Here is a 57671-nt window from a genome sequence, read left to right as displayed (position 1 = left end):
TCGCCACGGCCACCGCCATCGCCGGAGTCGTGGCCCTGTCCTCCCTCGTCCAGCCGGATCCGGCGAGGGCGGCCCAGCCCGGCGCCGACCCCAAACCGGCGGCGGCGGCCCCCGCGACCGCCCCCGACCCCACCGGAGTGGACTTCCCGATCGTCTGCGGCCCCGTCAAGGCCCTCGTCGAGAAGAAGGCCTCGGGAGACCTGGACGGCGACGGCCGCCCGGAGACCGTCGCGGTCGTCCGCTGCGACGCCGGCTCCGGCACCCCGCCCAGCGGCGTGTACGTCCTCACCCAGGCCGAGGGAGCCAAGGAACCCAGGGTCGTCGCGACCCTGATCGATCCCAAGGACCGCCTCAGCGTCACGGACTTCGCGGTGCGCGACGGAGCCGTCACCGCCACGCTCCTCGGCTATTCCTCGGCCGACGTACCGAGTTGCTGCCCGGACCTGAGAGAGAACGCCAAGTGGCAGTGGAAGAACGGCGCGTTCATCCGTTCCACACCGTCCGAAGCACGCGGCGCCTGAGCGCGCCCCCGGCGCGAGACCCGAACAAAAGAGGACACCCTCCGCGGCGCGGAGGGTGTGAGGAACCGGTCACATGACGACACGGGGTGCCCGCGAGGTCACTCCGCGTCAGGTCCGAAGACTTCGACCTTGTCCGAAACGCGACGGACATGGATGCAGTCGCCCGGACACTCCTTCGCCGAGTCCACCACATCGCGCAGAAGCGGCAGGGGCACGGGCGTTGTGGCCCCCACGGCCTGCAGGAGCTCGTCCTCGTCGCCCTTCACATAGGCCAGACCGTCAATGTCCAGCTCAAAGACCTCGGGCGCGTACTGGACACAGATCCCGTCGCCGGTACAGAGATCCTGGTCGATCCAGACCTCAAGCGCCTCGCCGTCGACTCCGGCCTCCTGCTGCACGGTCATTTCTCCTGCCGTTTTCTGCGTCGAGCGAACCGAAGACTGGGGAATCGGGCCAGCTCTGACGGGTGTTGAACACTTCGACCCTACCTCCGCCCGCTTCCCAATCATGTTCGGTGGGTATTCCCCTGGCGTGAGGGAGAGCGCAAGGGTGAAGATCGGACACACCCCGACAGTCTTTGTGATCTAGGGGTTTCAATCGACACCCACCCAGGTAGGGTCTGGAAGCGTCCAGCTCCCCTTGGAGGAGGTGAGGACCGTGGCAGCCCACGACGACGACATGAACCGCGGCATCCGCCCGGGACGAGGGTCCGATGACCCCGCCGGGCAGATTGCCTACCTTGAGCAGGAGATCGCCGTCCTGCGACGCAAGCTCGCCGACTCTCCGCGACACACGAGGATTCTCGAAGAGCGGATCGTCGAGTTGCAGACCAACCTGGCAGGTGTGTCCGCACAGAACGAACGACTGGCGAACACACTCCGTGAGGCCCGCGACCAGATCGTGGCCCTCAAGGAGGAGGTCGACCGGCTCGCACAGCCGCCGGCCGGCTTCGGCGTCTTCCTCACGGCGAACGAGGACGGCACCGCCGACATCTTCACCGGGGGCCGCAAGCTCCGGGTGAACGTCAGCCCCAGCGTCGAGCTCGACGAGCTCAGGCGCGGCCAGGAAGTGATGCTCAACGAAGCCCTCAACGTGGTCGAGGCCATGGAATACGAGAGCGTCGGCGACATCGTCACCCTCAAGGAGATCCTGGAGGACGGCGAGCGCGCCCTCGTCCAGGGACACACGGACGAGGAACGGGTGGTACGGCTCGCCGAACCACTCCTGGACGTCAACATCCGTCCCGGAGACGCCCTGCTCCTCGAACCCCGTTCCGGCTACGTCTACGAAATCGTTCCCAAGAGCGAGGTCGAGGAACTCGTCCTCGAAGAGGTCCCGGACATCGGCTACGAGCAGATCGGCGGTCTGGGCGGCCAGATCGAGATGATCCGCGACGCGGTCGAGCTCCCCTACCTCTACCCCGACCTCTTCAAGGAACACGAACTGCGGCCCCCCAAGGGAGTCCTGCTCTACGGACCCCCCGGATGCGGAAAGACGCTCATCGCCAAGGCCGTGGCCAACTCGCTGGCCAAGAAGGTCGCCGAAGTGACCGGCCAGGCCACCGGCAAGAGCTTCTTCCTCAACATCAAGGGCCCCGAGCTCCTGAACAAGTACGTCGGCGAGACCGAGCGGCAGATCCGCCTCGTCTTCCAGCGTGCCAGGGAGAAGGCCAGCGAGGGCACCCCCGTCATCGTCTTCTTCGACGAGATGGAATCCCTCTTCCGCACCCGCGGATCCGGCGTCAGCTCGGACGTGGAGAACACCATCGTCCCGCAGCTCCTCGCCGAGATCGACGGTGTCGAAGGCCTGCAGAACGTGGTCGTCATCGGCGCCTCCAACCGCGAGGACATGATCGACCCCGCCATCCTGCGGCCCGGCCGGCTCGACGTGAAGATCAAGATCGAACGCCCGGACGCCGAAGCGGCCAAGGACATCTTCCAGAAGTACCTCACCGAACGACTCCCCCTGCACTCCGAAGACGTCGGAGAGCACGGAGGCGACAGGGCGGCAACCGTCCACGGCATGATCCAGACAGCCGTGGAGCAGATGTACGCCGAGTCCGAGGAGAACCGCTTCCTGGAGGTCACCTACGCCAACGGCGACAAGGAAGTCCTTTACTTCAAGGACTTCAATTCCGGCGCCATGATCGAGAACATCGTGGGCCGCGCCAAGAAGATGGCCATCAAGGACTTCCTGGAACACAGCCAGAAGGGCCTCCGGGTCTCCCACCTCCTCCAGGCCTGCGTGGACGAGTTCAAGGAGAACGAGGACCTCCCGAACACCACCAACCCCGACGACTGGGCCCGCATCTCCGGAAAGAAGGGCGAACGGATCGTCTATATCCGTACGCTCATCACCGGAAAGCAGGGCGCGGACACCGGACGCTCCATCGACACGGTGGCCAACACCGGTCAGTACCTGTAAAAGACAGGGCGGCTGCGGGTGCCCTTCACGGGGCATCCGCAGCCGCCTGCTTTTCCGGTCACGGCCGGAACACAGCAATGACGCAAATGATCTCCCCACCAGCGCAGAGGCGTTCTAGGCTCTTTCGTACCGCCGAGTCGCGCAGTGCGGGGACGGGCACCGCACACGCACCGGAGCGCCAGCGGTACTTGAGCAGCGCCCCCGACCGAGGGCGCCGCCGGGCAAGGAGGGCCGCATGACCGTACGGCGAGTAATGGGCATCGAGACGGAGTACGGGATCTCCGTCCCCGGTCACCCCAACGCCAATGCCATGCTCACCTCGTCCCAGATCGTCAACGCCTACGCGGCGGCGATGCACCGGGCGCGCCGCGCCCGCTGGGACTTCGAGGAGGAGAACCCGCTGCGGGACGCGCGAGGCTTCGACCTCGCCCGGGAGGCCGCCGACTCCAGCCAGCTCACTGACGAGGACATCGGCCTGGCCAATGTCATCCTCACCAACGGTGCACGGCTGTACGTCGACCACGCACACCCGGAATACAGCTCCCCCGAAGTCACCAACCCGCGGGACGCCGTCCTGTGGGACAAGGCCGGCGAGCGCATCATGGCCGAGGCCGCGGAACGCGCCGCCCAGCTCCCCGGCGCCCAGCCGATCCACCTCTACAAGAACAACACCGACAACAAGGGCGCCTCCTACGGCACGCACGAGAACTACCTGATGAAGCGGGAGACCCCCTTCTCGGACATCGTGCGCCACCTCACGCCGTTCTTCGTCTCACGCCAGGTCGTCACCGGAGCGGGCCGCGTCGGCATCGGCCAGGACGGGCACGAGCACGGCTTCCAGCTCAGCCAGCGCGCCGACTACTTCGAGGTCGAGGTCGGCCTCGAGACCACCCTCAAGCGCCCCATCATCAACACCCGCGACGAACCGCACGCCGACGCCGAGAAGTACCGCCGGCTGCACGTGATCATCGGGGACGCCAACCTCTCCGAGATCTCGACCTACCTCAAGCTCGGCACGACAGCCCTCGTCCTCTCCATGATCGAGGACGGCTTCATCGCCGTCGACCTGGCCGTCGACCAGCCCGTACGCACCCTCCACCAGGTCTCCCACGACCCCACCCTCAAGCGCCTGGTCACGCTCCGCAGCGGCCGCACACTCACCGCGGTGCAACTGCAGATGGAGTACTTCGAGCTCTCCCGCAAGTACGTGGAGGAGCGCTTCGGGGCCGACGCCGACGAACAGACCAAGGACGTCCTCCTGCGCTGGGAGGACACCCTGAACCGCCTGGAGAACGACCCGATGAGCCTCTCCGGGGAGCTCGACTGGGTCGCCAAGCGGGAACTCATGGAGGGCTACCGGCGCCGCGACGGCCTCGACTGGGACGCCGCCCGGCTGCACCTGGTCGACCTCCAGTACGCCGACGTACGGGCCGACAAGGGCCTCTACAACCGTCTGGCGGCCCGGGGCAAGATGAAGCGCCTGCTGGACGAGAACGAGGTCGAGCGGGCCCGTACGACCCCGCCGGAGGACACCCGCGCCTACTTCCGCGGGCGCTGCCTGGAGCAGTACGCGGACGACGTGGCCGCGGCCTCCTGGGACTCGGTGATCTTCGACCTGCCCGGCCGGGACTCGCTCCAGCGCGTCCCAACCCTGGAGCCGCTTCGCGGAACGCGTAATCACGTCAAGGAGCTCCTGGACCGCTGCCGTACGGCGGAGGACCTGGTCAGGGTGCTTTCGGGCAACTGAGCTTCCGCCCGGACGGCACACGCCGGACAGGGTGGAATACCCGGCGTTACGGGAATCATCGAGGTGGTCCCCGTACGTTGTGGCAACTGCGGGGCCGATGTCGGACCCTGCTTGTAGGGTCTGATCAAGAACGTCGAACCGAGCGGGGTGAGGGTTATGGCGACCAAGGACACCGGCGGCGGACAGCAGAAGGCGACGCGTTCCACCGAGGAGGTCGAGGAACAGTCGCAGGACGCGCAGGCAACCGACGACCTCAAGGAACGCCAGGAAAAGCTGAGCGACGACGTCGACTCGGTTCTTGACGAAATTGACGATGTACTCGAAGAGAACGCCGAGGATTTCGTGAGGTCCTTCGTTCAGAAGGGTGGGCAGTAAGCCACCTTTTCCATCGAATCGTAGGCTCGAGTCGAGCGTGGCCGACGAAACAGGTGAGCGAAGCTGCTCGCGGTGCAAGCAGGACAAGCCGCGGGCGGCCTTCGCGAAGAACAGGTCCGTGTCTGACGGCCTCCAGGCGTACTGCCGGGAGTGCTCTGCGGAGTACTACCGGCAGCGTCAGGAAGCCAAGGGCAGGACGGTACGGGTCAAGGTGCCCGTACCGCGCGGTCACAAGCGCTGCCCGCAGTGCGAGGCCGTGAAACCGCACTCCGCATGGGAGCGCAACAAATCCTCCTCGGACGGCTGGGCGAGCTATTGCCGTGAGTGTCGTGCGGAGCGAAACCGGGTCAGCTATTTCCAGCGCAAGTACGGCCTCACTCCGGCCGAGTTGGACGCGATGGTCGCGGAGCAGCGGGGAATCTGCTGTATCTGCCTAACCGCCCCTGCCGAACATGTGGATCACTGCCATCAGACGGGTAGGGTCCGAGGCGTACTGTGCTTCAGCTGCAATGCCGCGCTGGGGCAGTTCAAGGATCGGCCCGACGTCATGAGACGGGCTGCGACATACCTGGAAGGAAACGCGTGGAAGCCAACACTCGTAGCACCGGGCGTCTACCGGCTGCCTTCCTGACGCCCGGGTCGTCGTCCTTCATGGACTTCCTGTCCGAGCACCAGCCGGAGATGCTCCCGGGCAAGCGGCAACTGCCGCCCGTCCAGGGCGTGATCGAGGCCCCGCACGGCACGACGATCGTCGCCGTGACGTTCCCGGGCGGAGTCGTCCTCGCCGGTGACCGGCGGGCCACGATGGGCAACGTCATCGCCCAGCGCGACATCGAGAAGGTGTTCCCGGCCGACGAGTACTCGGCGGTGGGCATCGCCGGTACGGCGGGCCTGGCCGTGGAGATGGTGAAGCTGTTCCAGCTCGAACTGGAGCACTTCGAGAAGGTGGAGGGCGCGCAGCTCTCCCTGGAGGGCAAGGCGAACCGCCTGTCCACGATGATCCGTTCCAACCTCGGCATGGCCATGCAGGGTCTGGCCGTGGTGCCGCTCTTCGCGGGGTACGACGTGGACCGCGGCCGGGGCCGCATCTTCTCGTACGACGTCACGGGCGGTCGTTCCGAGGAGCACGGTTACGCGGCCACGGGCTCGGGCTCGCTCTTCGCGCGGGGCGCGATGAAGAAGCTCTACTCCAAGGATCTGACGGAGGACCAGGCCACCACGCTGGTGATCCAGGCCCTCTACGACGCGGCCGACGACGACTCGGCGACCGGTGGTCCCGATGTCGCGCGCCGGATCTACCCGATCGTCACGGTGATCACCGAGAGCGGTTTCCGCCGGCTCACGGACGAGGAGTCGTCCGATATCGCGCGCGTGATCCTGGAGGCGCGGCTCCAGCAGCCCGACGGCCCCCGTGCCGCGCTGTACTGAACGTCCGTCTCTCTTCCAGGTGATCCAGTGACTTCGACAGAAAGGGACGGATAGCCGGTGTCGACGCCGTTCTATGTCTCACCCCAGCAGGCGATGGCCGACCGGGCGGAGTACGCCCGCAAGGGCATCGCCCGTGGCCGCAGCCTGGTCGTGCTGCAGTATGCCGACGGCATCGTGTTCGTCGGCGAGAACCCGTCCCGTGCGCTGCACAAGTTCAGCGAGATCTATGACCGGATCGGCTTCGCGGCCGCCGGTAAGTACAACGAGTACGAGAATCTGCGGATCGGCGGTGTGCGGTACGCCGATCTGCGGGGCTACACGTACGACCGTGACGATGTGACGGCTCGTGGTCTGGCGAACGTGTACGCCCAGACGCTGGGCACGATCTTCTCGTCGGCGGCGGAGAAGCCGTACGAGGTGGAGTTGGTGGTCGCGGAGGTCGGCGAGACTCCGGACGGTGACCAGATCTACCGGCTGCCGCACGACGGTTCGATCGTGGACGAGCACGGTTCGGTGGCCGTGGGTGGCAATGCCGAGCAGATCAGTACGTATCTGGATACTCAGCACCGGGACGGCATGTCGCTGGCCGAGGCGCTGAAGCTGGCCGTCCAGTCGTTGTCCCGGGAGCCGAACGGCGGTGAGCGGGAGATTCCGGCGGAGCGGCTGGAGGTCGCGGTGCTGGACCGGACGCGTCCGCAGAAGCGGAAGTTCAAGCGGATCGTGGGTCGTCAGTTGTCGCGGTTGCTGGAGGTCGGGGGCGCCGAGACGGCGACGGAGGCCGAGGACGCGGACGACGACGAGTGAGGTGACCGGGTGCCCCTGTGGGGTGCTCGTACGGAAGGGGCCGCCCCGGTGCAGACCGGCGCGGCCCCTTCCGTGTGTCCGGGTCCGGGGGGTGCGGGTCTGGCGTGGGGTGCGGGTGTCAGGCGCCTGGAGGGGCTGTGGAGCCGCGTACGACGAGTTCGACGGGGATGTCCTCCTGTGGGGGTGTGCGGCCGTCCAGGACGGCGAGGAGGGCTTTCATGCCTTGTTCGCCGAATCGTTCGGCGTCGAGGCGGACCGTGGTGAGTTCGGGGTCGAGGGCGCGGGCGAGGGCGAGGTCGTCGAGTCCGGTGATGGAGATGTCGTCGGGGATGCGCAGGCCGAGGCGGCGGGCGGCCTTGTAGGCGCCGGCGGCGAGTTTGTCGTCGTCGCAGATGACGGCGGTGGGGCGGGGGCCCGGTGCGGTGAGGGCGCTGTGGGTGGCGGCGAGGGCGTCTTCGAAGGAGATGGGCGCGGGGGCGACGCGGAGGCTGGTTCCGGGGACTTCGACGAGGCAGGAGGCGAGTTCGCGGGCGCGGACCTCGAAGGTCCAGGAGGGGATGTCGGCGGCGAGGTGGAGGAAGCGGCGGTGGCCGAGGGCGAGGAGGTGGTCGGTGACCTGGCGTACGCCGTCGGCGATGTCGAGGTTGACGGTGGCGGCGCCCTGGCTGCCGGCGGGGTCGCTGTCGAGCATGACGAGGGGGAGCTGGTCGCCGCGGATGGCGGTGAGGGCGTCGGCGGCCATGGAGGAGGCGATGACGCCGTCGAGGGCGGCTTGTGCGGAGCCGAAGGGGTCGCGGGCGGGGCCGATGCCTTCGGGGGAGGGGTAGAGGACGACTCCGAAGCCGTGTTCGGCGGCGACGCGGGCGGCTCCGGTGTAGACGCCGGCGAAGAATTCGGTGGTGAGGGCGGGGACGACGAGGAGGACGGTGCGGGTGCGGCCGAGGCGGAGGTTGCGGGCGGCGAGGTTGGGGCGGTAGCCGAGTTCCTGGGCGGCGTCGCGGACGCGTTCGGCGGTGGCGGGGGAGACGCGGCCGCGCCATTTGTCGCCGAGGACGAGGGAGACGGCTGCCTGGGAGACGCCGGCGGCCTCGGCGACGTCCCGGCTGGTGGGGCGCGTGCTACCTCTTGCCACCGTGGGCCTGCTCCTTCGTCTGGACTCGCGGTCAGCGCACATGGTACGTATGGAGGCAGACGTTATACGTAACACTTGAACGTCGCGCGCTATCGAGAAGGGCATGCCATGGCTACGGGATACCTGGAGATCCTGAGGGCGAGGCACGCCGCCCGGCTCCTCGCCGGGACGCTGGTGGGGCGGCTGCCGAACGCGACCGCGGCCATCGCCGTCGTCCTGTTCGTGCGCGCCGAGGGCGGTACGTACAGCCTGGCGGGCGCGCTCGCGGCGGTGTACGGGGTGGCCAACGCGGTGGGGCAGCCGCTGCTGGGCCGGCTGGTGGACGTGCACGGCCAGCCGCGGGTGCAGTTGCCGGCGGCGGTGGTCTCGGCGCTCGGGATGGGTGTCTTCGCCGTGGCCGGGACGGAGCCGGCGGCGCTCGCGTACGCCGCGATGGCCGTGGCCGGGCTCTTCACGCCGCCGCTGGAGGGCGGTCTGCGGGCGCTGTGGCCCTCGGTGCTGCGCGAGGAGGAGCAGGTGCACACCGCGTACGCGATGGACGCGGTGGCGCAGGAGGTGATGTTCACCGTCGGACCGTTGCTGGTGACGCTGTGCGTGGCGCTCTGGTCCGCGGAGGCCGCCCTGCTGATCCTGGCGGTCGTCGGTGTCCTGGGGGCTCTTTCCGTGGTCGTCTCGCCGCCTTCGCGCGCGTGGCGTTCGGCTCCGCGTGAGGCGCACTGGCTCGGGGCTCTGCGTTCGCCGGGGCTGCTGGCGCTGCTGGGGGCGTTCCTGTTCGTCGGGATGGCGCTGGGTTCGATCACGGTGGCGGCGGTGTCGTACGCGGACGCGCACGGCGGGGACGCGGTGTACGGGTGGCTGATGGCGGGCATCGGGCTCGGCGCGCTGCTGGGCGGTGTGGTGTACGGCTCGCGGCGGTGGAGCGGGGCGCCGGAGCGGCGACTGCGGGTGCTGGTTGCTCTTCTGGCGGTGTGTTACGTCCCGCTGGTGCTGGTGCCGGGTCCGGTCGCGATGACGGTGCTGACGACGCTCGCGGGTGTGTTCCTGGCGCCGAGCATCGCGTGTGCCTTCGTGCTGGTGGACCGGCACGCGCCGACGGGTACGGTCACCGAGGCTTTCTCGTGGCTTGTGACGACGTTCACCGTGGGTGCTTCGGTGGGTACGGGCCTGGCGGGGCCGGTCGTGGAGTGGGGCGGGGCGGCCCGGGGGTTCGCGGTTCCGGGGGTCGCGGGTGCCGCCGCGCTGGTGGTTCTGCTGGCCACGGGCAGGGTCCTCGCAGCTACCGGGAGGGGCGGTGTTGTTGCGGCTTCATCGGAAAATGATCCAAACCGAGCTGTCGAACCCCGTTTCAGCTCAGGGGATCGGGCGTAATGTTCAGTCATGGACCGCCGCATTTTCGGGCTGGAGAACGAGTACGGCGTCACGTGTACGTTCAGGGGACAGCGCCGGCTGTCTCCCGACGAGGTGGCGCGGTACCTCTTCCGCCGTGTCGTGTCATGGGGCCGCAGCAGCAATGTCTTTCTGCGGAACGGTGCCCGCCTTTATCTCGACGTGGGATCACATCCGGAATACGCGACACCCGAGTGTGACAACGTGACGGAGCTCGTCACCCACGACAAGGCCGGCGAGCGCATTCTCGAAGGTCTCCTGGTGGATGCCGAACGGCGCCTGCACGAGGAAGGGATCGCGGGCGACGTCTATCTTTTCAAGAACAACACCGACTCGGCGGGCAACTCCTACGGATGCCACGAGAACTATCTGGTGGCCCGGCACGGGGAGTTCTCCCGGCTCGCGGACATTCTCATCCCGTTCCTCGTCACGCGGCAGTTGCTGTGCGGCGCGGGCAAGGTGCTGCAGACTCCGCGTGGTGCGGTGTACTGCGTCAGCCAGCGGGCCGAGCACATCTGGGAGGGCGTCAGTTCCGCGACGACGCGGTCCCGGCCCATCATCAACACGCGTGACGAGCCGCACGCGGACGCCGAGCGTTACCGCCGGCTGCATGTGATCGTCGGCGACTCGAACATGTCCGAGACGACGATGCTCCTCAAGGTCGGTGCCACGGATCTCGTGCTGCGCATGATCGAGGCGGGCACCGTCATGCGTGACCTGACGCTGGAGAACCCCATTCGGGCGATCCGGGAGGTCAGTCACGACATCACGGGGCGCCGGAAGGTGCGTCTGGCCAGTGGCCGTGAGGCCTCAGCGCTGGAGGTGCAGCGCGAGTACTACGAGAAGGCCGTGGACTTCTGTGAGCGCCGCGGTATCCGCACCGGGACCGTCGAGCAGGTCCTCGAACTGTGGGGCCGCGTGCTCGACTCGATCGAGGCGGAGGACCTCGACCGGATCGGCACGGAGATCGACTGGGTCATGAAGTACCAGCTCATCGAGCGGTACAGGGCGAAGCACAACATGACGATGTCGCATCCGCGGGTCGCGCAGATAGACCTCGCCTACCACGACATCCACCGTCGTCGCGGCCTCTACTACCTGCTGGAGAGGAAGGGGCAAGCCGCGCGGATCTGCAACGACTTGAAGATCTTCGAGGGCAAGTCGGTGCCTCCGCAGACCACTAGGGCGCGGCTGCGTGGTGACTTCATCCGGCGGGCGCAGGAGCAGCGGCGGGACTTCACCGTCGACTGGGTGCATCTGAAGCTCAACGATCAGGCGCAGCGCACGGTGTTGTGCAAGGACCCGTTCCGTTCGGTGGACGATCGGGTGGAGAAGCTCATCGCCGGAATGTGAGCCGGGAGTTCCGTGGGGGATGCGGAACGCAACGCGGGGCGCCGTACGTTTTCCGTACGGCGCCCTTCTCACGTCGTAGAGTTGCGCGCACGCCATCCACCAAGATCGACCGATACGAGGCTCCTACCGTGCGCCGACGCTCACTCCTTCTCTCCGTACCCGCTGGACTGGTCACGCTCGCCGGATGCGGTGACGACGGCAAGTCAGACACGGCGAAGTCCAGCAAGACCCCGTCGCCCTCGGCTTCGGCCGCGGCGTCCGCGCCGCCTCCGCCGAAGATCGTCGACGGTCCGCTGCCGGCGATCACGGCCGGTACGAAGTTCGGTGAGAAGCCGACGGTGGCCAAGGGCACGGGGGAGCCGTCGAAGGATCTCGCGGTCCGGACGGTGATCGCGGGGAACGGCAAGACGGTCGCGGAGAACGACTACATCCAGGCCAACTACCTGGGTCAGATCTGGGCCACGGCGAAGGTCTTCGACAACTCCTACGACCGGGGGACGCCGCTGGTGATCCAGTTGGCGCAGGGCGGGATCATCGACGGCTGGCGTTACGGCCTGGTCGGCAAGAAGACCGGCAGCCGGGTCGAGATGGCGGTGCCGCCGACCTGGGGTTACGGCTCGGAGGGCAACGCGCAGGCGGGTATCAAGGGCACGGACACGCTGGTGTTCGTGGTGGACATCGAGGACACGTTCAACTCGAAGAGTTCCGCCAAGGGCAAGGACGTGCCGCAGAAGGACGCCTCGCTGCCGACGGTCGGCACGAACACGGACGGTTCGGCTCCCAAGATCACGGTGCCGAAGAAGGACGCTCCGACGAAGCTCGTGGCGAACTACGTGATCGAGGGCGACGGCGACGAGGTCAAGGCCGACAGCAGTGTCCTGGTGCAGTACGAGGGTGTGCTGTGGGACAGCGGCAAGGAGTTCGACTCGACGTACAAGCGTGGTCAGCTCACGTCGTTCTCGCTGCAGCAGGTCGTCAAGGGCTGGGCGCAGGGGCTGACGGGCAAGAAGGTGGGCAGCCGCGTCCTCATCGTGATTCCGCCGGCTCTGGGCTACGGCGACAACCCGCCGGCCGGCAGCGGTATCAAGAAGGACTCCACGCTGGTGTTCTCGGTCGACATCCTGGCGAAGATGTAAACCCTCCGGGGATGTAAGACTGTCCGTGTTGTCCTTACGTACACAAAGCAGGAGCAAAGACGTGAGCATCGAGAAGCCCGAGATCGATTTCCCCGAGGGCGCGCCGCCGGCGGACCTTGAGATCAAGGACATCTGGGAGGGCGACGGCCCCGAGGCCAAGTCGGGTCAGAACGTCACGGTGCACTACGTGGGTGTGTCGTTCAGCACCGGCGAGGAGTTCGACGCGAGCTGGAACCGGGGCGAGCCGTTCCGTTTCCCGCTCGGCGGCGGCCGTGTCATCAAGGGCTGGGACAAGGGCGTGCAGGGCATGAAGGTCGGCGGCCGTCGCCGGCTGACCATCCCCGCGCACCTCGCCTACGGCAACCAGAGCCCGACCCCGGCGATCAAGCCGGGTGAGACGCTGATCTTCGTGGTCGACCTGATCGCGGTCTGATCACGGCGGACCGGATCCGGTCCGGATGGGATCATCCGGGGCCCATGCCCGTCCGGGCATGGGCCCTCGGCTTTTGCCACGCCACTCCGGAGCGGTACGGTCATCGGTCGGAAGCACCATAGGAAGGGCGTCGATGGCCATTGCCAAGGCCGAGCGGCTGATGAACCTCGCACTGTGTCTGCTCGGGACGCGGCGGCCGCTCAGCAAGCGGGAACTCCGCGAGTCCATCGAGGCCTATCTGGAAGCCGGATCGGACGACAGCTTCAACCGGATGTTCGAGCGGGACAAGGACGATCTGCGCGAACTCGGCCTGGTCATCGAGACGGTGGAGAACCTCGACGGCGAGGTCGGCTATCTCGCCCGCCGCGACAGCAACCGCCTGCCGCCGATCACCCTCGACGCCGAGGAGGCCGCCGCCCTCGGTCTGGCCGCCAAGGTCTGGCAGCAGGCCCGCCTCGCCGGGGCCGCTAGCGGCGCGCTCCAGAAGCTGCGCGCCGCGGGTCTGCCCGAGGACGTGGACCCGTACGGATCCCATGGCGCCCTCGAACCGCACATCCCCGTGCACGAGGCGGCCTTCGAGCCGCTCATGCTCGCCTGCCGCGACCGCCGCCCGGTCGTCTTCGACTACCGCAAGGCCAACGCCGCGCAGCCCGGGACCCGGCACGTGGAGCCGTGGGCCCTGGAGTGCTGGCGCGGCCACTGGTATCTCGCGGGCTGGGACCGCGACCGCGGCGCCGAACGCGTCTTCAGGCTCTCCCGGATCACCGGCAAGGTCCGCGCCCGTGCGGGCAAGTACACCGCCGAGGTCCCGGACGTGGTGACCGTGCGCGAGACGGTGGCCGGCTGGGCGGGGGAGATCACCGACCGCTCCGCGCTGATCCGGCTGCGGTCCGGCGCCGGCTACCCGCTGCGCGCCAAGGCCGTCTCGGTGCGGGAACTGGGCGGGGGCTGGGACGAGTTGGAGATTCCGTACGGGCACGGTCTGGACGCCTTGCTGGTGGAGTTCGGGCCGGACGTGGTGGTCGTGGAGCCCGCCGAACTGCGGGCCGATGTGGTCGACCGGCTGCGCGCCGTGGCCAAGGGCTGAGGGGAAAGTAAGAAAGTGGCAGGAAAACCGGCCAGGCCCACGAACGCGATCGACCAGACCCGGCGGATGCTGTCCCTGGTGACGTATCTGCGCGAGCGCCCCGGCGCCCACGTCAGTGACGTGGCCCGTGCCTTCGGGATCACCGAGGACGAGCTGATCTCCGACCTCGACGTGCTGCCGTTGTGCGGGACGAGTTTCCGCGGCGGGGATCTGCTCGACATCGACACCGACGGCGACCGGATCTGGTGGCACAACCCGGACGACGTCGCCGAGCCGCTGCGGATCGCCGCCGACGAGGCGACCGCGCTGCTGGTGGCCGCCCGCGCGGTGTCCACCCTGCCCGGCCTGCGCGAGGGCGACCGGCAGGCGTTGCTGCGGGCCACCGCGAAGGTGGAGGCCGCGTCCGGCGAGGCGGCCGGTGCCAGCTCCCGGCTGTCGGTGACCTTCGAGTCCGAGGGCGGCGTCTTCGCCGACGTGGACCGGGCGATCTCGGAGCGGCGCCGGCTGTGGATCCGCTACTACTCGCCCTCGCGGGACGAGCTCAGCGAACGCGAGATCGACCCGATCCGCCTGGTCAGCGTCGGTCACACCTATGTGGAGGCCTGGTGCCGCCGCTCCGAGGCGCGCCGCACCTTCCGGCTCGACCGGGTCGCCGAGATCCGCATCCTGGACGAGCCGTCCGCGCCGCCCGAGATCGAGCTGCGGGACCTGTCCGAGGGGCTCGTCCAGCCCGCGGCCGAGGATCCGGAGGTCGTGGTCGAGGTGGGTCCCGGCGGACGCTGGGTCGCCGAGTACTACCCGCACGACAGCGCGGATGAGCTGCCGGACGGCGGGCTGCGTATCACCTTGCGGACCCCCGACCCCGCCTCGCTGCGGCGGCTGGCCCTGCGTCTCGGCGGTGACGGCCGGATCGTCTCGCCGCAGGCTCTCGCGGACAGCGCCCGCAGCGCGGCCCGCGAGGCGCTCGCCGCCTACGACGGTCCCGGCGGGCCCGGGGTCCAGGACAGTCCGTACGAGGGGCGGGAGCAGGGGCTTTGAGGACGCCGACGTCTGGTGCGCAGGGAAGGCCGGGTGGCCCGGATAAGCCGGGTTCCGTACGGCGGGCGGGTGGGACCGGACGTGCCGGGTCGGCCGCGGGCTCCGCGGCGCGCGCCGGGTCGATCCCGGGCGGGCCGGAGATGTCGGTGGGGACCGCCTTCGCCGGGATGCGCAGGGTCGTCGAGGTCATGTTCAAGGCCGCCTGCCCCGACTGCCGGGCCGGTTTCGAGCTCACGCCCGGTGCCCTGCGCCTGGCCATCGGCGCCAGCAGCCGTACGACGTTCTACTCGTTCACCTGCCCCGCGTGCGGGTCGGCGGTCCGCAAGCCGGCGGGGGAACGCATCGTCGAACTGCTCACCGGGGGCGGGGTCCGCACACTGCGGCTGCACTCCACCCTCTAGGGTCGAGGTCATGTTCTGGCCGATGTTTGCGATCGCCGCGGGTTTCCTGGGAATCACCGTGCTCGGGATCCTCGCCGTCCGTGTCTTCCTGGAAGCGGAGCGTCTGGGCCGCCAGGTGGCCGATTCCGCGCGCCGTATCAGCACCGCCTCCGAGGACCTGGAAAGGGCCACCGTCGCGGCGGCACGCTCCATGGATACGGTATGAGTCGTTCCATGGATGCGTAATGCGTCACGCCAGCCTGTCGACTTGGTGCGGGGGCCAGGTACGCTCATGGACGCGGCCCGGAGAATGAGGCGCGGGCCGCGAACTGGGAGTACGCACAGGGATTGCCCCGCGTTCACCCCTGAGCGTTACGATCGCTGACATCACGATGATCGGACACATGTCCGATCGATCGGCCAGCACCCCGACCATGCAGCCTCGGTGAGAAGGTAAAGACTTATGTTCGGAAGGCTCGGAGCTCCCGAGATCATTCTCATCCTCGTCGTCATCATCCTGCTGTTCGGCGCGAAGAAGCTTCCGGACATGGCGCGCTCCCTCGGCAAGTCCGCCCGGATCCTCAAGAGCGAGGCCAAGGCGATGAAGGAAGAGGGCAGCAGCCCGGCCCCGGCCGGTCCGCCCGCCGACGAGCAGCAGCCCCCCGCGCAGCGCACCATCCAGGCGGCCCCCGGCGACGTGACCAGCTCGCGCCCGGTCAACGAGCCGACGGACACCACCCAGCGCTGACGCAGGGCCGGTGACCTCCGGCCCGCCGCATGAGATGAGGATGTGGGTTGCTCACGTCTGCCCGCAACACGGAGAAGGACCCCGAGGGGCGCATGCCCCTCGCGGACCATCTTCGCGAGCTCCGCAACCGGCTCGCGAAGGCGGTGCTGGCCATCGTCCTCGTGACGGTCGTCGCGGCCTTCTACTACAACGACATCATCAACTTCTTCACCAAGCCGGTCCTCGACTCCGTCGGGTGCCCGGAGACGTTCGCCGAACTGGCGAAGCAGCCCAAGAACCACCAGTGCGCGCAGATCACCATCAACGGTCTGCTCGCCCCGTTCACCCTGGCGCTGAAGGTCTCCCTGATGGCGGGCGTCGTGCTCGCCTCGCCGGTCTGGCTCTACCAGCTCTGGGCGTTCGTCGCCCCGGGTCTGCACAGGAGTGAGAAGAAGTACGCGTACGCGTTCGTCGGCACCGGCGTCCCGCTGTTCCTCGGCGGCGCGTTCTTCGCCTACAAGGTGCTTCCCACCACGGCGAAGGTCCTGATGGAGTTCACGCCGGACGGCGTGAACAACCTCCTGCCGCTGGACGACCTGCTCGACCTGGTCACGCGCATGGTCGTCGTGTTCGGTCTCTCCTTCGAGCTGCCCCTGCTGCTGGTGATGCTGAACCTCACGGGCATCCTCACCGGCAAGCGCATGCTCGGCTGGTGGCGCGGCATGATCATCGGCATCACGGTCTTCGCCGCCGTCGCCACGCCCAGCACCGACCCGCTGACGATGCTCGCGCTCGCCGGGCCGATCTGGATCCTGTACTTCGGCGCGGTCCTCTTCTCCCTGCTCAACGACCGGCGCAAGCGCCGGCGCGACGAGTCCGGTCCCGCCGACGACGAGGCCTCCGAGCTCGACCTCACCCCTGAGGACATCGGCGGCGTCGAGAGCGTGTCGCCGCCCCGCCGGACCCTTCCGGAGCAGGCCACGACGGACCGGGTCAACGGTTATGACGACGTGACCTGACGGAGCCCGTGACCTCGTAGGGTCACCCTGTGACCAGCGAGATCACCCTCATAGTCAACCCCACCGCGGGCCGCGGCCGGGGCGCCCGCGCGGCGCTTCCGGCCGCTTCGGCTTTGCGTGCCGCGGGATTCTCCGTCGAGACGGTCCAGGGCGAGGACCCGGCGGACGCCCTGGCGCGGGCGCGCGAGGCGGTCGCCGGCGGCACCGGCGCGCTCGTCGCGGTCGGCGGGGACGGCATGGCGAACCTGGCCCTCCAGGCCGTCGCCGGAACCCGTACCCCCTTCGGACTGGTCGCCGCCGGCACCGGCAACGACTTCGCGCGGGCCCTCGGCCTGCCCGTGGGCGACCCGGCGGCCGCGGGCCGCATGATCGCCGAGGCGCTGAAGGGCGAGCGGCTGCGCGAGGTCGACCTGGGCCGGGTGAACGGCACCTGGTTCGGAACCGTCCTGGCCTCCGGGTTCGACTCCCGGGTCAACGACCGCGGGAACCGGATGCGTCTGCCCGTGGGCCGTTTCAAGTACGACGTCGCCATGGTCGCCGAACTGGCCGCCTTCCGGCCCGTCCCGTACCGCATCACGCTCGACGGCGGCGAGACGCTGGAGACCGAGGCGACGCTGGTGGCCGTCGGCAACGGATCGTCGTACGGCGGCGGCATGAGGATCTGTCCCGGCGCCAGCCTCGGCGACGGACTGTTCGACATCACGGTGGTCGGGGACTGCTCCCGCTCCACCCTGCTCAAGATCTTCCCCCGCGTCTACAAGGGCACCCACGTCGGCCATCCCGTGGTGAGCGTGCTGCGGGCGGCCAAGGTCGAACTCCTCGCCGAGGACGTCACCGGCTACGCGGACGGGGAGCCGCTGGGCCCGCTGCCGCTCACGGCGGAGTGCGTACGGGGCGCGGTGCGCGTCGCACTTCCCTGAGCTGCGGGGATCCGGGGTTTCACAGCCGCTTATCCGGATAATGATCGTCCTTGTGTCAGTGCCTCCCGGTAGTCTCGAAAGCACGATGACAGAGGACCTCTCACCGGCCGAGCGGTATGCGGCAGCACGCAGGCGCGCTGCCGAGCAGGCCACCGCGCTCGCCTCCTTCCGCGAGATGTACGACTTCGGCCTCGACCCCTTCCAGATCGAGGCCTGCCAGGCGCTCGAAGCGGGCAAGGGTGTGCTGGTGGCCGCGCCCACCGGCTCGGGCAAGACGATCGTCGGCGAGTTCGCCGTCCACCTCGCCCTCCAGCAGGGCAAGAAGTGCTTCTACACCACGCCGATCAAGGCGCTCTCCAACCAGAAGTACGCCGACCTGTGCCGCCGCTACGGCGCGGACAAGGTCGGCCTGCTCACCGGCGACAACAGCGTCAACTCCGAGGCACCGGTGGTCGTCATGACCACCGAGGTCCTGCGGAACATGCTGTACGCGGGCTCGCAGACCCTTCTCGGCCTCGGCTACGTGGTGATGGACGAGGTGCACTACCTCTCCGACCGCTTCCGTGGCGCCGTCTGGGAGGAAGTGATCATCCACCTCCCCGAGTCGGTGACCCTGGTGTCGCTCTCGGCGACGGTGTCGAACGCCGAGGAGTTCGGCGACTGGCTGGACACCGTGCGCGGCGACACCCAGGTGATCGTCTCCGAGCACCGGCCCGTCCCGCTGTTCCAGCACGTGCTGGCCGGGCGGCGGATGTACGACCTCTTCGAGGAGGGCGAGGGCCAGCGCAAGGCCGTCAACCCCGACCTCACGCGCATGGCGCGCATGGAGGCGAGCCGTCCCTCGTACCAGGACCGCAGACGCGGCCGCGCGATGCGCGAGGCCGACCGGGAGCGTGAGCGCAGACAGCGTTCGCGGATCTGGACGCCGGGCCGGCCCGAGGTCATCGAGCGGCTCGACGCCGAAGGGCTGCTGCCCGCCATCACGTTCATCTTCAGCCGCGCGGCCTGCGAGGCCGCCGTGCAGCAGTGCCTGTACGCGGGTCTGCGGCTGAACGACGACGCGGCGCGCGCCCGGGTGCGTGAACTCGTCGAGGAGCGCACCGCCTCCATCCCGGACGAGGACCTGCACGTCCTCGGCTACTTCGAGTGGCTGGAGGGTCTGGAGCGCGGCATCGCCGCCCACCACGCGGGCATGCTGCCCACGTTCAAGGAGGTCGTCGAGGAACTCTTCGTGCGCGGCCTCGTCAAGGCCGTCTTCGCGACGGAGACGCTCGCGCTGGGCATCAACATGCCGGCCCGCTCGGTGGTGCTGGAAAAGCTCGTCAAGTGGAACGGCGAGCAGCACGCCGACATCACCCCCGGTGAGTACACCCAGCTCACGGGCCGGGCCGGCCGCCGCGGCATCGATGTCGAGGGTCACGCGGTCGTGCTGTGGCAGCGCGGCTTCAGCCCCGAGCACCTCGCGGGACTCGCGGGCACCCGCACCTATCCGCTGCGCTCCAGCTTCAAGCCCTCGTACAACATGGCGGTGAACCTGGTCGAGCAGTTCGGCCGGCACCGCTCGCGCGAGCTGCTGGAGACGTCGTTCGCGCAGTTCCAGGCCGACAAGTCGGTCGTCGGGATCTCCCGGCAGGTGCAGCGCAACGAGGAGGGCCTCGAAGGCTACAAGGAGTCGATGACCTGCCATCTCGGGGACTTCGACGCGTACATGGGGCTGCGCCGCGAACTGAAGGACCGTGAGACCGAGCTGGCGCGGCAGGGGATGTCCGAGCGCCGTGCCGAGGCGGCCGTCGCCCTGGAGAAGCTCAAGCCGGGTGACGTCATCCATGTGCCGACCGGCAAGTACGCGGGACTGGCGCTGGTGCTCGATCCCGGGCTGCCCGCGGGCCGGTCGAACGGCCACCGCGGGTTCGAGCAGCACGACGGGCCGCGTCCGTTGGTGCTCACCGCCGAGCGCCAGGTGAAGCGGCTGGCGTCGATGGACTTCCCGGTGCCGGTCGAGGCGCTCGACCGGATGCGGATCCCCAAGTCCTTCAACCCCCGTTCGCCGCAGTCCCGCAGAGACCTCGCCTCGGCGCTGCGCACGAAGGCGGGGCACATCGTCCCGGACCGGCACCGCAAGCGGCGCTCCGAGGCCGCCGACGACCGTGAGATCGCCCGGCTGCGCACGGCGATCCGCGCGCACCCCTGCCACGGCTGCAACGACCGCGAGGACCACGCCCGTTGGGCCGAGCGGTATCACCGGCTCAAGCGCGACACCTCTCAGCTCGAGCGCCGTATCGAGGGCCGGACGAACACCATCGCCCGTACCTTCGACCGGATCGTGGCCCTGCTCACCGAGCTGGACTATCTGCGCGGCGACGAGGTCACCGAGCACGGCAAGCGGCTCGCCCGGCTGTACGGCGAACTCGACCTGCTGGCCAGCGAATGCCTGCGCGCCGGCGTCTGGGACGGGCTCTCCCCGGCCGAACTGGCCGCCTGTGTATCGGCGTTGGTGTACGAGTCCCGGGTCGCCGACGACGCGATGGCGCCGAAGGTGCCGTCCGGCAAGGCCAAGGCCGCCCTGGGTGAGATGGTGCGCATCTGGGGCCGGCTGGACGCGCTGGAGGAGGACTTCCGGATCAACCAGACGGAGGGCGTGGGCCAGCGCGAGCCGGACCTCGGCTTCGCCTGGGCCGCCCACGAGTGGGCGTCCGGCAAGGGCCTGGACGAGGTGCTGCGCGAGGCCGAGATGCCCGCCGGTGACTTCGTGCGCTGGTGCAAGCAGGTCATCGACGTCCTCGGCCAGATCGCGGCCGCGGCGCCCGTCTCGGGCGGCGAGAGGTCGACGGTCGCGAAGAACGCCCGCAAGGCGGTCGAGGCCCTGCTGCGCGGGGTCGTGGCCTACTCGTCGGTCGGCTGACCGACGGCGGTCCGCACCCCGCGCCCGTCGCGGCGGGGTGCGGTCAGCGGGCCTGCCGGCCGTCCAGGTAGGCGCGCCAGCCGCCGTGGCGGGTGATGTCCGGCGCGCCGTCCAGCGCGCCCGGTTCGCAGAGGAAGCCGGGTACGTGCGTGCCATCGGCGAGTTCGACGCTGCCCAGGGCCATCGGGCGGGGGAGCGTGGCCAGCAGCCGTCCCAGGCCGTCGGCGGGCAGGCTCCACACCTCGGCCTCGACGGCGGCGCCGCCCGCGCCGACATGGACGAGTCCCGGCTTGGGCGGAGTGGTCGCCAGGGCGTGCAGACGGTAGACGGCGGCGGTGGTCGTCGTACGTTCCAGGCGGGCGCCCAGGGAGAGCAACTGCGGGTTCAGCGGCAGGCCGGACAGATGCGCTCCCACCACGGCGAGGCGGGTCGGCGGTTCCAGGAGGCGGGCGATCCGGGCGAGGCGTTCGTCGGTGAACGCCGGGCCGATCAGCATCACCCCGAAGGGATGTCCCGCGGGTGTCCGACCGGCCGGGACGGCGACCGCCGCCAGGTCGAACAGGTTCGTCGAGTTGGTGAAGCGGCCCAGACGGGCGTTGGCGCCCAGGGGGTCGGCGGCGACCTCGGCGAGGGTGGGATGGCCGGGGGCGGTCGGCAGGAGCAGCGCGTCGGCGTCGGCCAGTTCCGCCAGGGCACGGGCGCGCAGGGAGGCCAGCCGCTCCTGGTCCGCGTAGAGCTGGTGGGCCGGGACGTCCCGCGCGCGGGTGATGATCCCGGCGACGGTCGGGTCGAGCCCGGCACCCCCCTCGGAGATCTGCTTGTCGACAAAGCTCCCCACCGCGGTGTAGCGCTCGGCGACGAACGCGCCCTCGTAGAGCATCGCGGCGGCCTCGGTGAACGGGGCGAGGTCGAGGGTGCGCACGTCCGCACCCGCCGCGACGAGCGCGCGCACCGCCGCCTCGTAGGCCTCCGCCCAGCCCTCGTCCAGTTCGCCGAGCTGTGCCGTCGGCGGGACGGCGACGCGCCACGGGCCGGGCGCGCGCTGTGCCAGGGGCGGCAGTTCGCGTCCGGAGGGGGACGTGAGGTGGGCGAGGGCCTGCTCGGCCTCCGGGAGGGTGCGGGCGAACACGGTCACGCAGTCCAGGGAGGCGCAGGCCGGGACGACGCCGGTGGCCGGCACCAGGCCGCGGGTCGGCTTGAGGCCGACGACGCCGTTGAAGGCGGCGGGCACGCGGCCCGAGCCGGCGGTGTCCGTGCCGAGCGCGAGGTCGGCGATGCCGAGGGCCACCGCCACGGCCGATCCCGAGCTGGAGCCGCCGCTGATCCTTTCCGGGTCCAGGGCTCCCCGGACGGCGCCGTACGGGGAGCGGGTGCCGACCAGGCCGGTGGCGAACTGGTCCATGTTGGTGGTGCCGAGCACGAGGGCTCCGGCCGCCCGGAGGCGGGCGACCGCGGGGGCGTCGGCCTCGGGGGTGTAGGCGTAGGCCGGGCAGCCGGCGGTGGTGGGCAGGCCGGCCACGTCGATGTTGCCCTTCACGGCGAGGAGCCGGCCGGCGAGCGGGAGGCGCTCTCCGGCGGCGACCCGCTCGTCCACGGCACGGGCCTCGCGCTCGGCCTCCGCCCGGGGGCGCAGGTCGATCCAGATCTCGGGGCGGTCCAGGGCCTCGATACGGGCGTACGCCAGGCGGACTCGGGTGAGGACGGACATCGCAGCTCCTGGTGACGGAGGTCGTGAGCGGGCGGAGAGGGGGCGATCGGGCGGGGCCGGCGGTCAGGGGGCGATCGGGCGGGGCCGGCGGTCAGGGGGCCGACGGTTCCGGGGGCGCGAGCACGAGCAGGGCCGTGCCCGCCTCCACCTGGGCGCCCGGGCGGGTGAGGATCCGCTGGACCACGCCGTCGATCGGCGCGGGGACCCGTGATTCCATCTTCATCGCCTCCAGCGCGAGCAGCGGCTGCCCCGCCGTGACCTGTTCGCCCGGGGCCACGTTGAGCTGCCACACCGACGCGGCGAACTCGGCCTCGATCAGCCGGCCGCCCGCCGGGACGCTCACCTCGACGGCCGGCGCGGGGGCGCTCCGCGCCGCCTCGGCACGCGTGAACTCGCCCGCCGCCTCCCAGGCGTCCCGCTCGGCGGAGAACGCGTCGCCCTGCCGGGACCGGAACTCCGCGATGGACCCGGCGTTCTCGGCGAGGAAGGCCTCGTACGCGGCGAGCGAGAAGGTGCCCTCCTCGACGCGCGGCACGAAGCGGCCGGAGATGATGTCGGCCCGCAGTTCGAGGAGTTCGTCGGCCTCCACCGGGTACCACTTGATCCGGTCGAAGAAGCGCAGCAGCCAGGGCGAGCCCTGCTCGAACGCGCCGCGCTGCTGCCAGGGCGACCACACCTGGGTCGTACGGCCGACGAACTGGTAGCCGCCGGGGCCCTCCATGCCGTAGACGCACAGGTAGGCGCCGCCGATCCCGACCGAGTTCTCGGCGGTCCAGGTGCGGGCGGGGTTGTACTTCGTGGTGACCAGGCGGTGCCGGGGGTCGAGCGGGGTGGCGACAGGGGCACCGAGGTAGACGTCGCCGAGGCCGAGGACGAGGTACTCGGCGTCGAAGACGGTGCGGTACACGTCGTCCACGGAGTCCAGGCCGTTGACGCGGCGGATGAACTCGATGTTCCACGGGCACCAGGGGGCGTCGTCGCGGACGCCGGCCATGTAGCGGGCGATGGCCTCGCGCGTGGCCGGGTCGTCCCAGGACAGCGGGAGATGGACGGTGCGGGAGGGGACGACGAGCCGGTCGCTCGGGGGGAGGGCGCGAACGGTGCGCCGTACGGTGTCCAGGAGTTCGCGCTGGGGGAGCCGGCGCGGGTCGGTCTGGATCTGGAGCGAGCGGATGCCCGGGGTCAGATCGGTGACACCGTCGAGACCGGCCGCCGCGACCGCCTCCATCAGCGCGTGGACCCGCATCCGCAGCGCGAGGTCCAGTTGCATGGGGCCGAATTCGACGAGCAGGTTGTCGTCGCCGCTGCGGCGGTACGTCACGTCGCCGTCCCGGGCGAGCACCCCGCCGTCGACGATCGCGGGCCGCGCGGAGCCGTCGTCGGCCAGCGGCGCGAAGCGCACGGTGTCTCCGGGGCGGAGCTGGCCGAGCTTCCAGCGTTCCGTGCTGACGACGGTCGCCGGGCACACGAAGCCGCCCAGGGAGGGGCCGTCCGGGCCGAGCAGCACCGGCATGTCGCCGGTGTAGTCGACGGCCCCGACCGAGTAGGGGGTGTCGTGGATGTTGGAGGGGTGCAGGCCGGCCTCGCCGCCGTCGGTGCGGGCCCAGCGGGGCTTGGGGCCGACGAGCCGCACTCCGGTGCGGGCCGAGTTGAAGTGGACCTTCCAGTCGGCGGCGTAGAAGTCGTGGATGTCGTCCTCGGTGAAGAACTCCGGCGCGGCGTGCGGTCCTTCGAGGGCCCCGATCCGCCACGCGGCGGTGAAGCCGGGACGTTCGGCGGGCGGCACGGGTGTCCCGCGTCCGGTGACCGTGCCGCCGTGCAGGATGTCACCGGTCCGCAGGGTCCGGCCGCCGTGGCCGCCGAACCGGCCGAGGGTGAACGTGGCGGCGCTGCCGAGGAAGGCGGGCACATCCAGGCCGCCGCCCGCGAACAGGACGTAGGTGCGCAGACCGTGGCCGGTGGGCGCCCCCACCTCCAGCACCGCTCCGGCCGGGACGGTCACCGGCTCCCACTGGGGGGCGGGCGACCCGTCCACGGTCACCGGCGCGGGTGCGCCCGTGACGCAGACCGTCGTGGCGTGGGTGAACCTCAACGCCGGTCCCTGCAAGGTGCATTCGAGTCCGGGCGCGCCCTCGGGGTTGCCGAGGGCGCGGTTGCCGAGCCGGAAGGAGAGGTCGTCCATCGGTCCGCACGGCGGCACCCCGACCTGCCAGTAGCCGGTGCGGCCGGGCCAGTCCTGCACGGTGGTGAGCGTGCCGCCGGACACGACCTCGACACGTGGGGTGGGGTCGCTCACTCCGGCGAGCGTGGCGGTGGAGTGCTCCGCCTCCCGGAAGGCCGGTTCGGCGAGCGCGGCCCGCACCAGGCCGAGGTTGGTCTCGATGCCGTCCACGCGGGTCGCGGCCAGTGCCTCGTCGAGGCGTTCCAGGGCCTCGGCCCGGTCCGCCCCGTACGCGATGACCTTCGCGAGCATCGGGTCGTAGGAGGTGGTCACCTCGGTGCCGGTCTCGACCCAGCCGTCGACGCGGACCCCGCCGGGGAACGCCACCCGGGTCAACAGGCCCGCGCTGGGGCGGTGTTCGCGCGAGGGGTCCTCGGCGTACAGCCGGGCCTCGACGGCGTGTCCGCGCGGTGCGCCCGGTTCCCGTACGACGTCGGACTCGCCCCGGGCCAGCCGCAGCATCCAGGCGACCAGGTCGACGCCGTAGATCTCCTCGGTGACCGGGTGTTCGACCTGGAGGCGGGTGTTGACCTCCAGGAAGTAGGCCTCCTCGCGGGCGGCGTCGTAGACGAACTCGACGGTTCCGGCCGAGCGGTAGCCGACCGAGGCGCACAACTCGCGGGCGGCGGAGGCGAGCCGGTCGCGGACGGGGGCGGGCAGGCCGGGAGCGGGTGCCTCCTCCAGGACCTTCTGGTTGCGGCGCTGGAGCGAGCAGTCGCGGTCGCCGAAGGTGACGACACGGCCCCGGCCGTCGCCGAAGACCTGCACCTCGACATGGCGGGCGTGCTCCACCAGGCGTTCCAGGAACACCCCGGCCGAGGAGAAGGAGGCCGCCGCGACGCGCTGCACCCGGTCCCAGGCCTCCGACAGTTCCCCGGCGGACCGACATGCCGACATACCGATTCCCCCGCCACCGCCGGTGGCCTTGAGCATGACGGGGTAGCCGATGCGGGCGGCCGCCGCCAGGGCCTCGGGCAGGCCGGGGAGCAGTCCCGTGCCCGGTGCCAGTGGTACCCCGGCGGCCTCGGCCGCGGCCCGCGCCGTGTGCTTGGCGCCGAACAGTTCGAGCTGCTCCGGCGTGGGCCCGACGAACACGATCCCGGCGTCCTCGCAGCGGCGGGCGAACGCCGCGTCCTCGGACAGGAAGCCGTATCCGGGGTGGACGGCCTCGGCCCCGGTGTCCTTGGCGGCCTTCAGGACCAGGTCCGCGTCGAGGTAGGACTCCTTGGCGGGGGCGGGGCCGAGGCGTACGGCCTGGTCGGCGAGGCGGACATGGGGTGCGGCGCGGTCGGCGTCGGAGTACACGGCGACGGTGCGCAGGCCCAGTTCGCGGGCCGTGCGGATGATGCGGACGGCTATCTCGCCGCGGTTGGCGACCAGGAGGGTGTCGAAGCTCATGCGGAGTCCCCGATCGTCATCGCGACCGCGGTCGGCTCGAAGCCGTTGCACGGGTTGTTGATCTGGGGGCAGTTGGAGACGAGCACGATCACGTCGCGGTCGGCGCGCAGGGTCAGCCTGCGCCCCGGGGCGGAGAGGCCGTCGACGATGCCGAGGGTGCCGTCCTTCTCGACGGGCACGTTCATGTACCAGTTGATGTTCGACACGAGGTCGCGCTTGCCGAGGCCGTGGCGGGAGCCCTCCGCGAGGAAGTTGTCCACGCAGGCGTGCTGGACCCAGGTGTGGTGCCCGTAGCGCAGGGTGTTCGACTCCTTGGAGCAGGCGCCGCCGACCGTGTCGTGCCGGCCGACCTCGTCCTCGGTGACGGTCATCAGCGGGGTGTGCTCGTTCGACATCAGCACACTGCCCGTGGTCAGGAAGATGTTCCCCTGGGCCTGGAGGGTGTCGGGCGCGCTGTAGCGGACGGCGGTGTCCGCGGCGTCGTACACGAGGAAGTCGACGGCCTGGTTGCCGTGCAGGTCGGTGACGGTGAGCGTCTGGCCGGCGCGCAGGAGCGCGGACCAGGCGGCGCGGGCCGGGACGGTGGCGTGTGTCATGCGAGCCCCCTCGTGGCAAGGAATTCGGCGGTGTTGAGGAAGGCGCGGCGGCCCTCGGGGGTGGCCTCCCACAGCGGGTCGCCCGCCGCGGTCGGCCGGGCGCGCCAGGCCAGCACCTCCAGGGGGGTGCTCGTGTAGGCGGGGCGCGGGTCGGCCGGGTGCGGCACGTTCGCGATCAGCACGGTGACGTCCTGCTCGGCGCGCAGGGTGACGGCGGCGCCGGGTCCGGCCGAGCCGGTGAAATCGACCGAGCCGTCGTCGCCTATCGCCACCCCCTGGAAGAGGGAGAGTGAGGGCGGCAGATCGCGGGGCGTGAGCCCGTTCTTGGCGGCGGCCAGCTTGAACAGCTCGCGGCCGGCCGGGGACGCGGACTGCGGGGTCCCGTCCCCGTAGCGCTCGGTGTTGCGTACGAGCGTGGAGGTGCCGCACAGGGCGTCGTGCCGGCCGGAGGTGTCGGCGACCAGGGACGCGAGCACCCGGCCCTGGTCGGAGAGGAGCAGCCGCCCCGCGCCCAGGTAGGCGTTCCACTGGACCTTGACGGTGTCGGCGACGTTCAGGCGCTCCCACGGCCGGTCCGCGACGTACAGCAGAAGGTGGGCGCAGGCGTCGCCGGCCAGGTCGGTCAGGCGCAGTTCGGTGCCCCGGGCCAGCACCTTGTGCGTGTAGTTGCCGCCCGCCACGGTCTCGGCCCACACGAGCGGGCCCGCCTCGGGCGGCGGGGCCGGCCAGTCGTGCGCGGGGACCACGGGCATCGCCTCGGCGCGGGTTCCCTGCTGGGCGCGGGCGTGATCGCGTGCTCCGTGCGTGGTCGCTGTCGCCATCGCGGGTCCTCCGGCTCCTCGGTCATTTCTGTCGCGCGACAGAAATTAGGCGCGGGGTGGGTCGCGGCCGTGTCCCGTGTGTTGCCGGGCGGTTACCTGTCCCTCACGGGGGCCGCGCCGCCGCCGAGGGGCCGCGCGCGCCGCGGCCCGGTGTCCGCCGTGCGCCTCGCGGCGCCCCGCCCGGGGCGCGTCGGGTGTGCGAGGATCGAACACATGGGAACGGGTGGCGGACGCAGGGTCGGCAGGCCCCGGGCCGCGCAGCGGCCGGACAGCGGGCTGTCGCCGCGCGCCGAACTGCTGGACGCGGCCGCCGAGTTGTTCACGACGCGCGGATACGCGGCCACCACCACCCGGGCCGTCGCCGAGCGGGCTGGCATGCGCCAGGCGTCCATGTATCACTACGTCACCGGCAAGGAGGAGTTGCTCGCCGAGCTCCTGGAGTCCACGGTCACCCCCTCCCTGGCGTACGCCCGTGAGCTCCTCGCCGACGACACGGCGTCCGCGGAGGGCCGGCTGTGGGAGCTGTGCCGTACCGACGTGGAGGTGCTCTGCGGGGGGCCGCACAATCTCGGCGGTCTCTATCTGCTGCCCGAGGTGCGCACCGAACGCTTCGCCGGCTTCCATGCCGTGCGGGCCGAACTCAAGGACACCTACCGCCAGTTGCTCGCCGCCACCGCGGCCGGAGGCGCGCTGGCCAAGAGTGAGCTCGATCTGCGGACGGATCTGCTGTTCGGGCTGATCGAGGGCGTCATCCTCGTGCACCGCTCCGATCCGCAGCGCCCGGTGTCCGCCTTCGCCGAGGCCACGGCGGACGCGGCGCTGCGCATCGCCGGGGTCTGATCCCTCACCGCCTCACCGCCTCACCGCCTCACCGCCTCACCGCCTCACCCACTCGTGGCCACACCGTTCGCATGCCCGTGCGTCCTCACGCAGCGTGTGCGAACGGGGGCACAGCGTGTAAATGGGGCTGAGGGTACTCCAGTCTTATGGGCGGTTTCAGGTGCTTGCTGAATATGACACAGCGTTGATCCGGTCGGACTAAGCTCGCCCGCGGCGCACCGAGTTGAGGCTTATTCGTGCGCTTGTTCCCAAAAGTTCCGAAGATCTGGTTTGACCCATGCCGATCTATGCCGATTCCCCCACAAACCTCCCCCACCCCCAGCCGACTTGTCTCAGAGGGCATACATGGTGAGTGTTCAATCGCCTCCCGGTGACAGTGAACTTCCCTACGCGCGCGTGCTGTTGCTGCCGGCGGTGCTGATGGCGGTGGCGACCGGCGCCGCCGTCGCCGTCGTGACCGAGCCGGCCCGGGGCGCGGTGGCCCTGTGCGGCGGCTTCGCCACGCTGCTGGTCATCGCGATCGGCGGCGAAGCCGTCCGTCGCGGCCGCGTCGCCCGTGAACTGCGGGCCGACTTCGCGCGCCGCACCGCCTCCCTGGAACAGCGCCTCGCCGCGCACGATCAGGAGATCGTGCACTTCACCAGGGAAGTCCTGCCGTACGCGATCGACCGGCTGCACGAAGGGATCTCCCCGTCGGAGGTCATGCGCACCCTGGGCCGCGACCACCCGGAGTTCGGCGAGATCCCCGCGTCCCGGAAGGACCTGCTGAAGAAGCTGCTCAAGGTCATCGACGCCGAGGAGTCGATGCGCGACGCGGCCCAGCGCTCCTTCGTCAACATCGCCCGGCGCGTCCAGGCCATCGTCCACCAGCAGAACAACGAACTCCGCGAGATGGAGGAGGACCACGGGCGCAACCCAGAGGTCTTCGACGACCTGCTGCGCATCGACCACGGCACCGCGCTGATCGGCCGGCTCGCCGACTCCATCGCCGTGCTCGGCGGCGGCCGCCCCGGACGCCAGTGGCCCGAACCCGTACCGCTGTTCAGCGTCCTGCGCGGCGCGATGTCACGCATCCTGGAGTACCGGCGCATCGAGCTGCACAACATCGTCGACATCGCCGTCAACGGCGTCTCCGTCGAACCGCTCATCCACGCCCTGGCCGAGCTCCTGGACAACGCCACCCGGTACTCACCGCCCCACACCAAGGTGCACGTCACCGCGATCGAGGTGCAGACCGGCATCGCCATCGAGATCGAGGACGGCGGCGTCAGCCTCAGCGACGAGGCCCGCGGCAAGATCGAGGAGATGCTCCGGCTGGCCGCGGCGGGCGTCGACCCGAACACCATGGGCCAGGCGCCCCGGCTCGGGATGGCCGTCGTCGGACGACTCGCGCAGATGTACAACATGCAGATCTCGCTGCGGCAGTCCGCGTACGGCGGTGTCCGCGCCGTCCTCGTCGCACCGCGTGCCATGCTCACCACCGACTTCGCCCCCGGACTCGCGCACGGCATCGGGGCCAGCTCCGTGGCCGGCATCGACAACGGCGGCGTCGAGGGCCCCGCGCGCAAACCCAAGAAGCGCAAGCCGACCACCGGCCCCCGCATCCCCTCGTCCAGCGGCGACCCCCTCGAGGACGACGTCCCGGTCGTCACGGAGTGGACGCCGAACGGTCTGCCGCAGCGCCGCAGCCGCATGAAGGTCCCGCTCAGCCAGCGGTACGCCGAGGCCCGCGCGGAACAGGAGGCCGCGGAGGCCGCGGAGGCCGCCGCCTCCTGGCAGCCCGACCCCGCGCCGCAGGAGACGGAGCCCGAACCGGGACTGTGGGTCGAGGCGTTCATGAACGGGCTCAAGGGTGACCCGGACCCGACCGCATTCAGCACGGACAGCCGGCCGGGCCCGGCCCAGGCCGACGACGAGGGGGACCTCAAGTGATCCAGCAGCGAGCCAACTTCGACTGGATGCTCAAGGAACTCGCCGACGGGGTGCCCGGCATCCAGCAGATCGTGGTGCTCTCCGCCGACGGACTGCGCATCGCCCGCTACGGCGGCGACCCGGACGCGGCCGACCGGGTCGCCGCGGCCTGCGCGGGCCTGCAGAGCCTCGCGGGAGCCGTCGCGAGCGAGATCCCCAAGAGCGACGGCCGGATGCGGATGGTCATCATCGAGATCAACGGCGGCTACTTCTACCTGATGTCGGCGGGAGCCAACGCCTACCTCGCCGTCCTCGCCAACCAGACCGCGGAACCCGGGCTGATGAGCAACCGCATGCGCGACCTCGTCGTCCGCATCGGCGCCCATCTCACCAGTCCGCCGCGCCGCAACGGGCAGACCGTATGAGCCCTCCGCAACGCCGACGGCGCCAGCCCAGGGAGCGGCCCCCCGAACCCCCCGCGCCCCCCACCCCCCTCACGGGCCCGGACGGCACCGCGGGGGAGGGGGAGGAGGGCCAGGGCGAACCGAAGGCTCCGGAACGCCTGTACGTCCTGACCGGCGGCGGTGAGGGCGGCGACCGGGCCGAGGTCGACCTGGTCACGCTGGTCGTCGCCCGTCCGGTCACCCCGCCGCCCGCGACCCAGCCGGAGCAGTCGGCGCTGCTGCGGCTGTGCAGAACCCCCCTGTCCGTGGCCGAGATCTCGGCCTATCTCAATCTGCCGTTCAGCGTGGTGACCGTCCTGCTCACCGAGCTGCTGGCGGCCGAACTGGTGCAGGCGCGCGCCCCGATCGTCCGTCAGGCGCTCCCCGACCGTTCCCTCCTCGAAGCGGTGATGCATGGACTTCAAAAGCTCTGACACCGTCACGGGCCCTCGCGCCGAGGACCACCTCCCGCACGCCGCGCAGGCGGCGGTGAAGATCGTGATCGTGGGCGGCTTCGGAGTCGGCAAGACGACCATGGTGGGCTCCGTCAGCGAGATCAAGCCGCTGACGACCGAGGAGACCATGACGCAGGCCGGCATCGGCGTCGACGACAACTACGGGTCCGAGACCAAGACCGCCACCACCGTGGCCATGGACTTCGGCCGGATCTCGATCACGGACCAGCTCGTGCTCTACCTGTTCGGCACGCCGGGCCAGGAACGCTTCTGGTTCCTGTGGAACGGCCTGTTCGAGGGGGCGCTCGGCGCGGTCGTCCTGATCGACACCCGCCGCCTGGAGGTCAGCTTCGACGTCATCGGCCGCCTGGAGGAGCGCGGCGTGCCGTTCGTCGTCGCGGTCAACGACTTCCCCGACGCGCCCCGGTACCCGGTCGAGGACCTTCGGACCGCGCTCGATCTCGCCGAGGAGATCCCGATCGTGCGCTGCGACGCCCGCCGCAGGGCGTCCAGCCGGGACACCCTCATGACCCTGATGCGCTTCCTGCATTCCCTCGCGACGACGTCGGCGCGCCGCTGAAAGCCGTACGGTGAAACGGCATCCGTACGTCAACTGCCTATCCACAGAACGTACTTGAGCTTCGGAGCGATCATTGTGACGACCGAATCCCATTCCCCGGCCGGTACGGAAGAACCCGCGTTCGGCCCCCCGCCCGGCTGCCCCGCCCACGCGATGGGCCCCGGCGTCGGTCCGGGCGGACTGCGCCGCCTGTACGGGCCCGAGGCGGAGGACCTGGGCGCGCTCTACGAGAAGCTGCGGGCCGAACACGGCGCCGTCGCACCCGTGTTGCTGCACAACGACGTACCCATCTGGGTGGTCCTCGGCCATGCCGAGAACCTGCACATGGTCAGCACGCCCGCGCACTACGCCCGCGACAGCCGGCTGTGGACCGCCGTCCAGGACGGCACGGCGGGAGCGGACCATCCGCTCGCCCCCCACATCGCCTGGCAGCCCATCTGCTCCCACGCCGAGGGCGACGAACACCTCCGACTGCGCGGCGCCGTCACCGGCGCCATGTCCACCATCGACTTCCGCAGCCTGCGCCGCTACATCAACCGCGCGACCCAGCGCCTGGTCAACGCGTTCTGCCCGCTCGGCAAGGCCGATCTGGTCGGGCAGTTCGCCGAGCATCTGCCGATGTCCGTGCTCTGCGAGATCATCGGCATGCCCGAGGACTACAACGACCGCATGGTGCACGCCACCCGTGACCTGCTCAAGGGCACCGACACCGCCATCGCCAGCAACGAGTACGTCATGGGCGTGCTGACCCAGCACACGCTGCGGCGCCGCGCCGAGCCCGAGGACGACTTCACCAGCCACCTCATCAACCACCCGGCCCGGCTCACCGACGACGAGGTGGCCCAGCATCTGCGGCTCGTCCTGCTCGCCGCCTACGAGGCCACCGCCAACCTCATCGCCAACGTGCTGCGCATGCTGCTCACCGACCCGCGCTTCCGCGCCCAGCTCAACGGCGGGCAGATGACCGTGCCCGAGGCGGTCGAGCAGTCCCTGTGGAACGAGCCGCCGTTCAGCGCCGTCCTCGGCTACTTCGCCAAGCAGGAGACCGAGCTGGGCGGCCAGCGCATCCGCAAGGGCGACGGACTGCTCTTCGGGATCGCGCCCGGCAACGTCGACCCCCGCATCCGTCCCGACCTGGCCGCGAGCATGCAGGGCAACCGCTCCCACCTCGCCTTCGGCGGCGGTCCGCACGAGTGCCCGGGACAGGACATCGGCCGTGCCATCGCCGATGTCGGCGTCGACGCCCTGCTGTTGCGCCTGCCCGACGTCGAACTCGACTGCGACGAGAGTGAACTGCGCTGGCGCAGCACCATGTCCTCGCGCCACCTCGTCGATCTGCCCGTGCGCTTCGAGCCCAAGCCGACACAGGAGGTCACCCAGCGGCCGTCCGTGCGCGCCCTGCCCACCCCGCGGGCCGCCTGGCAGGTGACCACCGAGGACGCCGCCGCGCCGGTCGCGCCCGCACCGCTGCCCAAGGCCCCCGAGCAGGCCCCGTCCGCTCCCGCGCCCGCCGCCCGGCCCGGCGCCTGGCAGCGGCTCCTGCGCTGGTGGCGCGGTTACTGATCGTCGGTGTTCCGGCCCGACCAGGTGTCGTACGCGGTCCACGCCTCCAGCGTCCGCCCGCTGACGAACCGATGGGCCCGGCCGGTGACCGGATCGGTGAACTCCAGCGCCCGCGCCAGCAGTTGCAGCGGACGCCGGAAGTCACCGGCCGGCACCGGCCCGGTCACCACCGGGTACAGCGGGTCGCCCAGGATCGGTACGCCCAACGCGCTCATGTGCACCCGGAGCTGATGGGTCTGTCCGGTGCGCGGTGTCAGCCGGTACCGCCCGAGACCGTCGCGGTGCTCGACGAGGTCGATCCCGGTGACCGCGTTCGGCTCGCCCGCCACCTCCTGGGCGGCCATCACCCCGCGCTCCTTGAGGATGCGGCTGCTGACCGTGCGCGGCAGGCCCAGAGCGGTGTCGTACGGCGCCACGGCCTCGTACTCCTTGCCGACCAGCCGGTCGCGGAACAGCGACTGGTACGCGCCGCGCTCCTGGGGCCGTACGGTGAACAGCACGAGCCCCGCGGTCAGCCGGTCGAGCCGGTGCGCCGCGCCCAGTTCCGGCAGTTCCAGCTCCCGGCGCAGCCGGGCGAGGGCGGTCTCGGCGACATGGCTGCCACGTGGTGTGGTGGCCAGGAAGTGCGGTTTGTCGGCGACCACGATGTGCTCGTCGCGGTACACGACGTCGAGCGGGAACGGCACCCGCTCCTCGTGCGGCAGTTCTCGGTGGAACCACAGGAACAGCCCCGGGGCGTAGGACTCCTCGGCCGTCAGCGGCCGTCCGTCCGCGAGGACGATCAGCCCCTCGCCGATCATCGCGTCGATGACCCCGTCGCCCGCCGCGAGCCGTTCCACCAGATATGCCCGCGCCGTGGCCCAGCTCCCCTCGCGCGGCAGTCTGATCCGCACGGGGTCGACCCCGTGGCGCTGCGGGAGGGGAGCGGGCGGGATCCGGGGCTTGCGTCTCACCCGGTCAAGCGTACGAGGCCTCGGCGGCCTCGGGCGCCGCTGCCTTCGCCGACCGCGCCTCGAACGCCCGGTAGGCGGTGCCCACCACCAGCGTCACGCCGAGGAACAGCAGGGTGAACCAGCGGAAGTACCAGTGCCCGCCCGCCGGGTCGTACACCGCGGCCCGCGGCCACGCCAGGTTGACCGCCATGAAGAGCCCGTAGGCGAGGGCGAGCGCGTTGACGGGGACGCCCCAGCGGCCCAGCGAGAAGAGCGGGGCGCCCGTCTCGTCGGTGCCCTCCGCCGTGAAGCGCCCGCGCAGCCGGCGCACCAGCAGAGGGCCGGTGACCATCGCGTAGGCGAGGTACAGCATCACGATGCAGGTGGTCCCGATCGCCAGGAACGCGTCCGGGGAGGCGAAGTTCAGGAGCAGCAGGGCCGTCGCGAGGGCGCCGACGACCAGGGCGGGCGCGACCGGCATGCCGGTGCGCGCGTCGACCTTCGCGAGCCGGGCGGAGAAGGGGAGGCGGCCGTCGCGGGCCATCGAGAAGAGCATGCGGCCGGCGGCGGTCTGGATCGCGAGGGTCGCCACCGCGATGGCCACCACGACGTCGGCGAGCAGCGCCCGGCCGACCCCGTCGCCGAGACTGCTGGTCAGGACGTAGCTCAGTCCGTCGACGCCGAGCCGGCCGTCGGTCAGGCTCGGGGCGGCGAGCAGCCCGCCGAGCACGATCAGCCCGCCGAGCAGTCCGGCCGCGCCGAGCGCGGTGAGGATCGTTCGGGGAGCGGTACGCCTCGGGTGGTGGGTCTCCTCGCTCATCTCTCCGGCGCTGTCGAAGCCGATCATGACGTACGCGGCCATGAACGAACCCACCATCAGCGCCCCGAACAGGCCGGTGCCGCCGCTGCCGGTGTGGAAGGTGATGCCGGGGGAGCGCTCGGAGTGGGTGAACAGCAGCACGATGATCAGGACCGCGCCGATGATCTCGGCGGTGACGCCGATCCGGTTGACCGCGGACATCACCCGGTTGTCGAGGACGTTGACCAGCGTGGTCAGGACGAGCAGGACGGCGCCCAGGACGGCCGCGTTGGCGGCGCCGTCGGGGCTGGTCGGGGCCGGGTCGTCGCCGATGAGCTGGAATCCCGGCCAGATCGCGGGCAGGACCATCTGCAGCGCGAGCGCCGCCGCGGCGACCACGACGATCTGTCCGATCACCATGATCCAGCCGGCGAACCAGCCGAAGGAGGGGTTCGACAGGCGCGAGGACCACTGGTAGATCGCGCCGGAGATCGGATAGCGCGCGGCGAGTTCCGCGAAGCAGGCGGCGACGGCGAGCTGTCCGGCGAACACGGCCGGCCAGGTCCAGAAGAAGACCGGGCCGCCGAAGGAGTATCCGAAGGCGAAGAACTGGAAGACCGTGGTGAGGACGGAGATGAAGGAGAACCCGGCGGCGAACGAGGCGTACCGGCCGAGGCTGCGGTGCAGTTCCTGGCGGTAGCCGAACTCGGTCAGGGAGCGGTCGTCGGGCGAAGCGGGCGGATCGGGCCGTACGTCGGAGGGGGCTGTGGTGGTCACGGCGGCACCTGCCTTCGGCGCGAAGGGTGAGCGGGAAGGGCGAACAGGATTCCTGTCGGGTGACAGAAATTAGGGAGCCCCTGTTTCCCCCGCGTGACGCGCCCGTATCGACGACGGACCCAATCCCTCACGCCTCCGCCGCCGGGTCTCCGGGCCCCGCCGCTCGTGCCGGTGGCCGTACCCCCGCATACGCCAGGAGGCGGACCCGCGTCCTGCGGGTCCGCCTCCTGAGGCGTACGGGGTGGGAGGGCCGGTGTCAGGCGGCCGGTGCCTCCTGCTCCGCCTCCACCTGGGCGTTCCACTCACGCTTCGCGGCCTGCCAGCCGTCCTCGTTGTGGCCCAGGCGCCAGTAGCCGGAGATGGACAGGTCCTCGCGCGGGATCGCGCGCTCGACGCGCAGCAGCGCGCGCAGCTCCTTCACGAAGCCGGCCTCGCCGTGCACGAAGGCGTGCACCCGGCCCTCCGGGAACTCCAAGGCGCGTACGGCCTCCACCAGGGCCGCGCCGACGGGCCGGTCGCCGCGGTGCAGCCAGACGATCTCCGCGTCGGAGTCGATCTTCTGCTCCTCCTCGGGCCCGGAGACCTCGACGAACGCGCGGACGGTGGCGGCGTCGGGCAGCGACTCCAGCGCGGCGGCGATCGCGGGCAGCGCGCTCTCGTCACCGGCGAGCAGGTGCCAGTCGGCGGTCGTGTCGGGCGCGTAGGCGCCACCGGGGCCCATGAAACGGACGAGGTCGCCCGGCCGTGCCCGAAGGGCCCAGGGGCCGGCGAGCCCCTCGTCCCCGTGCACGACGAAGTCCAGGGTCAGTTCACGCGTCTCGGCGTCCCAGGCGCGCACGGTGTACGTCCGCGTCACCGGCCACTGCTCGCGCGGGAACTCCTCGCGGACGCGGTCCAGGTCGAAGGGCTCGGGGTAGGTGACCCCCGGGGGGCCGAAGAGCAGCTTCACATAGTGGTCGGTCCTGCCGCCCGTGGCGAAGTCCGTCAGGGCGTCGCCTCCGAGGACCACCCGCTGCATGTGGGGCGTCAGCCGCTCGGTCCGCAGCACCTTCGCGGAGTGGGGCTTCCGGGGCTTGCGTTCCGGGCGCTCTGCCATGACTGCCTCCTGCTCGAATGGTTAGGCTTACCTAAGTTAGCATTCCTTCCTCTGTGACACCTATGCACGAAGGGGTATCCGTCGGGTCAAAAGTGTTCCGCTAAGCCTGCAGTGTCACGAGCAGGCGGTGCAACGAGCCCCCCAGACCCCAGCGCGCCGCCAGTTCCTCCAGTGCGGCGGGATCACGCGGCGCGTGCGGCAGCGCGGTGTCCACCTCCGGCAGCGGCACGTCCCCGGCCACCTTGACGACCGTCGGCGCCACCGCGACGTACGGCCGCGACTCGTCGAGCCGCTTGCGCTGCGACGGCGTCAGCTTCGCCTTGGGGTCGTCGACCGCGGCCATGATGCCGGCCAGGTCCCCGAACTCGGCGAGCAGCTTGGCGGCCGTCTTCTCCCCGATGCCGGGCACCCCGGGCAGCCCGTCGCTCGGGTCGCCGCGCAGCAGCGCCAGATCCGCGTACCCGGGACCGTCGACCCCGTACTTCTCGCGCAGCCACGCCTCGTCGGTGAGCTGGAGCGTGCCGACACCCTTGAGGGGATACAGCACCCGCACCCCCCGCGCGTCGTCCACGAGCTGGTACAGGTCGCGGTCGCCGGTGACGATGTCCACCGGGCCGCCGGCGCGGCCGGTGAACGTGCCGATCACGTCGTCCGCCTCGTACCCGGCGACGCCCACGCGCGCGATGCCCAGCGCGTCCAGGACCTCCTCGATGACCGGCACCTGCGGGGAGAGCGTGTCCGGCACCTCCTCCTCGTCCGGGCCGGTCTCCGTCTCCACGGCGACCCGGTGCGCCTTGTACGACGGGATCAGGTCGACCCGCCACTGCGGACGCCAGTCCGCGTCCATGCAGGCCACCAGATCGTCCGGACGGTGGTCCTTGACCAGGCGGTCGATGAACTCCAGCAGTCCGCGCACCGCGTTCACGGGGGTGCCGTCCGGGGCCTTCAAGGATTCCGGGACGCCGAAATAGGCGCGGAAGTACAGCGAGGCGGTGTCGAGGAGCATCAGTCGTCGCGTCTGCAGAGTCACGCTCCGCATCATGCCGTACGCCACTGACAGTGACCTGGACCACTCCCGTGTTTGCTCCGTGTAAGCGGGGGCAGGCGCCGCCTCTGAAGAACGCGGTTGTGAATTCAACCGTCCTCGGCAGCCGGGAACACGCGCGTCGTCCTTCCGCGTGCGCCCCTGCCCCGACGAGAGGCACCTGTGTCATCCAGGCTTGAAGCCGACCATCTCTACAAGGTGTTCGGAAGACGACCGGAAGCGGCGGTGGAACGACTCCGCCAGGGGGCCGACCGTGAGGAGCTGCGCGCCGACGGCACCACCGCCGCCGTGATCGACGCCTCCTTCACGGTGGAACCCGGCCAGATCTTCGTCGTCATGGGCCTGTCCGGATCCGGCAAGTCCACGCTGCTGCGCATGCTCAACGGACTGCTGGAGCCCACCGCGGGACACGTGCGCTTCGACGGCCAGGACCTCACCGGGCTCAGCGCGCGCGAGCTGCGCGAGGTCCGCTCCCGGAAGATCAGCATGGTCTTCCAGCACTTCGCGCTGTTCCCGCACCGCAGTGTGCTGGAGAACGCCGGCTACGGCCTGGAGGTCCAGGGTGTACCCGCCGCGGAACGCCGTGAACGGGCGGCCGCGGCACTGGAACTGGCCGGACTCGCCGGATGGGAGAAGTCCTGGCCCGACGAACTCTCCGGCGGCATGCAGCAGCGCGTGGGTCTCGCCCGCGCGCTCGCCACCGACGCCGATCTCCTGCTCATGGACGAGTCGTTCAGCGCGCTGGACCCGCTGATCCGCCGTGACATGCAGGACCAGCTCCTCGAACTCCAGAAGAAGCTCGAGAAGACCATCGTCTTCATCACACACGACCTCAACGAGGCGATGCGCCTCGGCGACCGCATCGCCGTCATGCGCGACGGCCGCATCGTCCAGGAGGGCACCGCCGAGGACATCCTCGTCCGGCCCGCCGACGACTACGTCGCCTCCTTCACCCAGGACGTCGACCGTTCCCGGGTGCTGACCGCGGCCGCCGTCATGGACACGGACCTGCGCGGCGACGAGGCCGACTGCGCCTGCGAGACCGCCACGCCCGACACCCCGTTCGTGGAACTCTGCGCGCTGAGCGCCCGTCTCCCGCACCCGGTCGCCGTCGTCGACAAGAAGCACACCCTCGTCGGCGTCGTCCCGCGGCGCCGGCTCGTCGGCTTCCTCGGCGACGAGCAGGGCGGCCCCGGGACGTGTCCCGGTGGACAGGACAGCGGACACGGCAAGGGGGTGAAGGCCCATGCCTAGGATCCCCTTCGGCGACTGGGTCAACGACGCGGTCGACTGGCTGCTGAACCACATGGCGTGGCTCTTCGACTTCCTCAAGACCGTCTTCACGGGCACCTACGACGCCATCGACGCCGTCCTTCAGGCACCCCAGCCGCTGCTCCTCGCCGGCATCTTCGCCGTCATCGCCTTCTGGCTGCGCGGCACTTCGGCCGGTCTGCTCACCTTCGCCGGATTCGCCTTCATCGACTCCCTCGAACTGTGGGAGGACGCGATGGTGACCCTGTCCCTGGTCCTCGTCGCGACCCTCATCGCGCTCGTGGTCTCCGTGCCCGTGGGCATCTGGGCGGCCAGGTCCGACCGGGTCAGCGCCGTCGTCCGGCCGGTCCTCGACTTCATGCAGACGCTGCCCGCGATGATCTACCTCATCCCGGCCATCCTGTTCTTCGGAACCGGCGCCTCCGCCGGCATCGTCGCCACCCTGATCTTCGCGCTGGCCCCCGGCGTCCGTATGACCGAACTGGGCATCCGGCAGGTCGACAAGGAACTGGTCGAGGCCGCCGACGCGTTCGGCACCACCCCGCGCGCCACCTTGCTGCGCATCCAGCTCCCGCTGGCCCTGCCCACCGTCATGGCGGGCGTCAACCAGGTCATCATGCTGGGCCTGTCCATGGCCGCCATCGCGGGCATGGTCGGCACCGGCGGCCTCGGCGGCGACGTCAACGAGGCCATCGGCCAGTTGAACGTCGGCCTCGGCTCCGAGGCGGGCGTCGCGATCGTCATCCTCGCCATCTACCTCGACCGCATGACCGGCGCGCTCGGCACCCAGGTCTCCCCGCTCGGGCGGCGCGCCGCGGCCAAGGCGCGCGCCGCGCGGGGCCTGCGGATCTGGTCCTACCGCCCCCGTCCCGTCGTGGCCATGGCGGGCGTCGTCGTGCTCGCGCTCGTCGCGGCCGGGATGGGCGTCCTCGGTGGTGGGGGCACGGAGGCCACCGCCGCCGACGGCGAGAACGTCGGCCAGGGCAAGAAGGTCACCATCGGCTACATCCCCTGGGACGAGGGCGTCGCCTCCACCTTCCTCTGGAAGGAGATCCTGGAGGAGCGCGGTTACCAGGTCGACGTCAAGCAGTTCGACGCCGGCCCGCTGTACACCTCGCTCGCGCAGGGCGACGTGGACTTCGAGACCGACTCCTGGCTGCCGACCACGCACGCGCAGTACTGGAAGAAGTACGGCAAGCAGCTCGACGACCTGGGCTCCTGGTACGGCCCGACGTCCCTGGAGCTGTCGGTGCCCGCCTACATGAAGGGCATCGACTCCCTGGAGGACCTCAAGGGCAAGGCCGGCACCTTCGACGGGAAGATCACCGGCATCGAGTCCAGCGCCGGAATGATGGGCCTGCTCAAGAGCAAGGTGCTCAAGGCGTACGGGCTCGACAAGGAGTACAAGGTCGTCGACAGCTCCACGCCCGCGATGCTGGCCGAGCTGAAGCGCGCGTACGCCGCGAAGAAGCCGATCGTCGCCACGCTCTGGTCGCCGCACTGGGCCTACAGCGACTACAAGCTGAAGAAGCTGAAGGACCCCAAGGGCGCCTGGGGCAAGGGCGACGGCGTGCACACGCTGGCCCGCAAGGGCTTCGCGCAGGACGACCCGGTCGTCGGGAAGTGGCTGAAGGACTTCAAGCTGACCGAGAAGCAGCTCACCGGCCTCGAAGCCGAGATCAACAAGGTCGGCAAGGGCAAGCAGCAGGACGCCGTGCGCGCCTGGCTGAAGAAGAACCCGTCGGTCGTCGGCGAACTGGCCCCCGTCGAGAAGGCCGCCGCCGCCCCCGCCGAGGCGAAGCGTCCGCTGGACGTCGCCTGGTTCCCCTGGGACGAGGACGTCGCCGTCACCTATCTGTGGAAGAACGTGCTCGCCCGGCGCGGCTACACGATCGATCTCAAGCAGATGGACGTCGGCCCCGTCTACACCGGCCTGGCCTCCGGCGACCTCGACCTCAACTTCGACGCCTGGCTGCCCTACGCCCAGTCCAACTACTGGGAGGCGCACAAGGACCACCTGAAGGACCTGGGCACCTGGTACGAACCGACCTCCCTGGAGATCGCGGTCCCCTCGTACGTGAAGGACGTCCGCTCCCTCGCCGACCTCAAGGGCAAGTCCAAGACCTTCGGCGGAAAGATCATCGGTATCGAGCCGGGCACCGGTGAGATGAACCTCCTCAAGAAGAAGGTGCTCCCGGGTTACGGCCTGGACAAGGAGTACGAGGTCGTCGACGGCTCCACGCCCGCGATGCTGGCCGAGCTGAAGCGCGCCTACGCCGAGAAGAAGCCGGTCGCGGTCGTGCTGTGGTCGCCGCACTGGGCGTACAGCCAGTACGAGCTCACCAAGCTCACGGACGACAAGAAGCTGTTCGGCGAGGGCAACACGATCCGGACCATCGCCTCGGAGGACTTCCCGAGCCGGTACCCGAAGCTGGCCGGGTGGATCAAGCACTTCAAGATGAGCGAGGCCGAACTCGGCAGCCTGGAGAGCGAGATCAAGCAGCGCGGCCAGGGGCACGAGGACGAAGCCGTCACCGCGTGGCTCGACGAGCATCCGGGCATCGTGGAACGCATGACTCCGCGGTAGCGGACGAGCGGTGCCCGCGGGCGTGGCCGAGCCGTCACAGCGGGGCACGCCGAGCGGTTCACTCCGAGGGGTGGTCCTCGTCGTCAGGGTCTCTTGACCCGTGCGACGAGGACCACCCCTCGTCGCGTTCCGCGCTCGCGGGCTCCTCCCCGCCCACCCGGCCGCCGGTCCGCACGCCGGTCCGCACGCCCGTCCGCACGCGCGGGCGACGGCGCCGGGGGTCGCGTACTGGCGTACGACAGAGATCCGGCCAACCGTCACGCGGCGCGCGTCCCGGACCGAGCCGCACCACCAACTGCGCCTCGACGCAACGGACTTCGGGATCCGCTCCGGCCGTCGAAGGGCCCTGGCGGGGTGTCCCGCCCCCGTGATCGGCCCTTTTGCCGCGTACGAGGGGGTGGCGGCGCCGGGCGCGCGAGGGCTCGCGCGGTGGCGCGAACTGTAACCCTCACACTCCCTCGAAGTGACAGCGATGTGACGGGTCCATGAAACGGTTTGCCGAACATGCGTAGGGTGCAAACAACTCAACAGAAGCGGCGGGCCGGAAATCCGCACGGTTCGCGGACCGACGACGCGAGGGAGGGAGCCGGAGCGATGGGCGACCACAAAGAACAGCCCCTTCGGGTGGGCGCGGCCGTACGGCGACGACGCCGGGCTCTGCGGCTCACGCTCGCCGCCGTGTCCGAACGCAGCGGCCTGTCGGTGCCCTTTCTCAGCCAGGTGGAGAACGAGCGGGCGCGGCCCAGCCGAAGCTCCCTGGAGCGGGTCGCCGACGCCCTCGGCACCACGGCCGCCGATCTGCTCGCCGCCGCCGACCCGGCGTGCAGTGTCGACGTCGTGCGCGCCGACGACGGGGCCGAGTTCACACCCGGGGCCCACGCCCGCCCCCTGGTGCGCGGTCACCACCAGCTCCACGCCACCGAGTTCACCGGCGACCACGAGGAGGCCCGCGAACTCCAGCACCGCAACGACAAGTTGATGTACGTCGCCGACGGCGGTGTCGAGGTCGAGGCGGAGGGACGGGCGCACCGGCTGGGCCGGGGAGACACGCTCTATCTGACGGGCGGTGTGCGGCACCGCTGGCGCGCCACCGTGCCGGACACCCGGGTCGTCGTCGTCGAGGTCGCCGACCACATCGACGCGGTGGAGGACCCGCACTCCTTCGGCAAGCGCTGAGCGGCCCAGACGACGCGGCCCCGGCTCGGGCCCCGGCTCGGGCGACGGGGAACCCCGCCGGGCGGGTGGGAGCGGCGCGCGAGAGGATGGCGGGAGACGGGAGCCAGGGCGGCGCGGGAGAGGCGGACCGGTATGCGGGTGGTGTCCCTCGTGCCCTCGCTGACCGAGGCCGTGGCCGTGTCCGTGCCCGGCGTCCTGGTCGGCGCCACCGACTGGTGCAGTCATCCGGCGGACCTGGACGTCACCCGGATCGGGGGCACCAAGAACCCCGACGTCGACGCCGTCGTACGGCTCGCGCCCGATCTGGTGGTCGCCAACGAGGAGGAGAACCGGGAGCCCGATCTGGCCGCCCTGCGGGAGGCGGGGATCGAGGTACTGGTCACCGAGGTGCGGGACGTGCCGGGCGCTCTTCGCGAACTGGACCGGGTGCTCGCCGCCTGCGGCGCGAACGGCCGCCCGCGCTGGCTGGACGCCGCGGAGGCCGCCTGGGCCGGGCCGACCGCTCCGGCGGCCCCCCGCAGGACCGCCGTCGTGCCGATCTGGCGCCGGCCCTGGATGGTGCTGGGCCGGGACACCTTCGCCGGAGACGTCCTGGCCAGGCTGGGCGTCGACAACGCGTACGCCGATCACGCCGAGCGCTACCCCCGCGTCCCCCTCACCGAACTGACCGCGTCGGGCGCCGACCTCGTGGTCCTGCCCGACGAGCCGTACCGCTTCACCGCCGACGACGGCCCGGAAGCCTTCCCCGGCCTGCCCTGCGCCCTCGTCGACGGCCGCCTGCTGACCTGGTACGGCCCGTCGCTGGCCGAGGCACCGGCCCTCCTCGGCGCGGCGCTGCGGCCCGCCGACCGCTGATCCGGGCCCCCGGCTCCGGGGCGGCCCGGGCCAGGCCCGGCCACCGGAGCCGAAGGGGCGCCACCGGAGCCGAACGGGCCGCCGGACCCTGGTTCCCTGCGGGGAGTTCCGGTCCGGCGGCGGGGTCCGATCAGGCCTCGGGTCGCTCGGAGGCCAGCAGCTCCCGGAGTTCGTCCATCGCCTCGCGCAGCCGGTCGGCGAACGTGCGCATCTGCGCGGCGACCGCCAGCGGCGTGCTCAGGTAGAGGTTGAAGCGGTCGGGGAGCAGGACATAGGCGACGCCGATGCACTGGCTGCTGGTCGAACCGAAGCCGAAGTACTGGATGTTGACGGACGGCGCCGAGCTGGTGCTCAGGTAGTCGTCCCGCATGACCGACCAGCCCGGCGTCCGGTACAGCGCGGGCTGCTCGGTCACTCCGAGCTCGGCCCCCCGTCGGCGCTGGATCAGCTCCAGCTCCCACAGGTGCTGCTCCGGCGCCTCCCCGGCCTGGCACGCCTTCGCGCGCGCCACGTGGGCCTGCGTGGCCGCCCGGAACGCGGTGCGCCGGGTGTCCGCGTCCGCCGCCGGATCCTCCATCGCCGCCACGAAGGCCGTCATCTCGGGGGTGACCACGCGCATCGCCTCGGTCCGCCCGTGCCGGTACTGCCGGGTGGCGATCGACTCGTACGTGGCGCCCAGGTGCCCCTTGGCGCGCTGGTGGGCGAGCTGGTAGGCGGCCTGGACGAACGCGTCCGGCGAGACCCCCAGGGCCTTGGCCGCGCCGCTGCCGAAGTCCTCGAACGACAACGTGCTCGTCGCCGTGTTCTCCCCGTACGCCGCGAACGCCTCGGCGGCCCAGCGCGCCCGGTCCCGCAGCGCGTCGTCCAGTTCGAACACGATCGGTTCCAGCGCCGGAAGCCCCTGGGAGCGGGCGCCGGACCGCCGGGACTGCTCCTCGGCGGGGGTGTCGAGCAGGGCGTCGGTGAACGTGAGGATCGTCGTCCCGTCCAGCTCGCAGTGCTCGACGTTGATGCCCGCCCGGCCGTCGGCGAAGACGACGAAGGTCACGGCCTTGTCGAACCAGCGGTTGCCGCGGTCGCCGTACAGCAACTGGTCGCAGGCGTCCTGCGTGTCCGCAGGGGCGAAGTCCTCCAGAGCGAGGCAGAACAGGGCCGTCTCGACGTCTTCGAGGGCGGCGGCGTTGCGGGGGTGGCAGGCGAGGAGGGACTCCCGGGCGGCCGCCCACTCCGCGCGGGCCATGGTGGTGAGGTGGCCCACCGAGGTGTCCGCGCCGGCCGGTTCGGCCTTCATCACGGCGCGCAGCCCCGCCTCGAGGTCCTCCAGGCTGTGCGGGACACCGTCCGGACCCAGCACGTCCAGCCGGAACATGCCGCCGCGGAAGAACACCACGACGTGCCGGGCCCCGGACGGGCCGGGCCACTCGTCGGTGTAGGGGGCGCGGACGGTGTCCTGCTGCGCGCCGGGGATGCGCGTGGTGGAGAACAGGAACCTGTTCTGCACCATCGACTGAGGCGCGCCACGCTGCACGACCGGTGCGATCAGCCCCTGATCGAGCTGCCGCTTGTAGTCGAGCGCCCCGGCGACGAGCCCGGCCGCCCGCTCCACCTGGGCCTGGCCGGAGTCCCGGAACAGGAAGAAGAAGTTGGCGTTGAGCGCGATCCGGTCCCTGCGGCCGAGGTATCGGTAGGGCCAGAAGACGTCGAGCCAGCTCTGCACGCCCTCCGTGGCGTCGTACTCCTCCAGCGCGGCGTGCAGCACCCGGCCGGGGCCGCCGGGGCGGAGGAAGGCGGCGACCTCCGCCTCGGTCGCCGAGCGCTCGTCGGCGGTCAGCAGCGGTGCGCACCAGGCGAGGAACCTCTCGCAGCTCGCCTCCAGCGTGGGCAGTGGTACGCGCGGGAGGCTGTCCTCCTGGGCGAAGGTCGCGTTCCGCGACCCGTCCTGACTGGTCTTCAACTCTGTTCTCGATTCGAATCGTCGGTACCTGTGACGCCGTACGGCCGGGAAAGATAGAGCTGTGCGTAGAGCCAGCCTTCCGCCTCCAGGCCCCGTGGATCCACCCCCGCGGCGGACATGCCGTCGAGCACGCGTGTCTGCTCCTGAGGGGAGGCGAACCGCCGCTGTCTGAACACCTCGTCGACGCGGACGGTGCGGTAGCCCAGGTCCTCCAGCGCGCGTTCGACGGGGTCGAAGGGGAACATCCGCAGCACGAAGTGCGCCATCCAGGGCCGGCGGGTGCCCTGGGCCCGGACGACTCGTGTGAGGGTCCGCTCGGTGACGTAGCCGACGCAGCCCGTCGAGATCACCAGGTCCGTACCCGAGAGCTGGGCTCGCTGTCGCTCTGTGGGCTCGCGCTCCTCCAGGTCGGCGTGCACCACGTCGTCGAGGAACCCGGCCTCGTGCGCGTACGACAGCGCGCTGCCGGAGGTGTCGAGGCCGACGAAGCGGATGGCCTGCGGGGGCTGGCGCGAGCGGGCCATCTCGCGGTCGCGGGCCAGCAGCGCCTCGCGGCTCTCCTCCGCACGCCGTTCGTCGCCGTAGCGCGCGTACAGCTCGTCCATGGTCGCGTCGTACTTGAGCAGGGCGGCGTTGATCCCGTACGAGCAGCCGATGTCCAGCACCTGCGGCACCGCGACGTGCCGGGACTCCCGGTACTCCGTGATGATTTTGGTGAACCAGGGCTTGGCCTGCTGCGGCACGCCGTAGTCGAGCGGGCGCAGCACCCTGAAGTAGGTTCGCGGATCGGGCTGGTCGTAGATGTGGTCGAGTGTGACTTTTCCGGTCACGTCGAAACGCACAGGGCTTACTCCTCCGTGGGTCTGCGCAGGGGAAACGGCCTATGGCGACTACGCGTTCCGGCCGTCCGCGGGTCCGGCGGCGGGCGGCGTCCGCCCGTGGCGGCACTAGTCCAGGAGCCGGTCGCCGCGGACCGCCCGGCCCTCGGCCTCCAGGTGCTCGGGCAGCACCCGGCCGAAGAGCTGCCGGGTCCGCTCCACGCTCCCGATGACGCCGGGGCGCTCGCTGTAGGCGAAGATCGCGGAGTGCCGGGCGGTCTCGCCGCGCACCGGGCTCACGCGGTGCAGCGAGTAGCGCCCTTTGAACAGTTGCAGGTCGCCCGGTTGCAGGGGCAGGCGCCGGGTCAGCCGCTCGCCCCGGCCGTCCACGACGTCCCGGACGTCGGCGAAGTTCTCGTCCTGTGCGGTTCTGATGTTCGGGCAGTACTCGAAGACGCCGCCGGACTCGGCCTGTCGGGTCAGCATGCTCACGGTGAACTCGTTGGTGTCGAAGTGCCAGGGGTGTTCCATGCCCGGCGCGACGACGTTGAGGACCAGCCCGGAGAGCGGGTCCGCCAGCTCGTGCAGCTCGGGCAGTTCGAAGCAGCGGGCGACGAAGTCCCGGAACACCGTGTCGGAGTAGAGGCGGCTGATGAGCGAGTCCGCGGGGATGCGGTCCCGCGCGACGAACGCGTTGCCCCGCTCGAAGGTCCTCCGGCCCGGATGGTCCTCCGGCAGCGCCGCGTCCACCGCGATGTTGTAGACGTTCACCGTCTCGACGTCGTGATACGCCCGGGGAGCGATCGCCGAGCACTCCTGGCGCAGGACGTCGCGCAGCGAGGGGCGGACGAAGTCCGGCAGTACGGTGCAGCCGAGCGTCGACAGTTCACGCCGGGCACGGGAGACCACGGCCTGCCCCCGGTCGCCCGCGAGTTCCGACAGGGGATAGCGGTTGGTGTCGACCACCTGATCGAGCGTCAGGGCTTCCAAAGAGCGCATTCGATCCTCTCCACGTGCGGGCCGCCCGACCGGACCCCACTCTCGGCTCATCGGCAACTCGGTTGCCACGACGGGCACTTGAAGTTCCCACAGGGACACCGCGCTGTCTGTGACACGTCACACTGCCCAACTGTGTGCTCCAGCATGCTTCCTTGGGCTCGACACGGGCCGGGTCGCCGTGCAGCAGGCGCGGGAGTCGGAGCGCCCCGCCCGAGGATCGGGGCGGCCACGAGAGGCAGTTGCGCCGAAGGCCTCTCGCCGTTCTGCCGAAGACCTCTCGTCGGTCTGCGAAGGCCTCTCGCCATTCTGCCGAGGGCCCTTCGTTGTTCTGTCGCTGCGCGGCGGAGTGTGATCAACGACGTTGACCTCGTATACGTGGCATGTGCAGACTCTGCGGGCCCGCGACGGTCGCCGGCGTACAAGGAGGTCCCCGCCATGTCCGGAGAGCGCGGTCACCGTGAGACCCTCGCCGCGATCGCCCGCAATCCCGCGGCGCCGGCCGACGTCCTGACGAGGCTGCTGGGCGAGGAGGCCGCCGCGGTCTGGAACACGGTCGCCTGGCGCGCGCTGCCGGACGAGGTGGTCGACGCCGTCGTCGCGCATCCCGACCGCAGGGTGCGGAGCGCCCTGACGGAGAACGTCTCGGTGGCGGCGGAACAACGGGCCAGGCTGGTGGACGATCCCGATCCGCGCGTCCGTCTCGGCCTGGCCCTCGGACCCCAGTGGTTCCGCGTCCCCACGCCACCCCTGCCGCTGACCACCCAGCGGCGACTCCTCGCCGATCCGGATCCAGGAGTCCGCCGAAGCGCGGCCTTCTGCCGTGACACCGCCCCGAGCCTGGTAGCCGGGCTGGCCGACCACGAGGACGCGGAGTTCCGGCGGGCGGCCTGCCGCCAGTGGACCCTGTTGTCCGAGGACACCCGAGGCCGTCTGCTGCACGACGCCGCCGACGAGGTCCGCCGAGCGGCCATGATGGAGGCCTGCCGCGATGACGCGGCCTGCACGGACCTTCTGCTCGACGCGGGCATCGGCGGCGTCGACCGGTGGCAGGTGATCCGGCGCGGAGCCATGAGCACGTCGACCGCCGAACGGCTCGCGGCGAGCGCCGAGGAGCAGGACCGGCGGGAGCTGGCCACCAACCTCGGCGTTCCGATCGACATCGTCCGGCCGCTGGCGGACGACGCCGCGCACGGAGTCCGGCTGGCGGTGTCGGTGCGGCCCGAGCTGACGGAGGCCGAACGCTCCGCCGTCGATGTCACCATCAGACCGTCCGATCGGCTCGAACCCGTCGACTGGGTCTGCCTCTGCGCCGATCCCGACGTCCTGCGCCGGTGCGCCAGGTCCGCCAACATCCTGCTGCGGCGCAGCGCGGCCTACAGCCCGCACCTGCCCGCCGACGCCGTCGACCTGCTCGCGAAGGACGAGGACTACGCCGTACGACTCCTCCTGTGCGAGAACCAGCCGACCGTCGACGGCGAGGTCGTGCTGCGGACGTATCTGGACTGCAAGGTCATCACCAAGGGGGCTCTTCAGCGCCATCCGAACTTCCCGCGTTCCGGCAACGCGGAACGCTTCGCCGACGATCCCGATCCGGAGCTGCGACGGCTGGTGGGCCTGGACCGCGAAGCACCCGCCGACACGGTGGTCAGGCTGCTCTCCGACCCCGACCGCCGCGTACGTGCCATGGCGGCGGCGCACCCCGCCCTGCCGGTCGCCCTCATCCTGGAAAGCTGCGGGAATCCGGAGACGTCCTCCAGCGCCCTCGGCAACCCGAGCCTTCCGCCGGAAGCCATGCACGGATACCTGGACGACGCGGGTGTCCCCCGCTAGCCGCACCGAGACGGTCTCGGCGGGCGCCGTTTACGTATCTTGCCGAGGGACAGGACGACCGGCCGTCCCCGCCGGGCCCGTCGCGCCCCTTGACCCTCCCCATCGAAGGAGACCGACCGCATGGAGTTCGACTTTTCCGGCCCGGTGATCGAATGGCGCGGACCGTCGCCGTACTACTTCGTCCGCGTGCCGGACGAGGAGTGCGCCGACATCCGCGAGGTGGCCGCGATGGCCACCTACGGCTGGGGCGTGATCCCGGTCGAGGCCCGGATCGCCGAGATCGTCTTCCAGACGTCGCTCTTCCCCCGGGACGGCGGCTATCTGCTGCCGCTCAAACTGACGGTACGCAAACCGAGCGGCCTCTCGGCGGGCGACGAGGTACCGGTGAGGATGACGATCCATTTCGACGAACCCCGATCGCGCTAGGTGCGCAGGCTTGGTGGACGCCAGGAGCCGGCTTCACCGAGGCGCCGTCAGCAGCTTTCCTGTGAGCAGGCCGTGGGCTGTTCGGGCCGCTGCAACCGTCCAGGCGGTCAGGAGCAGGGCGTACAGGGCGACGGCCAGGATCGTGAAGGCGGTCAGGCCGGTGTGGTGGGCCAGGCCCTCGGCGCCGGTGACGCAGGTGCCCACCGGGAAGGTGAAGGCCCACCAGGTCATCGCGAAACCCATGCCCTGGCGGCGGGCCCGTACGACCATCGCGGCGGCCAGCGCGAGCCACAGCAGGGCGAAGCCCAGTACGGGGACGCCGTAGAGCACGGCGAGGAGGGCGAAGCCCTGGTCGTAGGGGGCCGGCACGACACCGGGGGCGGCGTCCGCGAACTTGCCCACCGCGGTCGTCGACTGGCCCAGCGGGCCGAGCACGAGGAACAGCGTCGGGGTGAGCGCGAGCGGCAGCGGACCCGAGGTGACGAGCCGCGCGAAGACCATCGGCAGCATCACGAAGGTGGCCACCAGGCTGATCCCGAACATCGCGACACAGGCGAGGAGCAGCGTCTCCCGGGGCTGTCCGGCCGGCAGGTGCGGGACGAGCAGGGGGCCGAGCGCGGCCGACACCATCGGGGCGACGATCGGCAGCAGCCACACGGGGGAGGCCTGGCCGGGCTCGATGCGATGCCGTACGACCATGAGGTACGGGACGGCCACGGCGGCGGTCAGTCCGATCAGCGTCCCGGCGGTGAACAGGACGGAGTCCACCGCGACGGCCGCCGGTGTCCCGATCCAGTCCCGGCCCACCAGGAGGGTCCCGCCGCCCACGGCGAGCAGGGCCATCGACAGGCAGCCGTAGAAGGGGGCCATGGCGAGGTCGAGGAGGTGGGCGCGGGCCTGGTCGCGGTGGTACGTCCAGTGCAGGGCGCGGGCGGTGAGCAGCGCCACCAGCAGGGTCAGCGAGAGGGCCCACACGGCGGCGCAGGCGGTGCGCAGGCCGGGCACGTGCACGGGGAGCCCGGCCCCGGCCGTGGCCACGATCGCGGTACCCATCACGGAGGCGTACCAGTTCGGGCCGAGATGCCGGACCGAGGCGACGACGCGGTTTCCCGGGACACGGGGGGTCTTCGTGCCGGGGACGGTTCCCGCCTGATGGGCGGACAGGGGCTGGGCTGCGGTGACCATGACACCACGGTCGCGCCGCCGTGAGCTCCCCACCAGGGAGTGCGCGCCTATGACGACATAAGCTGGCTTTATGAGCAGCAGCGCTGAGGATCGTCATGAGTAGCGGTGCTGAGGACCGGCCCGGCGCCGGGATCGCGCACCGGGTCCCCGATCTGGGCGCCCTGGAACTGCTGCTGGCGGTGGCCCGCCTCGGCAGTCTCGGGCGCGCCGCACGCGAACTGGGGATCACCCAGCCGGCGGCCAGCAGCCGCATCCGTTCCATGGAGCGGCTGCTCGGGGTGGCGCTCGTCGACCGTTCGCCCCGCGGGTCCCGGCTCACCCGCGAGGGGGCGCTCGTCACGGACTGGGCCCGGCGGGTGGTGGACGCGGCCGAGGCGTTCGACGCCGGGGCGCAGGCCCTGCGCGACCGGCGCGACTCGCGGCTGCGGGTCGCCGCGAGCATGACCATCGCCGAGTACCTGCTGCCCGGTTGGCTGATCGCCCTGCGCGCGCAGCGTCCCGACACGGCCGTGTCGCTGCTCGCCGGGAATTCCGCCGCCGTCGCCGAGCGGCTGCTGGCCGGTGAGGCGGACCTCGGGTTCGTCGAGGGGCTCTCGGTGCCGTCCGGTCTCGACGCCACCGTCATCGCGCACGACCGGCTGATCGTCGTGACGGCGCCCGGGCATCCCTGGGCGCGCCGTCGGGCGCCCCTCGCCGCGGCGGAGCTGGCGGCGACGCCGCTCATCCTGCGCGAGGAGGGGTCCGGTACGCGGCAGGTCCTCGACTCCGCGCTCGGGGGGCTGGCCCGGCCGCTGATCGAGCTGTCCTCCACGACGGCGGTCAAGGCGTCCGCCGTCAGCGGTGCGGGGCCCGCGGTCCTGAGTGAACTCGCCCTGGGGGAGGAGCTGTCCGCCCATCGGCTGGTGGGCATCCCGCTCGCCGACGTGCGGCTGACCCGTGCCCTGCGGGCCGTCTGGCCGACGGGGCACCGGCCCACCGGCCCGGCCCGCGACCTGCTGTCCCTGACGCGGGGGGCGTAGCGGACAGGCTTCCTTCGCCCCCTCCGCCCCTGCCCGTCCCGTACCCAGGGGCTGCCGCCCCCGGACCCCCGCTTCGGCCTGGACGGCCTCGTCCTCAATCGCCGGACGGGCTGACAGCTTCCGGCGCCGCACCGATCCTCGCCGCCGCCGCGATCAGGCCCCGCATCACCCGAAGGTCGTCCCCCATCTCCGGGTGCCACTGGACTCCCAGGGTCCAGGCGGGGCCCGGGAGTTCGATGGCCTCCACGGTGCCGTCGGCCGCGTGGGCGCTGATCGTGAGGCCGGTGCCGAGGCGGTCCACCGCCTGATGGTGGTACGTCGGCACCGCGCACGGCTCCGGTACGAGACCGGCGTACCGCGTCCCCGGTACGGGTGTCACCTCGTGGTGTCCGATCACGCCGACGTCCTTCACGTGCCCGTCGAGGTGCTGGACGAGCGTGCCGCCCAGCGCCACGTTCAGGAGCTGGTGGCCCCGGCAGATGCCGAGGAGCGGGGTCCCGGTATCCAGCGCGGCCCGGATCAGGGCGAGTTCCCAGGCGTCGCGCTCGGGGGCGGGCGGTCCCGTACGCGGGGAGCGCTCGGCGTCGTACCGGGCGGGGTCGACGTCGGGGCCGCCCGCCACGACCACCGCGTCGAGCCGGGCGACCGCCTCACGCGCCAGGTCCGGATCGTCCGGCGGCAGCATCACGGCCAGCCCGCCCGCCCGCTGCACGAGCCGCGGATAGCCGGCCGGCAGCAGCGCGGCCTCCAGCTCCCACACGCCCCAGCGCGCGCCGGCCTCCAGATACGTACTCACACCGACCAGCGGCCTGCCCACGCGCTACTCCCTCGGTGGTTCCAGTGGCTTCCACGGCCTCGATGGCTGCATCGCTCCATGGCTGCATCGCTTCATGGCTTCATGGCTTCATGGCTTCATGGCTTCATGGCTTCAATGGAAAGGTCTCATACCTTTGGGGTGGGGGAGTGAAACACAAGAGCTTCACGCGGCACGTCCGGCTCACGTCAGGAACCCCCGCAGCAGTGCCGCCGTGCCCGCGCAGTGCTCCCGCATGATCTCGCGCGCCCCGTCGGCGTCCCCGTCGAGAACCGCCTCGACGAGAGCGGTGTGCTGGCGCTGGGAGTGCTCCAGGTTGCGGACGAGGAGCGGGATGCAGTCGAGGAGGTCGTTGACGCCGGCCCGTACGGCCGCGTAGCGCGCGGTGAGGGAAGGAGAGCCGGAGAGTTCGGCGAGGGTCAGGTGGAGCAGGGTGTCCAGACGCCGGTACTCCGCCAGCGGGGCGTCGTTCGTCCGCTCCAGCGCCGCACGCAGCCGCAGCGCCTGCTGCGCGTCGAGCCCGTGCGTCGCGCACAGCCCGGCCGCGCCCACCTCCAGGACCTCGCGGAAACGCAGTACGTCCTCGATGTCGACCGCGGCCACCCGCCGGCGCAGCTCGTGCTCGCCCGGGGTGTCCGTGCGGGCCAGCACGAACGTGCCGCCGTACCGGCCGCGCCGCGACTCGACCAGACCCTGGTCCTGGAGCACCTTCAGGACCTCGCGCAGCGTCACCCGGCTGATGCCCAGCCGCTCGGCCAACTCCCGCTCCGAGGGCAGCCGTTCACCGCCCGGCACCAGACCGAGCCGGACGATCTGGAGGATCTGCTCCAGCGCCTCCTCGAAGCCGTTGCCCGCCCGCACCGGCCGCAGGACCGGCGTCAGCCGGTCGTCGGTGCCGCGGTCGGGTTGCGCCCGCGTCATCAGGTCGCGCCCCCTTCCCAAGCAATGGTTCTCCGCAATACCTTATGGCCCTCGGCTGACCCAAGGAGGCTTTTCCGGTGGCAGACCGCACACCCCCGCTCTCCGTCGAGGAACTGCGCATCCTCGTCGAGGCCGGTGACATCGACACGGTCGTCCTGGCCTTCCCCGACATGCAGGGACGGCTCCAGGGCAAGCGGTTCGCCGCGGCCTTCTTCCTCGACGAGGTCCTGGAGCACGGGACGGAGGGCTGCAACTACCTCCTCGCCGTCGACACCGATATGAACACCGTCGACGGATACGCCATGTCCTCCTGGGACCGGGGATACGGCGACTTCGCCATGCACCCCGATCTCACGACCCTGCGCCGCGTGCCCTGGAACGCCGGCACCGCCCTGCTGGTCGCCGACCTCGCCTGGAACGACGGCTCCCCGGTGGTCGCCGCGCCCCGCCAGATCCTGCGCCGCCAGCTCGACCGTCTCGCCGAGCTCGGCTACACCGCACAGGTCGGCACCGAGCTGGAGTTCATCGTCTTCAAGGACACCTACGAACAGGCCTGGGACAGCGGCTACCGGGGGCTCACCCCGGCCAACCAGTACAACATCGACTACTCGGTTCTCGGGACCGGACGCATCGAGCCCCTGCTGCGCCGCATCCGCAACGAGATGCAGGCCGCGGGGCTCACCGTCGAGTCCGCCAAGGGCGAGTGCAACCCCGGCCAGCACGAGATCGCCTTCAGGTACGACGAAGCCCTCGTCACCTGCGACCAGCACGCCGTCTACAAGACCGGCGCCAAGGAGATCGCCTCCCAGGAGGGCGTCTCCCTCACCTTCATGGCGAAGTACAACGAGCGCGAGGGCAACTCCTGCCACATCCACCTCTCCCTGGCCGACGCGGACGGCACCAACGTGATGGCGGGCACCGCCCAGGACCCCGGCGGCATGTCGGAGGTCATGCGCCACTTCCTGGCCGGACAGCTCGCCGCGCTGCGCGACTTCTCCCTCCTGTACGCGCCCAACATCAACTCGTACAAGCGGTTCCAGCCCGGCTCCTTCGCCCCGACCGCCGTGGCCTGGGGCCACGACAACCGCACCTGCGCGCTCCGCGTCGTCGGCCACGGCCGCTCCCTGCGCTTCGAGAACCGGCTGCCCGGCGGCGACGTCAACCCGCACCTGGCCGTCGCCGGACTCGTGGCGGCGGGGCTGTACGGCATCGAGCGGAAGCTGGAACTGCCGGAGGCCTGCGCGGGCAACGCCTACAGCGCCGCGTACGAGCACGTCCCCACCACCCTGCGCGAGGCCGCCGAGCTCTGGGAGAACAGCCCGATCGCCCGGGCCGCCTTCGGCGACGAGGTGGTCGAGCACTACCGCAACATGGCGCGCGTCGAACTGGAGGCCTTCGACGCCGCGGTGACCGACTGGGAGCTGCGCCGCTCCTTCGAACGCATGTGAGGACCCCCTTGCCGCACCCCCACGCATCCCAGCCACCCGCGTCCCAGCCGTCCACCCCACCCCCCTACGAGCACGAACTGCGGGTGCTCGACCCGGCCACCGAGGAGATCGTCGCCACCGTCCCGGCCGCGACCGCACAGGACGTGGACGACGCCGTCGTACGGGCCGGCCGTGCGCAGGCCGGGTGGGTCGCGCTCGCGCCCGCCGACCGGGCCAGGCTGCTGCGCCGCTTCGCCTCCGTCGTCGACGGCCACCTCGAGGAACTGGCCCGCCTGGAGGTCCGCGAGGCCGGCCACGCCCTCGGCAACGCCCGCTGGGAGGCGGGCAACGTACGCGATCTGCTCGACTACGCCGCCGGGGGAGTGGAACGCCTGACCGGACGCCAGATCCCGGTCCCCGGCGGCCTCGACATCACCCTCCTCGAACCGCTCGGGGTCGTCGGTGTCATCGCGCCGTGGAACTTCCCGATGCCCATCGCCGCCTGGGGCACCGCGCCCGCCCTCGCCGCGGGCAACGCCGTCATCCTCAAACCGGCCGAGACGACCCCGCTCACGGCACTGCGGCTGGCCGAACTCGCCCTGGAGGCCGGCCTGCCCGAGCACCTCTTCCAGGTACTGCCCGGCGTCGGCCCCGTCGCCGGCGACGCGCTCGTCCGGCACCCGGGCGTCGCGAAGATCGTCTTCACCGGGTCCACGGCCGTCGGCAAACAGGTGCTGGCCAAGGGTTCCGCCCTCCTCAAGCGCGTCACCCTCGAACTCGGTGGCAAGAGTCCGAACATCGTCTTCGCCGACGCCGACATCGAGGCCGCCGCCGCCTCCGCCCCGATGTCCTTCCTCGACAACTCCGGCCAGGACTGCTGCGCCCGCACCCGCATCCTCGTCCAGCGCTCCGTCCACGACCGCTTCCTCGAACTCCTCGCCCCCGCCGTCGAGTCGGTCGTCGTCGGCGACCCCTCCGACGAGCGGACCCAGATGGGCCCGCTCATCTCCGCGGCCCAGTTGGAACGCGTACGGTCCTACGTCGACGCCGACGCCCCCGGCATCCGGGGCAAGGCTCCCGGGGGCCCGGGCTTCTGGTTCGCGCCCACCGTGCTCACCGGCGTCGAACCCGGCGCGCGCGTGGCCGTGGAGGAGGTCTTCGGCCCCGTCGCCGTCGTGCTGCCCTTCGAGGACGAGGCCGACGCCGTCCGGCTCGCCAACGCCACCGACTACGGCCTGTCCGGCTCCATCTGGACCCGTGACGTCGGCCGCGCCCTGCGCGTCTCCCAGGCCGTCCGCGCCGGCAACCTGTCCGTCAACTCCCACTCCAGCGTCCGCTACTGGACCCCCTTCGGCGGCTTCAAGCAGTCGGGGATCGGCCGCGAACTCGGCCCGGACGCCCTCACCGCCTTCACCGAGACCAAGAACGTCTTCATCAGCACGGAGGGTCCCGCACAGTGACTTCAGACACCCCCGAGACCGTCTGCCGCCGCCTGGTGGGCCGCACCGCCGTCATCACCGGCGCCGCCAGCGGCATCGGCCTCGCCACCGCGCGCCGGCTCGCCTCCGAGGGCGCCCACGTCGTCTGCGGCGACATCGACGAGCAGCACGGGAAGGCCGTCGCCGAGGAGGTCGGCGGCACCTTCGTCAAGGTCGACGTGACCGACCCGGAGCAGGTCGAGACCCTGTTCAGGACGGCGTACGACACCTACGGCTCGGTCGACATCGCCTTCAACAACGCGGGCATCTCGCCGCCCGACGACGACTCCATCCTGGACACCGGCCTGGAGGCCTGGAAGCGCGTCCAGGAGGTCAACCTCACCTCCGTCTATCTCTGCTGCAAGGCGGCCATCCCCTACATGCGCCGCCAGGGCAGGGGCTCCATCATCAACACCGCCTCCTTCGTGGCCCGCATGGGCGCGGCGACCTCCCAGATCTCGTACACGGCGTCCAAGGGCGGGGTGCTGGCCATGTCCCGTGAACTGGGCGTCCAGTTCGCCCGGGAGGGCATCCGGGTCAACGCCCTGTGCCCCGGACCGGTCAACACCCCGCTGCTCCAGGAGCTGTTCGCGAAGGACCCCGAGCGGGCCGCGCGCCGGCTCGTGCACATCCCGGTCGGACGGTTCGCCGAGGCGGACGAGATCGCGGCGGCCGTCGCCTTCCTCGCCAGCGACGACTCGTCCTTCGTGAACGCCACCGACTTCCTGGTGGACGGGGGCATTTCGGGCGCCTACGTCACCCCGCTGTAGCGGAGACGGCCGGTCCGCGGGGGGGGGGGGGGGACCCCCCCCCCCCCCCCCCCGAACCCCCGCTTGGGGGACGGGGGGGAGTCTCTACTTCTTGGCTAACACCACCCCCCCCGGCCCCCAAACGCCGAGAGGAGACCTACACC

Annotated in this window: 51 protein-coding genes (1 of these 51 running past the window's edge); 35 read left to right on the top strand and 16 right to left on the bottom strand. The window is 70.9% G+C overall.

Going from position 1 to position 57671, the window contains the following annotated elements; translation table 11 throughout:
• Positions 1–521, top strand: partial view of a hypothetical protein gene (locus tag ACZ4TO_RS33925; RefSeq protein ID WP_385042562.1) — the 3' portion only. The gene continues 58 nt to the left of window position 1, outside the view; 521 of the gene's 579 nt are visible here — the last part of the coding sequence; the start codon falls outside the window, past its left edge; the stop codon is at positions 519–521.
• Between the two features lie 98 nt (positions 522–619).
• On the opposite strand, the gene ACZ4TO_RS33920 is transcribed toward ACZ4TO_RS33925, so the two are convergent.
• A complete protein-coding gene (locus tag ACZ4TO_RS33920) occupies positions 620–925 on the bottom strand; it encodes a ferredoxin (protein WP_382789197.1) in 306 nt (101 codons plus the stop codon).
• 253 nt (positions 926–1178) lie between these two features.
• Between ACZ4TO_RS33920 and arc the strand changes: the two genes are divergently transcribed.
• The 6 genes from arc to prcA all read left to right on the top strand — a co-directional run bounded on the left by arc (position 1179) and on the right by prcA (position 7299).
• Positions 1179–2945 carry a proteasome ATPase gene (gene arc, locus ACZ4TO_RS33915; RefSeq protein WP_339128326.1) on the top strand — a complete coding sequence of 589 codons (1767 nt, stop codon included), beginning with the start codon at positions 1179–1181 and terminating at the stop codon, positions 2943–2945.
• Positions 2946–3180: 235 nt separating this feature from the next.
• Complete coding sequence (gene dop, locus ACZ4TO_RS33910; RefSeq protein WP_382789194.1) at positions 3181–4692, top strand: depupylase/deamidase Dop; 1512 nt, start codon at positions 3181–3183, stop codon at positions 4690–4692.
• Positions 4693–4848: 156 nt separating this feature from the next.
• Positions 4849–5067: a ubiquitin-like protein Pup gene (locus ACZ4TO_RS33905; RefSeq protein ID WP_355769302.1), complete on the top strand. Its 219-nt coding sequence runs from the start codon at positions 4849–4851 to the stop codon at positions 5065–5067.
• Between the two features lie 397 nt (positions 5068–5464).
• Positions 5465–5698: an endonuclease VII domain-containing protein gene (locus ACZ4TO_RS33900; protein WP_323178851.1), complete on the top strand. Its 234-nt coding sequence runs from the start codon at positions 5465–5467 to the stop codon at positions 5696–5698.
• On the top strand, positions 5650–6495 hold the full coding sequence (prcB, locus tag ACZ4TO_RS33895) for a proteasome subunit beta (RefSeq protein ID WP_382789189.1): 846 nt from the start codon (positions 5650–5652) through the stop codon (positions 6493–6495). Before ACZ4TO_RS33900 ends, prcB begins: the two co-directional genes overlap by 49 nt.
• 57 nt (positions 6496–6552) lie before the next feature.
• Entirely contained in the window at positions 6553–7299 is a 747-nt protein-coding gene (gene prcA, locus ACZ4TO_RS33890; protein ID WP_355769308.1) for a proteasome subunit alpha, read from the top strand.
• A 118-nt stretch (positions 7300–7417) separates the two neighbouring features.
• Here prcA and ACZ4TO_RS33885 read toward each other — a convergent pair whose 3' ends face one another.
• A complete protein-coding gene (locus ACZ4TO_RS33885; protein WP_385042561.1) occupies positions 7418–8431 on the bottom strand; it encodes a LacI family DNA-binding transcriptional regulator in 1014 nt (337 codons plus the stop codon).
• A gap of 108 nt (positions 8432–8539) precedes the next feature.
• On the opposite strand from ACZ4TO_RS33885, the gene ACZ4TO_RS33880 reads away from it, so the two are divergent.
• From ACZ4TO_RS33880 to ACZ4TO_RS33825, 12 genes are all read left to right on the top strand, one after another.
• The gene (locus ACZ4TO_RS33880; protein WP_468026220.1) at positions 8540–9799 is read left to right on the top strand and encodes an MFS transporter; all 1260 of its coding nucleotides are present in this window, start codon (positions 8540–8542) and stop codon (positions 9797–9799) included.
• A gap of 9 nt (positions 9800–9808) precedes the next feature.
• The gene (gene pafA / locus ACZ4TO_RS33875) at positions 9809–11170 is read left to right on the top strand and encodes a Pup--protein ligase (protein WP_019066118.1); all 1362 of its coding nucleotides are present in this window, start codon (positions 9809–9811) and stop codon (positions 11168–11170) included.
• A gap of 128 nt (positions 11171–11298) precedes the next feature.
• Positions 11299–12306: an FKBP-type peptidyl-prolyl cis-trans isomerase gene (locus tag ACZ4TO_RS33870; RefSeq protein WP_382789179.1), complete on the top strand. Its 1008-nt coding sequence runs from the start codon at positions 11299–11301 to the stop codon at positions 12304–12306.
• Between the two features lie 61 nt (positions 12307–12367).
• On the top strand, positions 12368–12739 hold the full coding sequence (locus ACZ4TO_RS33865; protein WP_382789176.1) for an FKBP-type peptidyl-prolyl cis-trans isomerase: 372 nt from the start codon (positions 12368–12370) through the stop codon (positions 12737–12739).
• Positions 12740–12872: 133 nt separating this feature from the next.
• Positions 12873–13826, top strand: a complete 954-nt coding sequence (locus ACZ4TO_RS33860; protein WP_382789173.1) for a helix-turn-helix transcriptional regulator — start codon at positions 12873–12875, stop codon at positions 13824–13826.
• Between the two features lie 15 nt (positions 13827–13841).
• Positions 13842–14864, top strand: coding sequence for a helix-turn-helix transcriptional regulator (locus ACZ4TO_RS33855; protein ID WP_382789170.1), 1023 nt, complete (start codon positions 13842–13844; stop codon positions 14862–14864).
• Positions 14865–15004: 140 nt separating this feature from the next.
• A complete protein-coding gene (locus ACZ4TO_RS33850) occupies positions 15005–15265 on the top strand; it encodes a hypothetical protein (protein ID WP_103553753.1) in 261 nt (86 codons plus the stop codon).
• Positions 15266–15275: 10 nt separating this feature from the next.
• Positions 15276–15470 carry a hypothetical protein gene (locus ACZ4TO_RS33845; RefSeq protein WP_382789167.1) on the top strand — a complete coding sequence of 65 codons (195 nt, stop codon included), beginning with the start codon at positions 15276–15278 and terminating at the stop codon, positions 15468–15470.
• Positions 15471–15707: 237 nt separating this feature from the next.
• Positions 15708–15992 carry a Sec-independent protein translocase subunit TatA gene (gene tatA / locus ACZ4TO_RS33840; protein ID WP_382789164.1) on the top strand — a complete coding sequence of 95 codons (285 nt, stop codon included), beginning with the start codon at positions 15708–15710 and terminating at the stop codon, positions 15990–15992.
• Positions 15993–16039: 47 nt separating this feature from the next.
• Positions 16040–16990, top strand: a complete 951-nt coding sequence (gene tatC, locus ACZ4TO_RS33835) for a twin-arginine translocase subunit TatC (RefSeq protein WP_382789162.1) — start codon at positions 16040–16042, stop codon at positions 16988–16990.
• 29 nt (positions 16991–17019) lie between these two features.
• A complete protein-coding gene (locus ACZ4TO_RS33830; protein ID WP_385042559.1) occupies positions 17020–17910 on the top strand; it encodes a diacylglycerol kinase in 891 nt (296 codons plus the stop codon).
• Between the two features lie 40 nt (positions 17911–17950).
• Positions 17951–20812, top strand: coding sequence for a DEAD/DEAH box helicase (locus ACZ4TO_RS33825; protein ID WP_382789156.1), 2862 nt, complete (start codon positions 17951–17953; stop codon positions 20810–20812).
• 43 nt (positions 20813–20855) lie between these two features.
• Here ACZ4TO_RS33825 and atzF read toward each other — a convergent pair whose 3' ends face one another.
• The 4 genes from atzF to ACZ4TO_RS33805 all read right to left on the bottom strand — a co-directional run bounded on the left by atzF (position 20856) and on the right by ACZ4TO_RS33805 (position 27556).
• Positions 20856–22520, bottom strand: a complete 1665-nt coding sequence (gene atzF / locus ACZ4TO_RS33820; protein ID WP_468026219.1) for an allophanate hydrolase — start codon at positions 22518–22520, stop codon at positions 20856–20858.
• A 91-nt stretch (positions 22521–22611) separates the two neighbouring features.
• Complete coding sequence (locus tag ACZ4TO_RS33815; RefSeq protein WP_468026218.1) at positions 22612–26139, bottom strand: 5-oxoprolinase/urea amidolyase family protein; 3528 nt, start codon at positions 26137–26139, stop codon at positions 22612–22614.
• Positions 26136–26735 carry an urea amidolyase associated protein UAAP2 gene (locus ACZ4TO_RS33810; protein ID WP_468026217.1) on the bottom strand — a complete coding sequence of 200 codons (600 nt, stop codon included), beginning with the start codon at positions 26733–26735 and terminating at the stop codon, positions 26136–26138. Before ACZ4TO_RS33810 ends, ACZ4TO_RS33815 begins: the two co-directional genes overlap by 4 nt.
• Entirely contained in the window at positions 26732–27556 is an 825-nt protein-coding gene (locus ACZ4TO_RS33805; protein ID WP_385042555.1) for an urea amidolyase associated protein UAAP1, read from the bottom strand. Before ACZ4TO_RS33805 ends, ACZ4TO_RS33810 begins: the two co-directional genes overlap by 4 nt.
• Before the next feature lie 213 nt (positions 27557–27769).
• Here ACZ4TO_RS33805 and ACZ4TO_RS33800 point away from each other — a divergent pair, with 213 nt between their 5' ends.
• The 6 genes from ACZ4TO_RS33800 (at position 27770) to ACZ4TO_RS33775 (ending at position 33348) form a co-directional block, all read left to right on the top strand.
• On the top strand, positions 27770–28396 hold the full coding sequence (locus tag ACZ4TO_RS33800; RefSeq protein WP_355770996.1) for a TetR/AcrR family transcriptional regulator: 627 nt from the start codon (positions 27770–27772) through the stop codon (positions 28394–28396).
• Positions 28397–28741: 345 nt separating this feature from the next.
• Positions 28742–30328: a sensor histidine kinase gene (locus tag ACZ4TO_RS33795; RefSeq protein ID WP_468026216.1), complete on the top strand. Its 1587-nt coding sequence runs from the start codon at positions 28742–28744 to the stop codon at positions 30326–30328.
• On the top strand, positions 30325–30732 hold the full coding sequence (locus ACZ4TO_RS33790) for a roadblock/LC7 domain-containing protein (protein ID WP_382789139.1): 408 nt from the start codon (positions 30325–30327) through the stop codon (positions 30730–30732). The genes ACZ4TO_RS33795 and ACZ4TO_RS33790 overlap by 4 nt, the downstream gene beginning before the upstream one ends.
• On the top strand, positions 30729–31184 hold the full coding sequence (locus ACZ4TO_RS33785) for a DUF742 domain-containing protein (RefSeq protein WP_468026215.1): 456 nt from the start codon (positions 30729–30731) through the stop codon (positions 31182–31184). Before ACZ4TO_RS33790 ends, ACZ4TO_RS33785 begins: the two co-directional genes overlap by 4 nt.
• Positions 31165–31785 carry a GTP-binding protein gene (locus ACZ4TO_RS33780; protein ID WP_468026214.1) on the top strand — a complete coding sequence of 207 codons (621 nt, stop codon included), beginning with the start codon at positions 31165–31167 and terminating at the stop codon, positions 31783–31785. Before ACZ4TO_RS33785 ends, ACZ4TO_RS33780 begins: the two co-directional genes overlap by 20 nt.
• A gap of 75 nt (positions 31786–31860) precedes the next feature.
• Entirely contained in the window at positions 31861–33348 is a 1488-nt protein-coding gene (locus tag ACZ4TO_RS33775; protein WP_385042552.1) for a cytochrome P450, read from the top strand.
• Here the strand turns inward: ACZ4TO_RS33775 and ACZ4TO_RS33770 are convergent.
• The 4 genes from ACZ4TO_RS33770 to ACZ4TO_RS33755 all read right to left on the bottom strand — a co-directional run bounded on the left by ACZ4TO_RS33770 (position 33342) and on the right by ACZ4TO_RS33755 (position 37991).
• Positions 33342–34301, bottom strand: coding sequence for an RluA family pseudouridine synthase (locus ACZ4TO_RS33770; RefSeq protein WP_468026213.1), 960 nt, complete (start codon positions 34299–34301; stop codon positions 33342–33344). The genes ACZ4TO_RS33775 and ACZ4TO_RS33770 overlap by 7 nt on opposite strands.
• A 4-nt stretch (positions 34302–34305) precedes the next feature.
• The gene (locus tag ACZ4TO_RS33765; protein ID WP_468026212.1) at positions 34306–35856 is read right to left on the bottom strand and encodes an amino acid permease; all 1551 of its coding nucleotides are present in this window, start codon (positions 35854–35856) and stop codon (positions 34306–34308) included.
• A 256-nt stretch (positions 35857–36112) separates the two neighbouring features.
• Positions 36113–36952 carry a siderophore-interacting protein gene (locus tag ACZ4TO_RS33760; protein WP_382789123.1) on the bottom strand — a complete coding sequence of 280 codons (840 nt, stop codon included), beginning with the start codon at positions 36950–36952 and terminating at the stop codon, positions 36113–36115.
• Positions 36953–37052: 100 nt separating this feature from the next.
• Complete coding sequence (locus ACZ4TO_RS33755) at positions 37053–37991, bottom strand: 5'-3' exonuclease (protein ID WP_468026286.1); 939 nt, start codon at positions 37989–37991, stop codon at positions 37053–37055.
• A 168-nt stretch (positions 37992–38159) separates the two neighbouring features.
• Between ACZ4TO_RS33755 and ACZ4TO_RS33750 the strand changes: the two genes are divergently transcribed.
• From ACZ4TO_RS33750 to ACZ4TO_RS33735, 4 genes are all read left to right on the top strand, one after another.
• Positions 38160–39251 (top strand): quaternary amine ABC transporter ATP-binding protein, encoded by a 1092-nt coding sequence (locus ACZ4TO_RS33750; RefSeq protein WP_468026211.1) that lies wholly within the window; start codon positions 38160–38162, stop codon positions 39249–39251.
• Positions 39244–41856, top strand: coding sequence for an ABC transporter permease/substrate binding protein (locus tag ACZ4TO_RS33745; protein ID WP_468026210.1), 2613 nt, complete (start codon positions 39244–39246; stop codon positions 41854–41856). The genes ACZ4TO_RS33750 and ACZ4TO_RS33745 overlap by 8 nt, the downstream gene beginning before the upstream one ends.
• Before the next feature lie 594 nt (positions 41857–42450).
• Positions 42451–43032, top strand: a complete 582-nt coding sequence (locus ACZ4TO_RS33740) for a helix-turn-helix domain-containing protein (protein ID WP_382789114.1) — start codon at positions 42451–42453, stop codon at positions 43030–43032.
• A gap of 132 nt (positions 43033–43164) precedes the next feature.
• Complete coding sequence (locus ACZ4TO_RS33735; RefSeq protein WP_382789112.1) at positions 43165–43887, top strand: helical backbone metal receptor; 723 nt, start codon at positions 43165–43167, stop codon at positions 43885–43887.
• A gap of 130 nt (positions 43888–44017) precedes the next feature.
• Here the strand turns inward: ACZ4TO_RS33735 and ACZ4TO_RS33730 are convergent, their stop codons facing one another.
• From ACZ4TO_RS33730 to ACZ4TO_RS33720, 3 genes are all read right to left on the bottom strand, one after another.
• Positions 44018–45841, bottom strand: a complete 1824-nt coding sequence (locus tag ACZ4TO_RS33730; protein WP_468026209.1) for a choline/carnitine O-acyltransferase — start codon at positions 45839–45841, stop codon at positions 44018–44020.
• The gene (locus ACZ4TO_RS33725; protein ID WP_382789107.1) at positions 45838–46683 is read right to left on the bottom strand and encodes a class I SAM-dependent methyltransferase; all 846 of its coding nucleotides are present in this window, start codon (positions 46681–46683) and stop codon (positions 45838–45840) included. Before ACZ4TO_RS33725 ends, ACZ4TO_RS33730 begins: the two co-directional genes overlap by 4 nt.
• A gap of 105 nt (positions 46684–46788) precedes the next feature.
• Positions 46789–47658: a HalD/BesD family halogenase gene (locus tag ACZ4TO_RS33720; RefSeq protein ID WP_468026208.1), complete on the bottom strand. Its 870-nt coding sequence runs from the start codon at positions 47656–47658 to the stop codon at positions 46789–46791.
• 435 nt (positions 47659–48093) lie between these two features.
• On the opposite strand from ACZ4TO_RS33720, the gene ACZ4TO_RS33715 reads away from it, so the two are divergent.
• Positions 48094–49488 carry a hypothetical protein gene (locus ACZ4TO_RS33715; protein ID WP_468026207.1) on the top strand — a complete coding sequence of 465 codons (1395 nt, stop codon included), beginning with the start codon at positions 48094–48096 and terminating at the stop codon, positions 49486–49488.
• Between the two features lie 120 nt (positions 49489–49608).
• Positions 49609–49914 (top strand): DUF1905 domain-containing protein, encoded by a 306-nt coding sequence (locus tag ACZ4TO_RS33710; protein WP_468026206.1) that lies wholly within the window; start codon positions 49609–49611, stop codon positions 49912–49914.
• 33 nt (positions 49915–49947) lie between these two features.
• Here ACZ4TO_RS33710 and ACZ4TO_RS33705 read toward each other — a convergent pair whose 3' ends face one another.
• Complete coding sequence (locus tag ACZ4TO_RS33705) at positions 49948–51099, bottom strand: TDT family transporter (protein ID WP_468026205.1); 1152 nt, start codon at positions 51097–51099, stop codon at positions 49948–49950.
• Between the two features lie 95 nt (positions 51100–51194).
• Between ACZ4TO_RS33705 and ACZ4TO_RS33700 the strand changes: the two genes are divergently transcribed.
• Positions 51195–52118, top strand: coding sequence for a LysR family transcriptional regulator (locus ACZ4TO_RS33700; RefSeq protein ID WP_467845761.1), 924 nt, complete (start codon positions 51195–51197; stop codon positions 52116–52118).
• A gap of 94 nt (positions 52119–52212) precedes the next feature.
• On the opposite strand, the gene ACZ4TO_RS33695 is transcribed toward ACZ4TO_RS33700, so the two are convergent.
• Positions 52213–52935: a gamma-glutamyl-gamma-aminobutyrate hydrolase family protein gene (locus ACZ4TO_RS33695; protein WP_385042543.1), complete on the bottom strand. Its 723-nt coding sequence runs from the start codon at positions 52933–52935 to the stop codon at positions 52213–52215.
• Positions 52936–53115: 180 nt separating this feature from the next.
• The gene (locus ACZ4TO_RS33690; protein ID WP_468026204.1) at positions 53116–53853 is read right to left on the bottom strand and encodes a FadR/GntR family transcriptional regulator; all 738 of its coding nucleotides are present in this window, start codon (positions 53851–53853) and stop codon (positions 53116–53118) included.
• 77 nt (positions 53854–53930) lie between these two features.
• On the opposite strand from ACZ4TO_RS33690, the gene ACZ4TO_RS33685 reads away from it, so the two are divergent.
• The 3 genes from ACZ4TO_RS33685 to ACZ4TO_RS33675 are packed head-to-tail and all read left to right on the top strand — an operon-like array spanning position 53931 to position 57528.
• Complete coding sequence (locus tag ACZ4TO_RS33685) at positions 53931–55301, top strand: glutamine synthetase family protein (protein WP_385042542.1); 1371 nt, start codon at positions 53931–53933, stop codon at positions 55299–55301.
• 8 nt (positions 55302–55309) lie between these two features.
• Positions 55310–56740: an aldehyde dehydrogenase family protein gene (locus ACZ4TO_RS33680; protein WP_468026203.1), complete on the top strand. Its 1431-nt coding sequence runs from the start codon at positions 55310–55312 to the stop codon at positions 56738–56740.
• Positions 56737–57528, top strand: coding sequence for a 3-oxoacyl-ACP reductase (locus ACZ4TO_RS33675; protein WP_385042540.1), 792 nt, complete (start codon positions 56737–56739; stop codon positions 57526–57528). Before ACZ4TO_RS33680 ends, ACZ4TO_RS33675 begins: the two co-directional genes overlap by 4 nt.
• The last annotated feature ends 143 nt before the right edge of the window (positions 57529–57671 follow it).

The organism is Streptomyces sp. NPDC028298 (genome assembly GCF_055565895.1).
Note: the sequence above shows the minus strand (reverse complement) of the source record. Positions and strands in the feature narration are given on the sequence as shown.

What these genes read in the sequence shown, in the direction of transcription:
- ACZ4TO_RS33690 (WP_468026204.1), bottom strand. Translation starts at nt 53,853, where the DNA reads ATGACGCGGGCGCAACCCGACCGCGGCACCGACGACCGGCTGACGCCG.
- ACZ4TO_RS33815 (WP_468026218.1), bottom strand. Translation starts at nt 26,139, where the DNA reads ATGAGCTTCGACACCCTCCTGGTCGCCAACCGCGGCGAGATAGCCGTC.
- ACZ4TO_RS33740 (WP_382789114.1), top strand. Translation starts at nt 42,451, where the DNA reads ATGGGCGACCACAAAGAACAGCCCCTTCGGGTGGGCGCGGCCGTACGG.
- ACZ4TO_RS33860 (WP_382789173.1), top strand. Translation starts at nt 12,873, where the DNA reads ATGGCCATTGCCAAGGCCGAGCGGCTGATGAACCTCGCACTGTGTCTG.
- dop (WP_382789194.1), top strand. Translation starts at nt 3,181, where the DNA reads ATGACCGTACGGCGAGTAATGGGCATCGAGACGGAGTACGGGATCTCC.
- ACZ4TO_RS33920 (WP_382789197.1), bottom strand. Translation starts at nt 925, where the DNA reads ATGACCGTGCAGCAGGAGGCCGGAGTCGACGGCGAGGCGCTTGAGGTC.
- ACZ4TO_RS33805 (WP_385042555.1), bottom strand. Translation starts at nt 27,556, where the DNA reads ATGGCGACAGCGACCACGCACGGAGCACGCGATCACGCCCGCGCCCAG.
- ACZ4TO_RS33905 (WP_355769302.1), top strand. Translation starts at nt 4,849, where the DNA reads ATGGCGACCAAGGACACCGGCGGCGGACAGCAGAAGGCGACGCGTTCC.
- ACZ4TO_RS33845 (WP_382789167.1), top strand. Translation starts at nt 15,276, where the DNA reads ATGTTCTGGCCGATGTTTGCGATCGCCGCGGGTTTCCTGGGAATCACC.
- tatA (WP_382789164.1), top strand. Translation starts at nt 15,708, where the DNA reads ATGTTCGGAAGGCTCGGAGCTCCCGAGATCATTCTCATCCTCGTCGTC.
- ACZ4TO_RS33900 (WP_323178851.1), top strand. Translation starts at nt 5,465, where the DNA reads ATGGTCGCGGAGCAGCGGGGAATCTGCTGTATCTGCCTAACCGCCCCT.
- ACZ4TO_RS33745 (WP_468026210.1), top strand. Translation starts at nt 39,244, where the DNA reads ATGCCTAGGATCCCCTTCGGCGACTGGGTCAACGACGCGGTCGACTGG.
- ACZ4TO_RS33780 (WP_468026214.1), top strand. Translation starts at nt 31,165, where the DNA reads ATGGACTTCAAAAGCTCTGACACCGTCACGGGCCCTCGCGCCGAGGAC.
- atzF (WP_468026219.1), bottom strand. Translation starts at nt 22,520, where the DNA reads ATGTCCGTCCTCACCCGAGTCCGCCTGGCGTACGCCCGTATCGAGGCC.
- ACZ4TO_RS33760 (WP_382789123.1), bottom strand. Translation starts at nt 36,952, where the DNA reads ATGGCAGAGCGCCCGGAACGCAAGCCCCGGAAGCCCCACTCCGCGAAG.
- ACZ4TO_RS33700 (WP_467845761.1), top strand. Translation starts at nt 51,195, where the DNA reads ATGAGTAGCGGTGCTGAGGACCGGCCCGGCGCCGGGATCGCGCACCGG.
- ACZ4TO_RS33785 (WP_468026215.1), top strand. Translation starts at nt 30,729, where the DNA reads ATGAGCCCTCCGCAACGCCGACGGCGCCAGCCCAGGGAGCGGCCCCCC.
- ACZ4TO_RS33755 (WP_468026286.1), bottom strand. Translation starts at nt 37,991, where the DNA reads ATGCGGAGCGTGACTCTGCAGACGCGACGACTGATGCTCCTCGACACC.
- ACZ4TO_RS33715 (WP_468026207.1), top strand. Translation starts at nt 48,094, where the DNA reads ATGTCCGGAGAGCGCGGTCACCGTGAGACCCTCGCCGCGATCGCCCGC.
- ACZ4TO_RS33735 (WP_382789112.1), top strand. Translation starts at nt 43,165, where the DNA reads ATGCGGGTGGTGTCCCTCGTGCCCTCGCTGACCGAGGCCGTGGCCGTG.
- ACZ4TO_RS33800 (WP_355770996.1), top strand. Translation starts at nt 27,770, where the DNA reads ATGGGAACGGGTGGCGGACGCAGGGTCGGCAGGCCCCGGGCCGCGCAG.
- ACZ4TO_RS33795 (WP_468026216.1), top strand. Translation starts at nt 28,742, where the DNA reads ATGGTGAGTGTTCAATCGCCTCCCGGTGACAGTGAACTTCCCTACGCG.
- ACZ4TO_RS33825 (WP_382789156.1), top strand. Translation starts at nt 17,951, where the DNA reads ATGATCGTCCTTGTGTCAGTGCCTCCCGGTAGTCTCGAAAGCACGATG.
- pafA (WP_019066118.1), top strand. Translation starts at nt 9,809, where the DNA reads ATGGACCGCCGCATTTTCGGGCTGGAGAACGAGTACGGCGTCACGTGT.
- ACZ4TO_RS33810 (WP_468026217.1), bottom strand. Translation starts at nt 26,735, where the DNA reads ATGACACACGCCACCGTCCCGGCCCGCGCCGCCTGGTCCGCGCTCCTG.
- ACZ4TO_RS33705 (WP_468026205.1), bottom strand. Translation starts at nt 51,099, where the DNA reads ATGGTCACCGCAGCCCAGCCCCTGTCCGCCCATCAGGCGGGAACCGTC.
- ACZ4TO_RS33850 (WP_103553753.1), top strand. Translation starts at nt 15,005, where the DNA reads ATGTCGGTGGGGACCGCCTTCGCCGGGATGCGCAGGGTCGTCGAGGTC.
- ACZ4TO_RS33880 (WP_468026220.1), top strand. Translation starts at nt 8,540, where the DNA reads ATGGCTACGGGATACCTGGAGATCCTGAGGGCGAGGCACGCCGCCCGG.
- ACZ4TO_RS33710 (WP_468026206.1), top strand. Translation starts at nt 49,609, where the DNA reads ATGGAGTTCGACTTTTCCGGCCCGGTGATCGAATGGCGCGGACCGTCG.
- ACZ4TO_RS33720 (WP_468026208.1), bottom strand. Translation starts at nt 47,658, where the DNA reads ATGCGCTCTTTGGAAGCCCTGACGCTCGATCAGGTGGTCGACACCAAC.